Raw genomic sequence first — 57,671 nt, forward strand, 5'->3', positions numbered from 1 at the left:
GCACATCGAAGAGAGGCTCCTATTTCCTGACGCTTTTCAATCATTAAAACTCGCGCACCTTTTCGGGCGGCATGATAAGCAGTCATGCTTCCTGATGGGCCTGCTCCCACCACAATAATATCATAATCCGCCCTCATGCATTTTTCACCTCCATTCTAATAGCTCCAACTGGGCAAATTTTCACGCAGCGACCACATCTGGTACATGATGCGTTAAACTCTAGAATGACTTCATGTAAGTAAATCGCATTCTCTGGGCATGTGCCCACGCAAGCACCACAATGCATGCACTTCTCCACATTGACATGCATCCAATCATTCAAGTATATTCCTCCCCGTGCCTCTTCCTCCACTCAGCCAGAGGAACCGAGAATCGTTTTTCTATTTCTGTACGGTAAGTAGGACCGCCATTGTAAGCGCAGAATGGTATTATACGACCATCGGGTGTAGTATAATGAATGGCGCAACGTTTCACTCTCTCAATGTCGTAGTTATAATTGTCTTGGAAATGCATTCCACCAATAAACATCATATTCCAAGAGAACTTAGCCAACGCCTGTTTAGACGAATCGCTGAGAACGGTACCTATCATTTTAAGGAATTGTGTGGTAGAAAGGCCATCTGGAATGTTTTCTTCAATCATATGTTTTTTCAGTATGTTTAGCGCCTTAACTTTTGAAGGTAGTTTCAGCTTGGCTTTTTCAGCCTTAAGGCTAAGATCGTAAAGTTCTTTAAACAAAGGCTCGACTTTAACAAATCGTGTTAATGGCACTACCTCATTTTCGCTCTTTACGAACAGATAAGTTGCCATCCCGCAATGCGGATGAGTGGTGAAGGTGACTTTATTTTGCTCCAGCAAAGCACTAGCCAATGTCGAGATAGGGACTACAGTTGGAACAGGAAAGAAATCGTCCTTCCTCAACTGCCCATTAGTCTGTTTTTCCAAATCCGTTATCAAATCAGGAAGGGTGTAGCGCATCTTTGCCCTTTCTTCTTGATCTATGCGGCCAGTAAATGCAACTGGTTGGAAGTTAATCCCTCTAACCACATCCATGTTCTTAAGGGCAAAGCGGAAGATATCACCTACCATATTATCATTAATTCCTTTAACTACGGTGGGAACTAGAACTATTGAAGGAGGCCTTTCCATTTTTCTGACATTTTCAATAACTTTCTTTTTCACTTCCCAAAGTGGAACTCCCCTAGAAGCCACATAAATATCATCTTTTATACCGTCAAATTGCAAATAAATTGTATTCATCCCAGCCCGAGCGGCTTTCTCCAAGAACTCGGGCTCTCGCGCGAACCTTATTCCGTTAGTGGCAACCTGAATTTGAGCAAAATTCATTTCTTTTGCCTTTGCGATCACATCGATAAATCGTGGGTAAATTGTAGGTTCTCCTCCTGAAAACTGCACCGCAGGGGTCGGAACAGGGCGTTCATCACGCAGCATTTTTAACATTTTGACAATCTCATCATAGCTGGGCTCATAAACGTAGCCTGCTGCATTCGCATTAGCAAAACAAATTGGGCATTTTAAGTTACATCGGTTGGTAAGATCAACATTTGCTAGGCACGTATGTGTCAAATGAAGCTGACACAAACCGCATTCGTTGGGACAAACCTTAGCGTTAGGAATTGCTGGGTTTTCTACTCCAATTCCATCATAAGCGAAATTCTCTGCCTTGAGATAGAGTTCTTTATCCGACCAATAAACATCCTTGTTCTTGCCATGTTCAGGGCATTCTTTCTCCATCATTACTTTTCCATTTTCTTCAAAAATGGTAGCTGGAATAACTTTCGCACACTCAGGGCAAAGGGACTCTGTCTTCTTCGGAAGACCCTTTTGGAGAGTGCTTGGCTTTGCAATCATATCAATTACCTTGCCTTGAAGTAAAAAACCGATGCAATTTAATATTTATGTAGCTGCATCAGCTACAAATGATCATATGAATATATTAGAGATTTTAAAGCTAGACATACAATCTTTGGAGAATGAATATAAGAAGATTGCAGCTACTTTGGAAAAAATCGGGCTGAGTGATTATGAATCACGTGCTCTTGTGACATTAATCGCACGAAATCATGGAACTGCAGATGAGATTTCAGACTTATCTGGAATACCTCGCACATCATCTTACAAAGCCCTCAATTCTTTATGTGAAAAAGGATTAGCAAATTCTACTTCCGGGCGCCCTATTATTTATCATCCAATTCAACTCGATGAAATTAGAAAGAAGGTCATAGCAGAACTAGAGGACGTCTTCGAAAAATTAGAAGCTATCCGAGGTACTTTAAGTGAAAAAGGAACTCCTCAATTAGTATATACAATAGCTGGAAAGAGAGGGGTACTCGGTAAAATTGGCGAAATGTTGGATGCTTCTGTTCACAATTTCATTATATCTACTCCAGCGATTCATGAAGTAAGGAATGAACATGCACAGCGTTTTAAAGATGCAGTCGGAAGGGGAGTTGAAGTAATTATTATCACTGAACCTCTTCTAAAACCTCCAAAATGCACTAAACTTTATCGCAAAAAAGACCTCCTGGCTACTGATGTTTTATGCGATTCTAAAGAAGCTATAATTGCTGCTCCAGATCTCTCCTTATGTGGGTATTCTGATAACCCTTTCATTGCGTCCCATTTAGAAAATTTCATGCGCATAGTAATTGACAGATTGGAATCTTCAAAAGATTGAAACAAAAGGTAATTTGCGGGTAATTCTCCTATTATTAAACCCGTCTTGACCTAGAACGTTTGATGTATGGTAGAAGATGCGATAAGTTATGCTCCGACACAAAGGCTCAGGCTTCTTTCGCGATAATTGCGATCACAATCTTAGTGCTTGCTGGCGCGAGTGCAATTTTCATGATGCGTTTAGAAGGCAAAAGATCCTCTTTAACTTCTTCTGAAATCCAGACCATGGTTCAGGAGGGAGATAAGATAGCAATTGAATTTGAGCAGGAGGTCATTGAGACCGCGATAAAAGCATGCTCAAGCTTCAACTCGATAAATGCAACCCTTCTGCAGGAAAAATTTTCGGAAGATCTTCAGGACGAGATCTCTAGAAGGTACCCAAAAAATCGGAATGAAATGGAGATAAATCTTTCCTCGACAAAGCTTCATATTGATTACTTGCGCCTTTCGCTAAATAGGACTAAAAATACCGAGATTCAAAATAAAAATTTATGGGCATTTGAAGGAGCTCCTTGTTATTTATCCGTGGGAGGTAATTATGAGATTTTCGTAAAAAGAAAAATTGATAATATCATCTTGAAAAGGGAAATCGAGAAGCGAATTTGGTTTCCAATCCCACTCTTACAAGATAGAATGCAGGATTTTAATCTTGCCCTGACTTCGCCTAAGGGCAGATTTGATAGAATAGTACAATACGAGTTAACTTCCTTAGCGCAAATGCGAATTCTACAAGGCTTTGGAATAGCTGGTAAAGATGGGCCATTCGGCACTTCAGAGATCATAACCCATGATGATATACAGCGAGCAGTGGGGTTGGCAGTCATCTTTTTACAGATCGAATGTTTTGGGGCATTCGATAAGAATTCTGCCAAAGCTGTTTTGGATAGGTTCCCCGTACAAATTAGTGTCCAGGAATTCGAAGAATTATTGAGCTCTGCAGAAAAAGTGGATCCGGCGGACATATTCCTTATGCTTCTCGGTGCCAATCACTTCGATGCAGAAAAGGTCTTGGCCCAAGTGATTCTCTCAATGGCTGATATTATAACCCTCAGCTGGTTGGACTATTTTCAAATTTTGGATATTGGAGAAGATTTGGAGCGTATTTACACTGATTCTTTGGTTGGCCTTAATCAGGTACTTGCAGAATATTTGGGACAGGATAGAATCAATCAACTCAGTCAGGAATGGATTCAAAATAAACTAATTTCGTATGGCCTGGAGGAATCATCATATCGTTGGTTAAATATGGATAATCCAGACGCTACTATAGTGTTTCCTAATCACGAATTCTACCTTAGTGATCAACAAGGGAATCAAATTCAGTTATTCCTAGGTGGAGAATACTTGGTCGATTTCCCTACGATAGATGTAATTACAAACGAGGTTTGGAAAGAGTTTATCATTGATTATCGCAGAGCAACTTTCGACCTCGCAGAATCAATTAAGCGCTTCATTCAGAAAATCGCCATAAATATGGCAAATGGCTTTGGGCTCGGAGAAATTATATTGGAGCTCGATTTTACTGACTCACGAACATTCTACTTCGAAGCAAAGTCCAACATTCGCAGAGCCATGGAATCAGCTTTTTTACAGCTGGATAAAATTATAGATTCTATTGTGTCTGAAAATATTTTCAAAGATCCCTTAGCGGAGAGCATGGTTCAATTCATTAAAAATAAAATGAATCAAATTGTTAGAACGGACTTTTGCGTGGAGAGTGCGCTCGATGAATTAGCATCGCGCCTAGTCCGTTCTCAATTAGATAAAACAATGTATTTAGACGCACCCACAATAGACCTTTTTTCTCAAAATTTAGCAAACTTATGGAAATTTTGCGGGCATATGGGGGCAAGACAAGGAATTGAAGAAGCCTACATTAAAACTAGTCAACCAATCATAAATCTATACTTAGAGGTCTTCGGAAATGCCACAATAAATGAGATGCCATGCAGATTCGATCAAGCCATTTCGCTTCTGGCCAAGGGGTGTATTCATTCTATTCCAGGTATCAAAGAGATTCTGCTACAAGCTTGTGAGCGAATGTTTGAGGATCAGGAACAAGCTTTGTTATTAAGATGCGACGAGACCAAAATATCCATTCCATCAAGGGAAATTCGCATCGATACGGGTTATGGCGCAGTTGCCAGGCAACAGCTACTGCCTGAAGTGAATATGCCATGGATAATGTCTTCTTACCCTCTATTTATTAAATTAGAGAATCCTTTTTCAATATATTCTGGAGGTAATGGCTCAAATTTGCACTTGACGAATCCTGATAATCTCACATTCTCAGCATACCAGAGTTCATTCTCTTTACTTGTAAAAGGTAATCTATCTGTAAAAGTGAAGTGTAGTGGAGGTTCTTCAAATCAAATTTCATTTTTTGCACCTCTGGAAGTCAATTCTGAATCGGCATTTGGATTTAAGCTTGATTTTACTTCATCATCTGCCTGGCCGTTGGCCGGAGTAAAATATTCTCCTTCAATCACTTTTATTAAAAGTATAGCACAAATCTTTGAAGAAATCTGGAAGAACGTCTGTTCAGCTTTTTGCTGGATAGCTGATGTTGCGGAAGAGGTCTTCTCATTCTTTCAGGATTTAGTCAATAGAGTAATGGGTTATGCCACAAAGTTCATTCAGGATATTTCTGAACTTCTACTGTCTTTCATTCAAAATATATCAGACATGCTGGATGGAGCTCTGGGTTCGTTCATTGGCTGGTTAAAGGAGAAAATAAGCTCCCAAATGCAAAGCACGAGCATTTCGTTTGAGTTTGGTGGGCTTCAATTCATTCTAGATTTCGGATCGACCACTATTTTCCTAGGTCAATCAAAAGAATTCCTGAGGGTAACGATGATTACTAGGATTCTTGGTGGAAAAATGTCGGTCAGCGCATGTTTCGTCGATGTCTATCGTAGTGGACCAGACCTTATCATCAATATGTCATTTAGCGGTAAGGGTTGGGAATCAGAATGTTTGATCGATCCCAGAATGGCGGTTATTAATCATTTTGCAGAGCTTAAAGGCGTATTTAGCGACTTTATAGTAGAAATAAAACTACCTGTTCTGGTATCATACGACAAGAAATCTTTCCGATTATCGGAAATTCCTGGTTTGGGCCAGTTGCTCTCAAGGATTCCCCTACCAATCCCAGGTATTTCTGCATCTATCGATGCAGGTTTCGAAATAAAATATAGAAGCTCAATAAATAATCATCCTTTGATTAATGAAGTTGAGTTAAATCCTTGCGGGGAAGATAGAGGACATGAATGGATAGAGCTTTACAACCCTTCTTCGAATGTAATAGATGTGAGAGACTGGTGTATTCGTTCAGTCCACGGGCATCAGACCGTGATGGTCTTAGATTTTGAAATTATGCCTCCAAAATCTCGAAAGATAATTGAATTCAAAGTTCAATCATTGGATAATGGGGGAGAAAATGGCATTCCAATAGGTGAATCTTTAGGTCTATACGATGCTGAGGGGAGAAAGATTGACTCTACTCCCTTTATAACAGATTTCTTGAATGATGAGAAGACATGGCAAAGAGCCTATGATGGTTCTGATCGCTGGGTTCTCAAAGATGAGACAAAAGGAGAACCAAATGGAGTTATACTTTCTGATTTGAGTGACTCTCAGCGCCTCCTAATATTATTGAAGGACGCTGTTATCCGGGCCTTTACTCAGTTCGGAAATGAATTATTCGACATCAATTCACTAGGTCGGATAATAGAGAATGCGATAAAGGAAGTAGTGGACACTATAATACAAACTATATACCAATCGATACTTGAGCTGAACCTGTTTATAGAATTGGCTATTCATGACTATACACAATCAATCGATGGAAAGCTTCGATTAACTTTAGTAGTCACCGGTGATGGTGTTCGAGACGGCCTGATTTGGCTAGCAAAAACGATTTATTCGGCTCTAGCCAATATAGGCAATCCAGGAGCTATTTCAGCGTCCACTCATCGACCCTTGAACGAATTCACAGACGATATATACATACGGTTTGGTGCATTCGCAGGAACAGGATTACCTAAAATCATATCCTCCGTTTCAGAAAGTAGGCGTTTTATGTTTGGAGGTGTGATTGAGGTCAATCTGGCTACGTTCACAGCGTCCTTGGAAGATCGTCAAAAATGTAGACTGCGCTTCGGAGCCCTTTTTGAAGCAATACCAGGTTCATTCATTAAGAACTTATATTCTGTCGATGCGGATTGTCTTGTGGATTATTGGATATTAAAAGCTGAAATAAGCTCTAGGACAGCTATACAACAAAATACGGAGGAAACATGGTCTCTATAGTTCCGTCATGATATTGTTTTAATATCCTCCACAAATACCAGAGCTCATATGTTGTCAATGTATGAAGATATCTCTGCCGCCACAGATGCTAATGATTGGCTCACTAGCTATGGTTGGTCTTTGCTATTGCTTTTTTTAATTTTTGTAGTCTTTCTTTATCTATGGTCTTATTTCAATAAAAATCTAGAAAAGATGAAAACAACTGATAATAAATATCTGGATCCTGATCTTATTAAATATTTAGGGAAACTGGCAAAAATTGCCATGATAACTATCATCTTGCTGATGCTTGGCCTAGTGCTTTCCGAGATGTGGGAATCATTCAATCGGAGCGTGTGGCAGCCTTATATAGGGTTAATAAGCCAACTTGTTATTGTTTTAATGGCAGTATTATTTGCTGGCTTAGTCGCCAAGATGTTCCGCAATATATCAAGAAACTATAGACTTCGCTCGGTTGGAAAGGGGATGCAAGGCAGCGCTGCGGAGATCGTTAGTCTCTTGGCTAGCTACATTGTCTATATTTTAGCTGCTGTTTTTGTTGTAATAGTACTATTGGCACAGATTTCTGACATTAACATAATAGAGCATCTGTCTCGCTTTTGGGAAGAAAGTGGGGGAAAAATTGAGGTTCTAGCCATTTTCTTAATAGCGTTATTTTTAACGATAAGGTTAATTAACACTATTTTTGAGGATTTTAAATTCAGAACCAAGAAATTCGATCCTCAGGTAGTAGAATTACTCAATTCCTTGGTGCGTTATGTTTTCTATTTGATAGGGTTCATGGTCACGGTCTTCATCTTATTTTCAGTGATGGGGTTGGAGCAGGTTGGAATAATATTGATAGTCACTATTCTTGTCTTCATCTCTCTAAGCATTTCTCTCTCCTATCCCACCATTAAAAACATAGTGGCAGGGTTAGCAATAATGAACACGGAAATATTTACCGTGGGAGATAAAGTTCGGATAGGCACCGATTTAATATGCGAGATTATTGAAAAAAATCTAGTCTTTACAAAGGTAAGGACTGAGGACGGAGAGACAGTAAGTGTGCCTAACAGCGAAATAATTTCCAGTCGAGTCCTTAATTATAAGCGCTCCTTGGCTCACGGCATCTCCGTAATTTTCGATGTCCCGATAATGATTTTGTATGAGGATGTGGAAGCCATGGTCAAGAGGGCCGTAAATGCGGTCGATGGTCTTATGAAAGAGCCGGCCCCGATTTTGCATGCCGTTGATATCCATGATGGAAAAATTAGATATGAACTCAATGCCTATGTGCTGGATGCTCTGAGAGCAAAAAAAGTAAGGTCCGACCTCATTAAAAGTATTCAACTTGCTCAAGCTGCAGATGAGAAAGTGAAGATTTGAGCCTTTTAATAATATCGTTGAAATTCTATGTTATTATATTGAACCAACAGTTGCTTTTTGAGAGCGATTAATGCATGGTTCAAATTTACGTTAATATGAGTCATGACGGCTAAAGGACTAATTGGTCTTCTTGCCCTAACGTTAACCAATCGGTAATTGGATAGATTGTAATCTGTAATACATCGGGTCAGGTTGGAGTCAGTTCACTAATAACTTGCAACATGATTTATTCTGATTTAATTAGTCTATTCACCCAATTCGGTGCTATATCGAAGCAAATATGATTGGTTTGGAATCGGGTTTAAGAAATATAAAAGGCCCCGAAAATAACTTTTAAACTTTTTAAGGATAATTTTTGCATGCCAATTCAGGTAATGTGGCGATTTGGCTTTTACTTTAAATCTGGATAGCCTAAGATCCATCTATATGTAAAAATGGGGGAGAAAGGCTCTCGCTTTGTAGATTCTATTCAATGAGTTCTTGGCCCTGCATATAAGGCCGTAAAATCTCAGGAATAGTGACCGTTCCATCTTTATTCTGAAAGTTCTCTAAAATCCCCACCATCGTCCTTGGAAGGGCGACGCCTGATCCATTCAAGGTATGGACAAACTCACTCTTCAAATGAGGGGCTCTTCGAAACTTGATGCGAGCTCTCCTGGCCTGAAAATCAGTAAAACACGAACAAGACGAACACTCCAGCCATAACTGAGTACCAGGGGCATGAACTTCTATGTCATAGGTCTTGGCACTAGCAAAACCTAAATCTCCCGTGCAAAGCTCTATTACTCGATACGGAAGGCCAAGCATGCGAAAGACAGCCTCTGCGTCAGCTGTTAAGGACTCAAGCTCAAGAAAACTATTTTCTGGGAGAACAAACTTTACCAGCTCTACTTTATTAAATTCATGAACCCTTATTATGCCGCGCATCTCAGCATGCCTTCCCGCCTCCCTTCGGAAGGAGGGCAAATAGGCAGTTAGGTAGATTGGAAGCTGGTCTATATCCAGAATCTCGTCCTGCAGCAAATTTGTCAATGGAACCTCTGCAGTAGGGTTCAGCCACAGGTCGTCGCGTTCACACCAATACATATCATCCTTCATTTTCGGGTATTGACCGGTACCTATAACAGCAGCTCTATTCACGACTACTGGTGGAAATATCTCTTTATAGCCCTGGGAATGGTGAAGATCTAACATGAAATTGATCATCGCTCTCTCCAATCTTGCACCATCTCCCTTAAGCACATAGAAGCCACTTCCAGCGATCTTTGCACCTCTTTTAAAATCAATGATATCCAGGTCCTCTGCTATCGCGATGTGGTCCTTGGGAATAAAATCAAATGTTGGCTTTGTGCAACATTCCCTGACTAGAATATTCTCCGCTGAGCTCTTGCCTACTGGAACGCTTTCATCGGGGATGTTAGGCATATTTAAAACAATCTCACTCCTTTGCTCTTCAAGTTGGGCTATCTTGGCGTCAATCTCTGAGATTCTATTGGAAACGCGCTTCATCTCTGCAATGGTGCGCTGTTTCTCCTCATCACGAAGCCTGGGTACTTGCTCTGCGACCTGGTTCCGATATCTCTTCAATTGATTAGACTCTTCTACTAACGCTCTCCACTCCTTGTCCACACTGAGGAATTGATCTAGAATCTCCTCTGGATAATTTCGATTCTGGAGCATGACTCGAATAGCTTCTGGGTTCTTGCGGATCACGTCCACGTCTAACATTTTAACAACTCAAGTTGTCACGAACTGTTATTATGTGTTTAAAGAATTTGGTCGAATAGAAACTCGGCTTAGAGTTGTAGCTAAAAAACATTTCATTTGTTTAACATGAGCCGCAAACTCTATCTGTGGGAAATATTTGCCTTTAGCTTTATTTTAAAATATCTTTTTGACAGATTAGAATCGTATTGCCTCTAATCTCAAGAAGAGCCGCTCCTGTCTTTATTGTCAATTCCTCAGCAATGGCGTGCTTAAACTCTGCAGAAGATTCAAGAATCTTGATCTTCACCAATTTGTTGGCTCTTAATTGATTCCCAACTTCATCCACGACAGCTGCGCTAAGCCCTTCCTTCCCGATGTGTACGGTCGATTTAAGCTTGGTTCCTTTTGACTTAAGTTCGTTTTTACTCATTTTCTTTATCATGACTAACACCTTTAGCTCTCGTAAATGGCTTACGGCGTATTTCGCCGCATTCTAGACAATGAATCACAATCCTACCACGCCGGACTCTGACAATGCAGTTCTTACTAGGAAGGAGTAGATTATTACACTTCCGGCAAAATAGGATGCCTTTAGGCATTGGGGTGTTTGTGCGCAACGATATGGCCCTAGCTAGCCTGAAATATCTTCTGCCGCGTTCGATATTGCCAGCACTCATCTCTTTTGTCGATAGGGATAGAAGTTGTAAAATCCTGGTTTCAGCGATTTTTCTCATTTCCCGATTGGACAATCTGCTCCTGGACATTAATTGGCCTCTAACACGGTTTCCTCATTAGGTTTTGGCATAAATTGTTATCCTTTCGATTAAAACCACGTTACCCTTCTGTAACAATAAGATTTAATTTCATGATTTCAATATTTAGCATTTAGATATATATCGTTGATTTGTTACATTGCGCTGATTAATTTTAAACTTCCTTATTTTTCATAATTTATGCTCAAATAATATTATATCTAGAATCATTGAAAGAATTGGTGAGAAAGTTAAAAGTCGATGAGAAAGTAAGGAAAGGTGGATATGGAACGTGCGTCAAAGAGGTCAAAGGATACAAAATAATGCGTTCAATCTCGGCACGAAAAATTTTTTATTTAACGTTCTCAACATTTCAGGACGCTCTTAAAAGGACAGATCCAGAAAAGTTACTTTAAAGAGACATTGGAAAATTGTTACCACGGTCAAGTTGGTGCTTATATTCTAATGTATAAACAGGGGAAAAACACCCTCAGGATACCATATTGATTATATACCACAAGCTTAATCTAGGCTCCCTCTCAGTCATGATGAGATGGTGATATCAAATGTCGCGCAAGCCGGCAAGGATGTATACCCAGGTCAAGGGTCAGCCTTATACCCGAAAGGAATATATGGGGGGTGTACCCGCACCGCGTATCAGTCAATTCGATCTAGGAAACCCCAATGCGGACTTTCCCGTTGAGTTCTCACTTCGGGTTAAGGAATTATGTCAGATTCGACACACGGCTCTCGAAGCAGCGCGTATTTCTGCCAACAGGCTTTTAGCTAAAAAAGCTGGTGCAAGCAACTATTACCTCAAGATTCGCACATATCCTCACAACGTCCTTCGCGAGAATAAATTGGCCACAGGGGCCGGGGCTGACCGTGTCTCAAGTGGCATGAGAGCTGCGTTCGGCAAGGCCGTAGGTACGGCGGCTAGAGTTCGTCCAGGTCAAGTAATAATAACAGTGAGGGTCCCACCAACAGCAGCTGCAGTGGCAAAGGAAGCATTATGGGCCGCATCTATAAAGCTTCCCACGCCTTGCTATATCCAGGTGGAGAAAGGAAAGGAGCTCATAGCCTAGGTCAAATTTTTTCGACCATGGTTGCTCCTGTTCAATGGTTTTTATGAATTTTCGTATTCCCGAAATAGTGGATTTCATTCGAGCTAGAGGAGCTAAGGTAGTCGCGTTGCAGTTGCCTGAGGGTTTGAAAATCAAAGGTTTGAAATTGGTAGCAGAGATAGAGGAACAGAGCAATTGCCAATGCATTATTCTAGGCGATCCTTGTTACGGTGCTTGCGACCTTAGCAAGGATTTCCATTCCATAGCGGATGTGCTGGTGCATTTTGCTCACACTCCCATCCCTTCTCTCGGGAAAGATGAGGATGTGCTTTTCATAGAAGCGGAAATGGACTGCTCTGTTGATGAACTGCTACCTAAGCTTTTGCCAATGGCTCGCAAGCATATCGGCCTGGTGAGCACTTCTCAGCATCTTCCTCTCCTACCCAAGATTAAAGAATGGTTAGAATCGAAAGGGGTAGAAGCCCATATTGGTCAGGGAGACAGAAGGGTGAGTCACGCTGGTCAGATACTGGGTTGTAACGTTACCTCTGCCAAATCTATCCAACACCGCGTTGACCAATTTCTCTTTATCGGGACGGGGGGTTTTCATGCTTTGGCCGTAGCATTGGAGACCAAGAAAGACGTCCTCATTTTAGACCCTGCCTTGCAAGAGATAAGGGATGTTAGGGAATTAAAGGATAGAGTTCTGCGCCAGAGGTATGCTGCAATAGCTCTCGCATCCGAGGCCAAAGATTTCGCTGTTATAATCTCTACAAAAATAGGACAGAAAAGGAAGGAACTTGCCTTTTCATTGCGTAGCTTGTTGAAATCTAGAGGGAAAAATGCCGTCCTGATAGCCATGGATAACGTCACACCTGAGCAATTGCTGTCATTCAGAGTTGATATTTTCGTGTCAACTGCGTGCCCCCGCATCGCTATCGATGAGGCTGCTAGATTCCACCGACCCATCATCACGCCATTAGAGCTTGAGATTGCTTTAGGTATAAGGTCATGGGACGATTATGCGTTCGACAGCATCTCAGGGTGATGCACGAAAAATAGATGAAGAAAGTCCTGAATGACTTAGGCATGCTGACGCCAGAGCTCCTTTTCTCCAAAGCTAAGAACCCAGGATTGCGGATAGGTGTAGGTGCTATGCCTGAAGATTCGAAGGTCTGCCAAAGCATCGAACAAGCCAATGCGGAGGGATATGGCAAGAGCATTATTTACCATGACCCCTCGAATCTAATAAAAGATCTTTATTTGGGAAAACTCGACGCTGCGGTGAGAGGGAGTCTTGATTCAAATTCAGCTATGGGCGCGCTGAAAAAAACATTCGACTTGAATGAAGTTCAACGCATGGCATTTCTGCAACCGCGCTCAGGGAGGATGTTCCTCCTTGCGCCAGTAGGTGTTGATGAGGGTTGGTCAAGAACTCAGAAAATCGAATTGGCCGAAAGGGGTTGCGTCATATTGAGGCGTTTGGGTGTGGAACCGAAAGTGGGGATACTGTCCGGCGGAAGAAAGTCAGACCGAGGCAGGCATGAAGTGGTAGATCGAACTTTGGAGGATGCCGTTGAGATCGTCTCTAAACTTAAAGAAAAAGGAATTCAAGCTGAGGATTACGAGATATTGATAGAAAATGCGGCTAAGGATTGCGATGTCCTCATTGCACCAGATGGGATATCTGGCAATCTTATATTCCGCACGTTGCATTTTTTAGGCGAGGGAAAAGCTTTGGGAGCTGTGGTGCTTAACATCGACAAGATATTCGTTGACACATCACGTGCAAAATCAAGTTATATCGACTCCATTGCCTTAGCCTCAGCACTGGCGGTAATGGTTTGACGAAAAGGCTCTAATATGATGGCTCGCCTGCCTCGTATCATGAGGCTAGAGATAAATGGGCGGGACGCGGGCATAAAGTTCTCCGCCTGTCATTTCATTCCCGGACATGATAAGTGCGGTCGTCTGCATGGCCATGCGTATGTGATCAGCTTAGTCGTCCACGGCGAACGAAGCCAACGAGGAATGATTATGGATTTTCTCACCCTCAAGAAATCGCTTAGGGAAATAGCAGAGAAGCTTGATCATCATGTCCTTATCCCTGGTAACAGTCCTCATCTGAAAATAGAGTTTGGGGAGGGAGTGACGGTACAGGCCGAGGGTAAAAGATACGTTTTTCCTATTGATGACGTTGTCATTCTAGACTCAGAGGAAAGCAGCGCGGAGGAACTCGCGCGCATTATCCTTTCTATGCTCTTGGAGAAGATCGATTTTCCAAACAATGTGAGGAGCCTAGAGCTGGGAGTGGAGGAGGAGCTGGGCCAGAGCGCCTGGGAGATCATGCAACTGAGGTGCTGATAAATGAGTGAGGCAGTAGTCCTTCTCTCAGGAGGGCTAGATTCTACAGTATCCCTCGCCCATGCACTATCCTTGGGCTATAACGTAACAGCTTTGAGCTTTAATTATGGCCAAAGGCACATTAAGGAGTTGTATGCGGCCCGAGCGGTAAGCGAGTTCTACGCCCTTAAGAATCATGTAATTGTGGATATGGACCTGAGATCTTTCAACACCAGCGCCCTTACCTCCAATCTAATCCAGGTTCCAGTGAATCGCCCCTTGGAAGATATTGGAAGCGATATTCCAATTACTTATGTGCCAGCAAGAAATATTATATTCCTGAGCATAGCAGCTGGCCTTTGCGAAACGATCGGGGCGAGTGATATTTTCATAGGCGCCAACGCCCTAGACTATTCAGGGTATCCGGACTGCCGTCCTGAATTCTTTCAAGCTTTCGAAAGAGTGCTTCAAGTAGGCACAAAGTCGGGGGTGGAGGGAAAGATGATTAAAATCCAAGCGCCGCTTTTAATGATGAGCAAAGCAGACATCGTGCGGCTGGGAAAGCGTCTAGGAGCGCCCCTACAGTTGACATGGTCTTGTTATCAAGGGGGAAGTAGGGCGTGCGGACGTTGCGACTCCTGCCTCTTGCGTCTAAAAGGTTTTAAAGAGGCTGGATATGAGGATGAGATAGCTTACGAGGTGGACGTATGAAGGTGATAGAGATCTTCAGGTCACTGCAAGGGGAAGGAGTCCTAATCGGTACGCCCACAGTCTTCGTACGTCTGCAGGGATGCAATCTACGTTGTGAATGGTGCGATACCCCATATGCCAGAGAGGGTGGCAAGGAGATGTCTGTGGAGCAGGTATTAGATAAGATCGAGTCCTATAAGACACGGTTCGTATGCTTGACTGGAGGAGAGCCTCTCCTTCAAAAGGAAAGCGTAACCCTCATGAACCGCCTTCTCGACCGACTTTACCATGTCACTCTAGAAACCAACGGCTCAATCAGTCTGGAGGAAGTCCCCTGCGCGGAAAACATGCTCATCTCCATGGACATTAAATGCCCTTCTTCAGGCATGCAGGATAGGATGATGTTCAGTAATATCGAGCTTCTGTCCCCCGCTGACCAGTTGAAATTCATAGTAGCGGACATGGAGGATCTTGAGTACGCCGAGAAGATACTAAGAGCGTATGATGTCAAATGCAATGTGATATTCATACCAGTAGGTGGTCTTGACCTGGAACCAGTAGCGGAATTCGTGCTGAGCAAGAAATTGAATGCCCGCGTGCTGCCACAGTTGCATAAGATGATATGGGGAGACGCCAAGGGCGTTTGATGGGAATCGATGCAATATCAAACCTAAGCAATGTCCATCTGGCCTATAGCTGACGATCTTTGTTTTTTGAGAGGTTTGATGGATGTATGAGGCCCTGGGGGAGAATGCAGTTTTAGAGTAGAGCTTGGTCCTGTTCCAATGGTTATAATGTCGCAGTAGAGATTTGTTAGAGAGTGGTAGATGATTATTGTTTGGCTTTGGGCCATGCCATGAACTAGCAATGGTTAAATATAATCAACCCACTACTCGGCCTGCCGGAAGAGGATAGACATGGGCCACAGCAGCAACATCTGGGATTTGCTTTTGCGCTTGCTCTCAGCCCCATTGCTATAGTCTCACCGGTCGACAAGGGCCCATGGTCCGCGTCGGACTGAGGTGATTGAATGTTAGATAATGATATGGAAAGGACCTTTAGGACAAGCATATTCACCAGCCATTTTAATGAAGAGGTGGACAGGTCCTTAGTCCCCAAGCGAGTGGAGATATTCGACACCACTCTGCGGGACGGAGAGCAGACGCCAGGGATAGCACTTTCCGTGGAGGATAAGGTGAAAATTGCTGAGGCCCTAAGCGAGCTTGGTGTCGATGTGATTGAGGCTGGTTTTGCTATCACTTCCTCGGGGGAGAAGGAAGCAGTGCGCAGAATCGCCTCGCTCGGCTTAAAGCCTAGGATATGCTCCCTCTCTCGCTGCCGCAAAGAGGATGTGGACGCTGTCATAGATTGTGGTGTAGATTATATCCATATGTTCCTGGCCACCTCAGACATACATATGAAGCACAAATTGCGCATGTCCCCGTCAGAGGTAAAGGCAAGAGCGGTGGAGATGGTTGAATATGCTAAGGATCATGGGCTGACGGTGGAGTTCAGCTGTGAAGATGCTACCCGTACCAGGATAGACTTCCTCAAAGAGATGCATGTAGCAGTACAAGAGGCAGGTGCGGACAAGATCAATATGCCTGACACTGTAGGGACCATGACTCCACCAGCTATGGAGCATTTGGTAAGAGAAGTGATGACGGTCACGAAGGTGCCGCTCTCCATGCACAATCACAATGATTTTGGATTGGCCGTGGCTAACTCATTAGCAGGGGTTAGGTTCGGCGCCCGTCAAGTGCATGTATGTGTGAACGGCCTAGGAGAGAGAGCGGGGAACGCGGCACTGGAAGAAGTGGTGTTAGGGCTGATTGCTTTCTATGGTGTCAAAACTAATATCGAGACCTCCAGGATAGGTTATACCTGCAAGTTAGTGTCCAGGCTCACGAATTTTCCCATCCCCGCCAATAAGCCGGTGGTGGGGAGCAATGCCTTCGCTCACGAATCAGGCATTCATGTACATGGAGTGCTTCGCGACCCAAGCACCTATGAAGCCTTCTCCCCTGAGCTGGTAGGTATGCAAAGGCACATCGTGATGGGCAAGCATACTGGTGCCCATTCGGTTAGGGAGAAGCTTAAGGAATACGATGTAGAGGTTACAGAGGAGCAATTGGCAGCCGTGGTGGAACAGGTCAAAAGATTGGCCGAAGGAGGAAAGCAGGTGGATGATGCTGAGATATTGGCCCTTGCTTCGCATTATTCAGGCATGAAGGAAGACGAAGCCCGCAGAATAAAGCTTAAGGAGTTCGCGGTGTTCACTGGCGTCAATGTCACTCCCACTGCCGTGGTCGCTCTGGAAATGGAGGGCGAGCTGAGGCGCGGGTCGCAGATAGGTGTAGGACCGGTGGACGCGGCACTGAATGCCATACGTTCCGTGCTCAGTGACAAGGTATCGCTAGAGGAATACAGGCTCAATGCCATCACGGGGGGGAGCGACGCACTTTGCGAAGTCACGGTGAGGATGCGCTTGGACAGTGAGGGAAAGGTAATGTCAGTGGGCAAGAGCGTGGGACCGGACATCGTCAATACCAGCGTGGATGCTGCCATAGAGGCTATTGACAGACTTTATCTGCGCAAGCGCACCCTCGGGCGTGAGAACGTGGGCAAGTGAGGTTGAGCAGCATGCCCCAGGGAAAAGGAAAGACGATAGCGGAGAAGATACTGTCCAACAAATCCGGCAACGATGCCTATGCCCATGACATCGTGGATGCCCAAGTAGATTTCGTCATGGTCAATGACGTAACTGGCCCCATAGCTTTCAAGGAATTCGAAGCCCTGGGATGTGAGCCGTTTCGCGAAAAGATAGTGCTGGTACCTGATCACTACGTCCCTAACAAGGACATCCCTTCGGCGGAGCAAGCAGCGGAGATGAGGCGATTCGCCAAGAAATGGCGCATAGACAACTATTTCGAGGTTGGTAGAGGCGGGGTATGCCATCAAGTGATGATAGATGAGGGCTTCGTTGCTCCCGGCCGTCTCATAGTGGGAGCCGATTCCCATACCTGCACCTATGGCGCCCTCAATGCCTTCGCTACTGGTATTGGATCGAGCGAGGCGGCAGCCGTCTTCGCTGAGGGTAAACTATGGTTCAGGGTCCCGGAGAGCATCAAGGTAGTGTTGAGCGGAAAACTAAAGCGCTACGTTATGGGTAAGGACCTGGCGATTAAGCTGATCACTGACATCGGGGTCGATGGGGCGAATTATAAGGCCCTAGAATTCAGCGGGCCCGGCTTGCTACATTTCCCGGTTGCGGATCGGCTCACTGTTAGCAACATGGCCATTGAGGCTGGAGGGAAGGCGGGGCTCTTCCCTGCAGACCAAGCCTGCTTGGATTTCGTGAGCAAACTTGCTAAAGGGCCATACCAACCTGTGGATCCAGATGCGGAGGCCCATTATATCAGAGAGCTTGAATATCATCTGGATGAATTAGAGCCCATGGTAGCACTACCCCACCTTCCTGAGAACGGAAGGCCAGTATCTGAAGTCGACATAGAGATCGATCAGGCCTTCTTAGGCTCGTGTACGAATGGCCGCATCGAGGATTTGAGAGTAGCAGCGGAGATAATGCGAGGCAAACGAGTTGCTCCAGGCGTTCGCATGATAGTGGTTCCTGCCAGCACCAGAGTGTTCCAACAAGCCGTCAAGGAAGGTCTGATCGAGGAATTCGTAAAGGCGGGGGCGTTCGTATCAGGACCTACATGCGCCGCCTGCTTAGGTGGACACATGGGAGTCCTGGCCAAGGGGGAGATATGCGTATCCACGACCAATCGCAATTTCATAGGGCGCATGGGGCACAAGGACTCATATGTCTACTTGGCATCGCCGGCGGTGGTGGCTGCGAGCGCAATAGCTGGAAGGATAACGGCGCCAGAGGTCTGAGAGGAGTGAGGAGATGAAGGACATCATTAGAGGAAAGGTCTGGCGCTTCGGTGATCATGTGGACACAGACCAGATAATTCCTGCGGAGAGGCTGACATCGGACAACAACGAGAGGCTGGGGAGCTTCGCCTTTGAGAAGGTGAGGCCTGGAATGATCTCCGAGGTGCGTAAGGGGGACATACTCGTGGCGGGGCGCAATTTCGGCTGCGGCTCAAGCCGAGAGCATGCTCCACGAGCTTTGATACAGGCTGGCTTCTCCTGCGTGGTGGCAGAGAGCTTTGCTAGGATATTCTATCGGAATTGCATCAATGTCGGGCTTCTCCCCATAGAATGCAAGATTGAGGCCGACGAAGGGGACGAGCTCCAAGTTGACCTTGAGAGGGGTAGGATATTGAATTTGAGCAAGGGGAAGGAATGGCAGTTCGCCCCCTTCCCTGCGTTCATAAAAGAGCTGATAGAGAAGGGCGGACTGCTAGCGAAAATAAAGGAGGCCAAGAAATGTACAAGGTAGCGGTGCTCCCTGGTGATGGGATTGGTCCAGAGGTTGTGAGAGAGGGTTTAAAGGTCCTAGATGCTCTCCAAGCGCATCATAACGTCAGATTCGATTTCACGGAGTTCGACATCAACGCGGAGAGGTATCTGCGCACGGGCAAGCTGCTCACCGATGAGGATTTGGAGGAGCTAAGGAAATACAATGCCATATTCCTCGGGGCAATAGGCGATGATCGCGTCCCTCCAGGCATATTGGAGAAAGGGATCTTGCTTAAGGCCAGATTCGCTTTCGACCAATACATCAACCATCGGCCTGCCCAGATGTGGAGGCCTTTCGGCCGTCTCAAAAGGGATGTGGATTTCAAGATCGATGTATACCGAGAGAACACGGAAGACTTCTACATAGGAGCGGGAGGGAGGCTAAAGGATGGGGCTTGCGAGCTTACCCTAGACATAGAGCGGGCTTTGTACGACCTGAGTATCGACATCGAAGCCAATGCATCCAACACGGATGAGTACGCCTTTGAGATAGGCATAATGTCCAGAAAGAACATCGAGCGCTTCGCCGATTTTGTCATCGAACAGGCTAAGATGATAGGGGAGAAGAGAATCACGGTGGTGGACAAGGCCAATGTGCTGAGCAACATCTATCATTTGTGGAGAGAGGTGTGGAACGAGAAGGGTAAAAGGGCGGGGATGGAGATTCAGTACATGCTGGTTGACGCCATGTCCATGGCTTTGGTAAAGAACCCTGACAAGTTCAGGGTAGTGGCCACCCCTAATATGTTCGGCGATATATTGACCGATCTCTTGGCCGAGGTGACCGGAGGTCTCGGCCTGGCTCCAGGAGGGAATATCAATCCCCAAGGGCTGAGCATGTTCGAACCTGTTCATGGAAGCGCGCCAAAGTACAAAGGCCTCAACATCATCAACCCCACGGCTACGATATTGGCCGCCAAGATGATGGTGGATAACATGGGCCGTAGGGATTTGGGAGATCTCATCGAGAAAGCCATTAGGAGCACATTCGACAAGGGCATATGCACCCAGGATTTGGGAGGAAAGGCTAAGACCAGTGAGTTTGGGGATGCGGTGGTGGCAGAGCTTCTTAAGATGTAGGGAAAAAATTTTAGAATGCCACCTATGAGTTGCTTGATGACCGCGCTTGAGAGCCGCATCAAGACCAAGCGACGTACCGTCCCTCCACGCGCCTTAGGCGCACGGGGACCCCATATAAAGAGCTGAGGTTGCGCTCGTCCATCTGATCGATGCCGATATCCATGAAGATGCGCCCTTGCTTGAGCATGATCACCCTCTCTATCTCTGGGATTATCTCGCAAGGGTCATGCGTGACCAAGATGACGCCCTTACCTGCCCTGGCTGTGGACCGCATCGACCTGCTCACCATAGCCTTTCCTATCAGATCCAATGAGCTCATGGGTTCATCTAGGATCAAGGCCTCAGGTCGGTTGACAAGGGCGCGTGCGATGAGCACTCTGCGCGCCTCGCCCGAGGACATGTTGCTCAATCTTCGATTGGCCAGGTGCAGGGCTCCTATCTCTCTCATCGCATCCCTGACCTTGCCCAGCAGCTCATCGTCGATCTTGCAGGAATGGTTTATTCCGATATAGCCGAAAGCCCCTGAGGCCACGGCTTCCAAGCCTATGATATCCCTATTGAACTCCATTTGCAAATCCGGTGAGACAAGACCGAAGGCGCGGCGCACATCGAAAAGATTCCAACACTCTTTCCCCAGGATTCTGACCGCAGCGCCATTGACACTGGTGTCGTGCCTCAGCTCCCCCATCATTACCTTTATGAGGGAGGATTTGCCCGAACCGTTGGGACCGATTATGGCTATATTCTCGCCTTTATCGATTCTCAGGTTCACATCATGCAGGACACGAGCACCCCCCCTCCAGAGATGCACCTTCACCATTTCAATGAGGGGTTCGTTCTGGGGGAAGTAGGATGCGCATCCACCCAACCTTTCACCCTCTCGAATAGGTGGAGATCACATGTCCACGCGCAAGCTCATCTCACGTGGCATGTACATTGGTCGGAAGGGTTTTCCCGACGTCTCGACCTTTATCCTTTTTATCAGTTGGTCCAGCGTCATCTCCACGTTGTTGTTGGCGGATCTATCATAGACGCTCAAGGTATCGGAGGTCAGCTCCTTGTCCCCCACTACCACCACGAAGGAAACCCAATCCTGTTTAGCTTCTCTTACTTTCTTCCCTACCGTCTCCCCCCGATCGTCGATTCCAACCCTTATTTGATTGGATTGGACGACGTCGGCCAATTCTCTAGCTCTCTGCAGATGAGATTCTGATACGGTGAGAAATCGTACCTGCTCCGGGGCGATCCACAGAGGCAAGGCACCAATCTTCCCCTCGCTCTCCATCCGCACCGCGGTGTCAAGCAGGGTATAGATATATCTTTCAATGGTCCCGATGATCGCGGTATGAAGTATGACGGGATGCCTCCTCTGACCCTTTTCATCAGTGTAGGTGATTCCGAAGCGCTGGGCATTTCCCACATCGATCTGAACCGTGCCTATCTCTCTTGCTCTCTTCATATCATCTAGGATATGATATTCTATATTGACCGTCCAGTAGTAATTAATTCCCTCAGGGTAGAAATGCAATAGCGCAGGCTTACCATGCTTCTTAAGGATGCGCATGAGCATCTCCTTGTGTTGCCTATATGCCTCCCTAGAAGAGAAATTGACTAGCATCTCATAGTCTCTTCCCAATTTGTTGGCCTCTTCGAATATGCGGCTATCCAGTCGCTCGAACCATTCTTCCGATTCCTTGAGGTCCTTGCAGACAACGTGAAGATCAGGCATGTTCATTCGCCTGGTACGGAAACATAGCATGGTCTCTCCTGACTGCTCCAAACGGTATGCGTCCGCTACCTCAAAGGCGCCAAAGGGCAGCTGTTTATATGAGATGTTCCAGTTCCGCATCATGGCGAACTGCTGATGACATGCGGCATAGCGCATCACAAAATCCCTTTTCTCTCCTGGAATCATATAAAGGCGGTCTCCGAAGAGGGCAGCATGTTCTCTCACTGGTGCCTCATCAAGGGAGAACATATTTGTACCCTTCACGGTGTACACGGGTAGACCTAGATCGTTGACAGTTCTGAAGGAGTAATCGCTCACCAAATCCATCATGAGTGCTCCCTGGGGGGTGAAGCACATATGCCCTACATCGGACATGGGCTCCCATTGGATCCCGAATTTTCTACACAGACGTAGGTACTTGACCTCTCCTGATAAGGGATGCTCCTTCTTCAAAGCCTCCTTTTCCATCATTATCATAAAGGCCTGATTGTGAGACTTGAAATCGGTAGGGATGAGCTCCTGGCCATCTGGAGTGAGTACCATGAAGCTTTCTTCCCCCTTGATGGAAGTCTTGACTTCCTTACCCTCGAAAGCGCGGGATAATTCCGATAAGGGATGACCTTTACAGCTAATCCTAAAGGATTTGTACCATCCGAAAGGTGCACGCATTACCTCTATGCCCTGGTCAGCCAATCTGGCCTCCACGGCCTTCATCATCTCCAGCCCCGTCAAGGGGGTAGATATATCGGGCGATAAGTGAGCATAAGGATAGAGCATGACCCTTTCCGCGCCAGTCTTGCTCAAGACTTCTAGGATGTCTATGACAGCTTCCTCAGACACCTGTGGTATCTTCCCCTCATCCTTTTTCTCCACCGTCATGAATACCACAAGAACTTCTTCCAGACGGCCCTTCCTGCGCGTATCGTCTATTTGCTCTGCGACAGACGTAGGCTTCCTGACCTCAAATTCCATGTAGTCGGCGTGGATGTAAAGGGCTTTCATCGAGTGGCGAAGTAACGCCTGCCCCCTATTTAAGTTAAGCATGGCTGCAAAGTAGAGTGTTAGTTTTGCCCGCGTTGGACAATCTTTATAAGAAGTGAATGGATTCGCTGGGAAGACTCAGCATGAAAATTTGGAGCTTGAGGAAGGACCTCAGGGCGGCTATGAATGCGACGATCATAGTCCTCATCGCCATCTTGGTCGTAAGCGCAAGCAGCGTGGTGGTGCTTCTTTATACTAACGCTCAAGGAAGCGAGGACCAAAGCGGGAGGGCGGTCCGTAGCGGCGATAGAGTGACGGTAGATTATATCGGCAGATTGGCCGATGGTCGTGTTTTCGACACCTCACTATGGAGCGTGGCCAGTGATGATGCCCTATATCCCAAATCGCTCTTCTTCACTATGCGAGCGCAGTCATCCTATACTCCTCTTAGCTTCACCGTGGGGTCTGGCTCGATGATCCAGGGATTCGATCAAGGGGTCCTGGGCATGGTGGTGGGCCAGACTAAAGTGATAGAGGTTCCGCCCGAGAAGGGGTATGGCAAGATGAACCAGAGCCTCCTTTTCGTGAGGCAACTGCAGGTCGAAGAGCGCGTCCTAGTAAATATGTCCATGGATGAATTCGGTGCCAAATACGGTTACCTGCCGGAGCAGGGCATGTTGGTCAAGGACCCTGATTTCGGGTGGGATGTTATCGTGATGCAAGTCAATACCGATGCGGATAGGGTCCTGGTGATAAACAAGCCAGTCGTGGGGCAAAGATATGCCATGTACGGAGAGCCTGACTCCGTCTCTCCCACAGGATGGTGGGCGGAGGTGACGGAAGTAGATTCGTCTGCCAACGGAGGGGAGGGAAGGATCATAGTGAAGAATCTTCTCACTGATTCGGAGGCGGGAAGGATAAAAGGATATGATGTCAGAAAAGGCGCTACCTTTTACATCGATATGGTCAATGAATCTGCCGGCACCTATCGCATGAATTACAATGGCGAGCTGTTAGGCAAGACCCTCTTCTTCACCGTCACATTGAGGAGCATCAGCTAAGGACATGAGCCATGAGATATCAGGGGGCAAAGTCTTTCTTCATTTCTTTTCCGTCGCCGAGTTCACATCTTCAATCGTTGATTATGCCCGTTCTCGTGTTACATCCTCATAGATAGAGGCGAGCTTTGCCGCTTGTTCGTCCCAGGAATATCGCGACGCTCTTTCCCTAGCCTTTCTTCCTAATTCACCTCTCATCGTGGAATCCTCGAGCAGCTGGCGAATGGCTTGGGCTATCGCCACCGAGTCCTTGGGTGGTATAAGAATGCCCGCATCCCCCACTACCTCTGGCAGCCCACCCACCATAGTGGCTACCACAGGCTTCCCATAGGACATAGCTTCAGCCGCAGCTATACCATACGATTCAAAAAGGGAAGGCAAGACGAAGATGGAGCAAGATGCTAACAGATTCGCTTTCTCTTCCTCGTCTACCTTTCCCGGAAAATCAATTTTATGCATCACGCCTAGTTTGCGCGCCATTCTCATCAACCTTTCTCTCTCCGGTCCACCACCAGCCATGACCAGACGCCCTTCCACATCCTGCATGGCCTGCACCAGAAACTCCAATCCTTTGGTACGAACCATCCTGCATAATGAGAGGATGAACCCTTCATCCCTGGATGGCATGCACGGCATATCCACACCGTTGGGCACCACGCACATCTTGGCCGCAGGTATGCCATGGCGCAGGTTGTCGCGAAGAACGAAATCGCTGATGCAAATGATCCTGGCGAATCTCTCCATCTTGCGCACGAAGCACCAATCGTTGAGGTAACTCAAAGCCCTCATCATGCCCTCCCCCTCTCCGAAGGTGTTGTGATAGGTCAACAGTATCCTGCCTTGGTATCGCAGGGCTTGTCTAATATAGGAAGGGGCCCAACGGTAATGCAGATCCACTATGTCAGGGCGGAGGGCTTCTAAGGCTTCAAGAACCCCTGTACTGCTCACATAAGGGGGATTGTACAAGTCGATGTATCTTGATTGCAGGCGCACCACTCTATAGCCATCTATCCACTCTTCCTCACTAGTTCCCGGAAGACGGCTGGTTAGCACTATGACTTCATGCTTTTTTGCCAATCGCTTGGACATATGGTGAATGCGGTGCTCTATTCCTCCCATGAAGGGATAGTGAAATGGATTAAGTTGGAGGATTCGCACAGACCTCACCCAACCTCCTCTTGCGATAGAAGGACAGAGCGAAGCTTATCCCGATTATGATAAGCACCAGGAGGAAGGTGACCAGCCGAGCCACTCCCGCTTCGAAATAATAGACAAGGTATCCTGCGGCAGCGAGTATTATACCGTATTTCAACATCCCGCCCAGGACCGTATAGAAAAGGGTTTTCCTTAAGGACCACTTGCATATGGCCACGAAGGCCCCCAAGAAAGGCAGGATGGGCGCGATGCGGTTGACCAATATCATGCGCTCATCTCGCACCAGCAGGAAATCCCTATACTTCATGATCACCTTCTCAATCCGTGTGGGCACTTTTATACGCCTAACCAGGTTGTAGAGCGTGAGGACGCCAGCGATCTCAGCCATGGCTATAGTCAGGAGTATGAGAACGGCGAATTCCCACTGGAACTCTGGCATTAACTCCTGGCCAGCGAAGAATATAAGGATGACGAAGAGCTCAGGAAGGGTAGGGAAGAGGATGGCATCGATATAGAAGATGAAGAAGACCGAGAGAAGCAAGCCTATCAATCCCAATCCCTTGAAGAAGTCGATGATCATCTGCCCGATGTCCGGCATGATGCCTCTCCCGTTAGGTCTGATACTTAGATGAAGCTTTGCCTCCAAAGCCTTTCCTCATGGCCTACGCCCCTGCAGCTTGGCGCGCTTGCTCTCTATGGCTCCCTCGTAGACCTCTATAAGCTTTCTGGCTGATTTCTCCTGCGAATATTCCTCGGCCCTGCGCCTGGCTGCTTCTCCGATGAATCTCGGTGCCTTCAGCGCCTTCAAGATGGCTTCCTTCCAGCTTTCCTCTCCGTCTTGGAAGAGATAGCCATTTTCTCCGTCGCGGATGAGCTCGGCCACGGCGCGATAGGCTATACCTACCACTGGCTTGGAGCAAGCCATGGCCTCCAGCACCACCAGGCCCTGGGTCTCGAACTTGGAAGCTATGGTGAAGACGTCGCAGCTCGCATAATAATAAGGAAGCTCCTCATCCGGAACGAATCCAGTAAAGATAACTCGTTCCCCTACTCCCAATTCTTTCGCCCGCTGCATACAATGAGGTCGATAAGGCCCTTCGCCCGCGACCATCAGCATCACATCTTCTCGCTCTCGTGCCAAAGAAGCGAAACCTTGGAGAACGAGGTCTATGTTCTTCTCTGCAGCTATGCGTCCCAAATGGAGGATCACCTTCTTGCCTTCCAGACCGTACCTTTTCCTCACGGTAGAACCATCTAAATCCGGATGGAATCGCGTAAGATCTATTCCGCTCGGTATCACTTCGAGCTTCCTTATGCCAGGGACATGGCGCTCCAGCTCTCGCCTGATCGCTTCAGTAGGGACAATCACCGCCTCGGAGCGGCGTAGAAGGCTGCGAATGTAGATCCATATCAGCTTCTCCGCCACCTCATCAGGTATGCCAGTGAAGTTGTAGTAGGGAACAGCTTCCGTCAGGTTGGTATGCCAGGTCGTCACCACAGGCTTTCTCAGACGTCGTCCAGCGAACATGCTACGCAGGGACATGAAGGCCAGGCCATGATTATGGATTACGTCTATTCCCAATCTCTGCAGGATCTCGCTCTTATTGGTGGGGAATATGGTCATGCGGTACCCTTTATAACGGCGGAAGCCTATGGAGCGAAAGTAGAACACCCCTGGCTCCCTTACTGCTCCCTTCTCAGGTTCAGGGGCGAAGACGTAGACCTCATGCCCAAGCCGCTCCAGCTCTTTCTTAGTCAGCATGATTGAGGTAACCACTCCGTCCCTCGAGGGGAGGTAGGTATCGGTGAAGAAGGCTATGCGCAAACCTCATCACCTGAGCCAAATTCCAGAGATCTTATCTATGACATCCATGGGATCCCTACCTAAGATCCTGATCATGGGCTCCTTTCCAATGCCTCCCAGATCGTATATAATATCAGGTATCGCTCCATGGCTCTCAATGGCCTTTCGAGTCCCCCAATCCATAGTGCTTACGCCGTCTGGCTCCTCGCTTCTATCGAAGGCGGAAGAAGTAAGCCCCAATTCCTTCAATCTATTCAGATTCTCTTTGGAATAGCGAAGGTTCAAGGCCGATCTCATACAAGGGTCATAAGACATGGCTGCTAGAACCACTTTAGCCATGTGGCGGGAGGCTCCGAAGGCTAGGCATCCGCAGCGCCTCGCCTTATCGCCTGAGGCCACGATGCGCCCCTCGATGGCCACCACGTCCTCGATGTACCGTGCGCGCGGAAGGGCATAGGCGAAATTCATCCCCACCTCAGGAATCCAGCGTCTCTCCAGCTTGGGGATAAGGGCATCCACTCCCTCTTTCAGTTGTACCAGGGTCTGATAGCGCAACGCCTCTCGCTTAAGACTGGAAAGAGAATCCAGAACCTTCAGGCCTTGTCCCACGCTATAAGCCGCCGACAGGGCGTCCTGGATCAGGGCACGAGAGGCGACTACCGCCTCCTCAAGGCCTAAACCCAAGGCGAGATGTCCGGCTATATATGATGATAGGTTGCATCCGCTTCCATGCGGTCGCACCTCCAATCTTGTAGCTTTGATCTCCTTGATCTCACCCTCTATGCACAACAAGTCCACGACCTTCTTCCCAGTGAAATGTCCACCTTTTAATAGCACAGAACGAGGGCCCATCTCCATCAAGGAATGACATGCTCTCCTCGCCTCGGTAAGATTCCTTATCTTCTTTCCTAGCAGCGCCTCGGCCTCGTAACGATTAGGAGTGATGATCCATGCCAAAGGGAACACCTCTTCCTTCAATGTTCGCAGAAGCCCATGCGTATGCAGCGAATCTCCAACGCCTGCGGCGAGGACAGGATCCACCACCAAGGGAAGTCTCTCAGGGCGAAGGCGTGCTGCCACCGCGGAGGCGATCTCCTGTGAGTACAACATACCCATCTTGATCGACGATATCTTGGCATCGGTGAGAACGGCTTCCAACTGTGAAAGCACATGCTCTACTGGAAGAGGGAATATGGCTGAGACCTTTGTTGTGTTTTGAGAAGTTACGCAAGTTATGACCGTGGTTGCATGGACGCCTAAAGAGGACAAGGCCTTGATATCGGCTTGCACACCCGCTCCTCCGATGGAGTCGGAACCTGCGATGCTGAGCACTACGGGCATGCACCAGAAATTGCATCTGATATTATTACGTACTCCTGTAGAAGGCACCATTGCTCTCCGATTATTCTTGATTTAGCGAGTTTTTATGCGTCCCATCATGCTGCATGAGATTCTTAGCCCTCAATAAATCTTAAATATATTCCACCTCATCAAAAAGCCCGATGAAGGCCACAAGCGGCCATTTGGTGCTGAAAAACAAAAAGGACTACAAGGATATAGCGAAGGTATTCCCCGAGCTGCTGATCGCTTTCTTGGAAGAATCGGATCAGATGCCCGAGGACGAGGAGCTTCTCCAGATGTTCATCCATCTTAATCAGGTCGAGCTGGCCAAAAACAGCAAGCCCGAGGGATACAACCGCAAGGGTCGCATGCGCCTGATCTTCCCCCTGGGGAGGAAGGAGCTCTATGTCCGGGGAATGAGCAGGAGCGGTGAGGTTGTGCGCGTCACAGAGAAGCTCAGCCGCATCTTGCAAAGAGCCGGCGTGGATCACGACGTTGAATGGAATGCCCTCTCGTGCATCGAAGAATGAGAAGAAGAGGGACTGCAAGGCAAAACGATGCATCAGTCCGAGAGGAGCTTGTCGAATGCCTCTCGCAATCGTGCCTTACGAGCTGCGATCTCCTTCGCCTGCCTCTCCATCGAAGACTTGAGCTCGTTTATCTGCTGAGCCACCGCCCGGGGCGACGTGCCCCCTAAAGAGTCCCTGCGCTGGACGCAGGACTGCAGGGAAAGAATTTGGTATACATCCTCTTGGAATAAATGGGAGAAAGTCTGCATCTTCTCCAGCGGGAGCTGCTCCAATCTCTTCCCCTCATTTATGGCCAGGCGTACCAGCTTAGCCGCTATCTCATGCGCTTGGCGGAAAGGCATTCCCTTATTGACAAGATAATCGGCTATTTCTGTGGCGTTAAGATATCCCTGTTCAGCGGCTTGGAGCATGCGATCCTGGTTGAAGGCGAGGGTGGCGATCATTCTAGCAGTTATCTCCAGTGATGATGCCAAGATGTCCGCTGAGCTCATTACTATGCCCTTATCCTCCTGCAGATCCCGGTTATAAGTCAAAGGCAGGGACTTTAGGAGCCCGAGCATCGATATCACATTACCCATCACGATGGAAGAACGTCCCCGCACCAGCTCGGCTACGTCTGGATTCTTCTTCTGAGGCATGATGGAGCTGCCAGTAGCATATTCATCCCCGACTTCCACGAAACCGAACTCCGGGGAGGACCAGAGAATGATCTCCTCTGCCAGGGAGGAGAGGTGCACCATGGCGAGGGAGCAGCCGAAGGCAAACTCGGCGGCGAAATCCCGGTCGCTCACCGCATCCATGGAATTGGGGCAGGGAGCAGCGAAGCCAAGGCTTCGCGCCACCATCTCCCTGTCTATAGGATAGGTAGTACCCGCTAGGGCCGCCGACCCAAGGGGACAGAGATTCAGACGGCCATAGGCCTCCAGGAATCGGTCCACATCCCGATGGAAGCGTTGGGCATGGGCTAGAAGGTGATGCGCTAGGGTAACTGGCTGCGCATGCTGGGTATGGGTGAATCCGGGAAGTATGGTCTGCAGATGGCGTGAGGCCTGCTCAACTAAGGCCTGTTTAAGGCCCAACAGCAAGCCGCATATATCGAGCAGTCTGGAGCGCAGATACATGCGGAAATCCGTGGCCACCTGATCGTTCCTGCTGCGGGCGGTATGCAATCGACCTCCTGATTCTCCTATGCGCTGTATGAGCTCGTTCTCTATGTTAGTATGCACATCCTCCAATTGGGGGTTGAGTTTTAGCTCCCCTCTCTCAATGTCAGATAATATGGATTTCAATCCTTGGGCTATGAGCTGGGCATCATCGCTTGATAGTATGCCCTTCTGACCTAGCATACGCACATGCGCCAAAGATCCCATTACATCGAACCAAGCCAGGCGAGAGTCCACCTCGAGGGAGGAGGTAAAGGCCAATGTGGCCTGGTTCATCCCTGCTTGGAACCTTCCCGACCAAAGCTGCTTTTCATTCACCTGCTCTTCCCCTTATGTGCTCTCGCTACTGTCTTCAGGGGCAGACCCCAGACATATATAAAGCCCTTGGCGGAGGTATGATCGAACTGATCGCCACTAGCATATGTCGCCAGACCGGTGTCGTACATCGAATAGGGCGATTTGCGCCCTACTACCTGGGCGGTACCTTTGAACAGTTTTACCCGCACCGTGCCTGTGACAAACTCCTGACTCTTATCTACGAAGGCGTCCAGGCACTCCTTGAGAGTGGAGAACCAAAGCCCGTCATAGGCCAGCTCGGCATACCTCTGGTCCACTGCCGATTTGAATCTCAGCACATCCTTCGGGAGCACCATCTTCTCCAGGTCTTTATGGGCAGAGATGAGCGTGACTGCTGCTGGGCATTCGTAGCTCTCCCTCGATTTAATACCCACCAAGCGATCCTCGATGTGATCTATCCTTCCCACTCCATGCCTTCCTGCCAGATGGTTTAGCTCTGCGATCAATGCCACCCCCTCCATGCGCTTCCCATTGAGAGCGGTTGGCACCCCTTTCTCGAAATCTATCTCTACATAATCCGCATCATCAGGCGCCTCATGCGCTGAGACGGTCCATGCGAAAGCGTCCTCGGGGGGCTCCTGCCAAGCGTCCTCCAAGACTCCGCATTCAATACTCCTTCCCCAAAGATTTTCGTCTGTGGAGTAAGGGCACTGCTTCTTCACCTTCACCGGTATGTCGTGCTTTCGAGCATACTCGATTTCCTCTTCACGTGTCATTACCCATTCACGCATGGGAGCGATGATGCCCAATTCCGGCGCAAGGGCCCCTATTGACACGTCGAAGCGCACCTGGTCGTTGCCTTTGGCCGTGCAACCGTGGGCGATGTAGGAAGCCCCTTCCTTTCTCGCCACCTCCACCAGAAGCTTGGCTATGAGAGGTCTTGCTATGGAGGTGCACACCGGGTACGAGCCCTCGTACATGGCGTTGGCTTTGAGAGCGGGGAATATGTAGTCTCTTACGAATTCATCCTTGGCGTCAATGGCATAGGCCTTCAGCGCTCCTATCTTGTACGCGCGCTCGATGTTGTCCTTCATGTCTGCATCGGGCTGGCCTACATCGACTGAAACGGCTATTACGTCTAGGTCGTACTTCTCCTGCAGCCAACGGATGGCTACGGAGGTGTCTAGGCCGCCGGAATAAGCTAGCACGACCTTTTTGCGGTCAGACCTATCCGTAGATTTGCTGGATACCATTGGAATCCTCGGGTCCACGGGGCCTTGCTTATTAATCATTGCTGATGATATTCAGACAATGTCAATGAATCTCGGTCTCTAATCAGACAACCTTAAATCCAGCAGATGGGCTGTTCCTGCGGGAACGGTTGAAAAAAAGGAATGTCTCTTTTCGGTCATCATACTTTTAATAGTACCTCTTAATCAGCGAAAATCCATCAAGCCCGCCCAAGGATACATCTCTCTAGGCGGGAGCGCAAGAGGAAATCCGATGATTAAGGCAGCCATCGTAGGAGGCTCAGGCTATATAGGGGGAGAGCTAGCGCGCCTTCTCTGTCTCCATCCCCGGATCAGCTTGGAAGCCGTTACCTCCAGGCAGAACGCAGGAGCTAAAGTATCCCAGGTCATGGGCAATCTGGAGGGGTTTGTGGATCTTCGCTTCCAAGAGAGATTAGGAGAGCAGGAGAGTTACGACCTGGTATTCGTGGCCGCTCCTCATGGTGCCTCCATGGAGATAGTCCCTCCCTTGTTGAAAAGAGGAATGAAAGTGATCGACCTGTCAGGCGACTATCGTCTTAAGGAAATGGAAACTTATCGCCGATGGTACGGGATGGAGCACAAGGACCCTGAGAACTTTGGGAAGGCGGTTTATGGGATTCCTGAACTGTTCCGGGATGAAATCGCCTCGGCCGGCTTCCTAGCCAATCCTGGCTGCTATCCAACCTGCTCCACCTTGACTCTGGCTCCGCTATTCTTTCACGATCTCGTCCACTCCCAAGTAATAGTGGATGCCAAGTCAGGCACCTCTGGCGCTGGTCAGCAACCCACGGACATGACGCATCATCCCTTCTGCGCCTCTCAGGTCATACCTTATAAGGTAGGAGTCCATCGGCATGCACCTGAGATCGAAATGGCCTTGCAGAAAGTTTCGCACGAGAAAGTGGACGTGGTCTTCACACCGCACCTGATGCCCATAATCCGAGGGATGCTGTGCACCTGCTATGCGCGGCTGAAGCGGCCTATGGACCTCGACTCTGTGTACCAGAAATATCGCGAGTTCTACCATGGAAAGAAGTTCGTGAGGCTGGTCAAAGGTGTGCCTTCTATCGCCTCGGTCGTAGGTTCGAACTTCTGCGAAATAGGACTAGCCCTGGCGGGAAAGGACACGCTCGTGGCCATGGGAGCCATAGACAACCTGGTTAAGGGTGGAAGCGGTCAGGCGGTGCAGAATGCTAATATCATGTGTGGCCTGCAGGAGACTGAAGGTTTGAATTTCCCGGGTTTGGGGGTGTGATAGACGATAATAATCGAGGGTGGCATAACCTCTCCCAAGGGTTTCAAGGCGGCGGGAGTTAAATCGGGCATAAAGAAGGACAAGCTGGACTTGGCCATAATTTACAGCGAGCTGCCGGCGAGGGCCGCTCTGGCATTTACGCAGAACAAGGCCAGGGCCGCGCCCATACAGGTCATGATGGAGGACAATCCTAAATTCCTCCGTGCCTTCGTCATCAACTCTGGCAATGCCAATGCCCTGACTGGGCCGAGAGGATATAACGATGCTAGGGAGATGCAGCGCCTGGTGGCGGAGCAGTTGAAGATTGATCCCAAGGAGGTGGGGGTGGCCTCCACTGGGGTCATAGGCCGCTTCCTGCCCATGGATCTGATAAAGAAGGGAATAGCTCAGGCTTGCAAAGAACTGGACCGTTCGGTGGAGGCCAATATAGACACGGCCAAAGCCATAATGACCACTGACACAAAGATAAAGTCCTTCGCCTGCCAGACCAATCTGAGAGATGGGACGCTGGTGACTGTAGGGGGCATCGCCAAGGGAAGTGGCATGATATCCCCTGCTCTGCGCACTCTTCATGCCACCACGCTAAGCTTCATAACCACGGATGCGCGTCTAGAACGCGATCCGAGCGGGAGATGGCAGCAGATAATGGATTCGAGCTTCAACGTGATCAACGTGGATGGTGATCAGAGTACCAATGACATCTCAGCCCTGATGGCCAATGGCGCGGCTGGGGGGGCTGCGGCGGACGACGACCCCAATTTCTGGGAAGCGGTGATGTGGGTAGCCAAGTCCTTGGCTAAAGCAGTGGCCATAGATGGCGAGGGAGCTACCAAGTTGATCGAAGTGGTGGTGACAGGGGCAAAGGATGATCAGGAGGCTAGAGCCGCCGCCCGGTCGGTAGTGGCGTCCAACTTAGTCAAGGCAGCGATCTTCGGCGCAGACCCTAATTTCGGAAGGATATTGGCTGCACTGGGAAACTCGGGCAGCGATTTCGACATCTCTAAGGTACGTCTCCATCTCAGCAATGGCAAAAGAGTGGCGCTGTTCGACAACGGCTCTCCTCTCATACTCCCAGGTTCCAATGAGGAAAGCCTTGCCAGGAGCATCTTGAAGGAGAAGCGCATAGTGATCGAATTGGATCTTGGGGTAGGGCATGGACGAGGTGAGGCCTGGGGATGCGATCTGAGCTATGAATACGTCAAGATAAACGCTTCCTACACTACTTGAGGTGATGGAATTGATGGATCAGCATATGCCTAAGCAACATCACCGTGCCTCCAAGCTGAAAGGTAAGAGAGTGCTGATCAAGATAGGTGGAAGCTCCGTTGCCGGCAAGGAGGCCTTGGAATCCTTCGCCCATGGCATCGCGCTCCTCGTGGCCATGGGGGTAAAGCCAGTGATAGTTCATGGAGGCGGCCCAGAGATAAACGAGGAGATGAAGAAGAGAGGGATGCCCATCCAGAAGGTAGCGGGCCTGAGGGTGACGGATGAGCGCACCTTAGAGGTGGCCAATGAGGTTCTGGCGCGCATTAACGAGGAGATAGTCTACGCTCTCAAGCGCGTACAGGTGAAAGCCGTGGGGCTGCAAGGGGCAGAGCGGGATACTCTCGTGGCCAAAAAACTAGAACCGGTCCTAGTGAAGGACGAGGAAGGTCGAGAGGTGATGGTGGATTTGGGGAATGTGGGAGAGGTGTGCCATGTAGATCCTCTTAACCTGAACAACCTTATCTCCAGCGGCTTTGTACCAGTCATATATCCCATCTGCGCCACCAAGGATCACAAATTGATGAACGTGAATGCGGATACCGCCGCGGCTCAGATAGCCAAGGCCATAAAGGCGGAGGAGATGGTGCTGATAACCGATGTGCCTGGCCTAATGCTGGAGTTGGGCAAGCCGGAGACTACTCTACGAGAAGTCACTGCGGCGCAGCTGGATGAATTGATTCAACAAGGCGTGGTCAAGGATGGGATGATACCTAAGGTGAGAGCCTGCCAACTTGCAGTGCGCGGAGGCGTCAAAGCGGTACATATGGTGGATGGTAAAGAGAAGGATGCCATCGTCAACCAGCTCCTTTCCGGAGGCAATTTGGGGACGACGGTGCTGCCCTGAGGTGCCATAAAATGGAACGATTGGGGCTTGAGGACATCAAGCAGCTTTATAAGGCCTATCTCTTCCAGAACTATGGAAGGGAAGAGGTGTGTTTCGATAGGGGAGAGGGGGAGTATCTTTTCGACATCGGCAACTGCCGCTATATTGACTTCGTGGCAGGCATAGCGGTTAACGCCCTTGGGCACAACCACCCAGCCATAGTAGAGGCCATCGAAAGGCAGGCGCGTAGACTAATTCACGTCTCCAATTTGTATTATACGAAGGAGCAAGCCGAATTGGGAGAGGCGATAGCCTCCATTGCTCCCTGGCCACTAGCGGTATCGCTCTTTGTCAACAGCGGAGCCGAGGCCAATGAAGGAGCGTTGAAGCTGGCATGTAAGAGCACGGGGCGTTCGCGCTTCGTGGCCACACTGAACTCTTTTCACGGCCGCACGGCGATAGCCCTCTCCGCCACGGGGCAGAAGAAATACCAATCGGGATTCGAGCCCCTGCTGTCCAAAGCCTTCGACTTCGTTGAATATGGAAGCGTGGAAGGCTTGAAGTCCGCTGTAACGGGGGACACCGCAGCGCTCATCCTGGAGCCCATTCAGGGCGAGGGAGGGGTAAGGATACCAAGTCGAGAGTTCGTGCGCGCTGCGAGGGACATATGCAGCGATAAAGGCGCTCTGCTAATAATGGATGAGGTGCAAACAGGCCTCTGTCGCACTGGTCGTTGGTTCGGATTCGAGCATTTTGGCATAGTTCCAGATATCATGACTCTCGCCAAGGCCCTGGGAGGAGGATATCCCATAGGGGCCATAGTCTCTTCCATGGAGATAGCGAAGGCCTTCACGCCAGGCTCTCACGGCACGACCTTTGGGGGAAATCCTTTGGGCTGCGCCGTGGCCACCGCAGTGATCAACACCATGAAGAAGGAGAAACTGGCGGAGAGAGCGGCACAGAAAGGGGAGGAATGGATCCAACGCCTGCGAACATTATCCCAGGACAGCCCTATGGTGAAGGAAGTACGGGGAAAGGGCTTGATGATAGGGGTGGAGATGGAGGGCGAGAGGGCGAAGGAATTCAAGGAGTTCGCCTTCCGCAGGAAGCAGCTGGTTAACGTGGCGGGAGGAAACACGGTGCGCCTTGTACCTCCCTTAATCATCAGCGAGCATTCGATGAATGCTTTGAACGAGAGCCTACGCTGCTTCCTCACCAGGCCTTCATAGACAAGAGCTTAGGAAGAAAACCCTTTAATACTGTTCACCTTTACTTTCCCCACCCATGAAGGAGCAGTCTCAGAAGGAGAGCATCGCCGAGCGCACACGCTTCTATATAGATGCCCATCCCAGCATCAAAGACTGCATCTCCAAGGACCTGATAAACTATTCCTCTCTGGCCCGGCTCATAATGAAAGAACTGGGCATCAAAAACGAGGAGGCCGTGATGATCGCCTGCCGGCGCTACGCGGTGAAATTGGCCAAGCATGATCACGAGCGCGAGATCCTGCGCATTTTGGCCAACTCCAGGCTGGAGGTCAAGACCAAGATATGCATCGTGACGGCCAAGAACGATTGGACTGTACTGCAGCGCCTGGAGGAGGTCTTCAAGAGACTCATAAATGAGAAGGGCATAATGCAAGTTATCCAGGGTGCGCAGGCCATCACCGTGATCGCGGATGAGAAGCTGAAGAATGAGGTGGTGAACGCCGTGGGGAGGGAGAACATCCTCAAGGTGCGGCAGGATCTGGTGGAGATAACTGTCAAATCCCCCGAGCGCATAGTCGAGACCTCCGGAGTATTCGCCTTTCTAGCCTCTAACCTGGCAGAGAACAACGTGAATGTGGTGGAGACCGTATCCTGCTATACTGATAGCATTTTCATAGTGAACGAGGCGGATATGATATACGCCTATTCCATATTGACCAAGGTCATCGAGAACGCGGAGCAAGTAGAGGAAACAGTCGAGGATTGATGCCATTTCCTGGATATGATGTGATTCATTCACGCATTCGCGCCCTTTTTGAATGTAGATGATCTGGGATATGAAAAGGATAGCCTTGATAATGATGATGCCCGAAGTGGTATTATATTCTGCAAAGCATGATAATGCCTAGAAGGGATTGCCATGGAAAAGGCGCCGCATATCGTAGTTGAGCCCCCTGGCCCTAAGGCCTTAGGCATAATCGAGAAGGACACCAAATACCTCGCCACCTCCACCAAGACCTCGCCCTTGGCCATCGAGTCGGGAAGGGGAGCTGTGGTGAGGGACGTGGATGGCAATACCTATCTGGATTTCGCCAGCGGGGTAGCAGTGCTCAACCTTGGACACGCTCATCCCGCTGTCACCGCTGCCATTCAGGAGCAGGCGGCCAAGTTCGCTCATTTCGCCGGAACCGATTACTATTATGAGGTCCAGTCTAGGTTGGCCGAGAAGCTATGCGGCCTTGCCCTCATGCCTGGCGATAAGAGAGTGTTCTTCAGCAACTCTGGAACAGAGTGCATAGAGGCTGCGATAAAGCTCGCGCGTTGGTCCACCGGGCGGAAGATGATGATTTCTTTTATCGGAGGATTCCATGGTCGCACCATGGGCTCGCTCTCCCTGACAGCGAGCAAAAGGGTACAGCAGGAGAGGTATTTCCCCACAATGCCAGGCGTGGTCCATATCCCTTTCGCCTATTGCTATCGCTGCCCTTATCGGCTGGAGTACCCTACCTGCGATATCTGGTGCGCTAGGATTCTGGAAGAGGTTCATTTCGATACCTATCTACCGCCTGACGAGGTGGCGGCGATGTTCATTGAGCCCATCCAAGGCGAGGGGGGCTACATCGTGCCTCCCAAGGAATTCGTCCAGATAATGCATCGCACTTGCCGAGCCTATGACATACTGCTAGTGGATGACGAGGTGCAGGCTGGCATAGGCCGCACGGGTAGGATGTGGGCTATGGAGCATCACGAGGTGGTGCCGGATGTAATGTGCAGTGCTAAGGCCTTAGGTTCGGGCATACCTATCGGGGCCACGATATTCCCCAAGAAGCTGGATTGGGGGAAGATGGGGGCGCACTCCAATACCTTTGGGGGCAATGCCATAGCTTGCGCTTCGGCCCTTGCCACATTGGACACGCTGGAGAAGGAAGAGCTCATCGCTGCAGCTAGAAAAAAAGGGATTCATCTCAGGAAGAGGTTGGAAGAGCTCCAGCAGAAGTACGAGTTGATAGGCGATGTCAGAGGTTTAGGCCTCATGCAGGCCACTGAGTTCGTGAAGGACAGAAGGACCAAGGAGCGAGCGTGTAAGGAGAGGGACCGCATCGCCGAGCTGTGTTTCAAGCGCGGGCTCATAGTGATTGGATGTGGTAGGTCTGGCCTGCGCTACATCCCTCCCCTCAACATCGAAATGGAGCAGCTAGATGCAGGCTTGGAGGTGCTGGAGAGCGCCATCAAGGAGGTTACGAAGGATTCGAGATAAGGAGGGCGGCACTTGAAAATAATTAGACCCTCGCACGCCGATTGGGAGGAAGGGAAAGGGTATCGCAAGCGCATAGTGGTTCCCGAGCTCGATCTAGGGATAGAAGGTTCATTCATCCAGGAGGTCTCCTTCAGGCCAGGAGTCAGCGTTCCGATGCACTATCATAAGTTCACCAAGGAGGTCTTCATACCCCTGGATGAGGCGGAGTTCTCCATCCAAGGTCAAGATGTGGCGCTTCGGCCTGGAGAGATTCTGATATGCGAGCCGGGGGATGTACATGGCAATCCAGTAATCCGACGAGCGTTCAATATTCTGGTGCTCAAGGTCGGCTACGTTCCTGATGACACTGTCTGGTTAGGATGATACCTTTGAGCTCAACATCCTGGTGAGAGGCAAGCGAACGAGACCCCTACGGTGGCAGCGCTTAGCCATGGCATCACTAGCTTGTCATCGCATACTTGAGCCGCGCGATCTAATTGACCACAATTCTGGAAAGAATATGGAGCCACCAGGGAGATTCGAACTCCCGGCCTGCTGATTACAAGTCAGCCGCTCAACCAGGCTAAGCTATGGTGGCCTAACCCCACGGTAATCACAAGCAGGATTAAGCCTTTTTGCTGTGCCTGATGCGCATGAGTGCAATATGCTAGTAAAAGAGAACTTATTTGGTCGTGTAACTTCTTGCCGCTTTGGGATGCACGGATGAAGGGAGACAGAGAGCCCCCTGCCAAAGGAAGGATGGGAAGGATAACTAAGTCCATCGTGAGGGAGTCAGGGGTTGACGATGCCAGGCGCGTTATGCTGCCAGCGGAAACCTATGAGGAGGCCAAGAAAGGTGAGGAGAGGGCAGAGCTCACCCTCTTGACCATGGAGCGCTTGGAACGAGCCTTTGATGAAGAGTCGAGGGTCCGCATCATGGAGAGATGCGGGCGGCAATGCTTCGGGCCAACGCATCAGAAGGTGCGCAAGGCGCTGTTCCATGAGTCCAGCAGCTTAGAGGAATTCTTGGACAAGCTGAACGACCTTGAAGGGGGGAAGGCTCACTATCGCATCACGGAGCAAGGGGCCATTATCATAGAGTACCCCTCTTGCAGATGCGGCCAGGTGCGTGAGAGCCAGAAGAGGTTCCCCAACCATACGTATTGCATGTGCGGCGTGGGGTTCAACAAAGAGCTCTTCGAGACTGTGCTAGGGAGGAAAGTTGACATAATCCTGGTGACCTCCGCTATTTGTGATGGAGGGCCGTGCAGATTCGTGGTGAGATTGTAATGCTGAAAAAAAAACGATCATAGCATTTGCACCGCCACCGCGCAAGCATCGTTCCAAGGAAGGCAGAGGTGAAATAGATGGAAGATAAATCGATGAGGTTCTTAGAAGAACTATGCAACAGCCCGGGGCCATCTGGTTTCGAGAAGGCCCCGCTGCGTTTGATTAAGGAATACGTCAAGGAATATGCCGACTCCGTCTACTGGGATAGGATGGGGAACCTTTTTTTTGAAAAGATGGGAAGCAGCGATAGCCCTGTGGTCCTCGTCCCTGGGCACGTGGATGAGATCGGTTTCATCATAACCAGCATCAATCAGCAGGGATACCTAACCTTCAATCAGTTAGGTGGCTGGTTCGATCAGGTGCTTTTAGGCCAAAGGGTGTCGATAATGACCAAAGGAGGCCTGGTCCCGGGAGTGATAGCCTGCAAACCTCCTCATGTCATGGACGCGGAAGAGAGGAAGAAGGTGGTTACCAAAGACAAGATGTTCATCGATGTGGGGGCCTGCAACCGGGAGGAGGTCAAGGCCATGGGCATAAGAGTCGGGGATGCAGTGGTACCGGACTCAAAATTCTATGTTATCGAAAAGAAGGCTTTCAAGGAAGGTAAGGAGGTGGGTAAGAGGAAGCTGATTTGCGGTAAGGCCTTCGACAATCGCATTTCCGCTTTCCTCGCCACAGAGCTGATAAAGACCTTGCGCAAGGAGAATATAGGACATCCCAATAAGGTGATAGGCGCGGCCACGGTGCAGGAGGAAGTGGGATCGAGAGGGGCCAAAACTGCTGCCGTCCAGACCAAGCCGGACGTAGCCATCATTTTGGATGTGGACATATCGGGAGATGTGCCCGGCATCGAGCCTCATCAGGCGCCAAGCCGCATGGGAGAGGGAGTATCCATCACGGTATTTGATGCCAGCATGATACCCAATCAGGCCTTGAAGGATTTGGTGATTGGTATATGCGAAGAGAAGAACATACCTCATCAGCTCTCCACCATGGCAGGGGGAGGCACGGATGGCGCCTCCATACATGTGGCCAACGCGGGTGTGCCCTGCATCGTGATAGGAGTGCCCACCAGGCACATCCATTCTCATGTGGCAATGATAGACACGGCAGACCTGGAGAGCACACTTCGTCTCTCCGTGGAACTGGTGAAGGCGTTGGATAGAGGAACGGTGGAATCCCTGACCCAGATTTAAGGGGTCAGCAAGCGCTCCGTTGTAGAAAACTATAAGAATAGCGAATCGATGACGAGCATTCATCCTAAATGCTGAACTGGTGAATCTGATGTCTGCTGAGGAGGTCAAGATCAAGAAGGGCGACGTAATCCGTCTGGAGTACAGCGGTTATCTCGCTGATTCGAATGAGCTTTTCGACACCACCATCATGGAGGTAGCGAAGCAAGGTGGCATCTTCAATGAGAAGGTGCCCTATGGACCCATACCTTTACTGGTTGGCTCAGGCAGGGTCTTCGAGGGTCTGGAGGAGGCCGTCATAGGAGCTTCGGTAGGAGAGGAGCGCGAGGTTGTCATACCTCCAGAGAAGGCAGCTGGGGCGCGGGACCCTAAGCTGGTGGAGAACATACCTCTCAGAGATTTCCTCAAGCAGGACATCGAACCTCGGATCGGCATGGAAGTGAATATAAAGAATCGCTTGGGCATCGTCATTGCTGTCACCCCGCGCATGGTGCGGGTGGATTTCAATCGCCGCTATGCAGGACGCACTTTGAAATATAAGTTCAAGGTCGTAGCTAGGATAGATGATCCAGCAGAGAAGGCCTTGGCAATCATCGAGATGGATTATGGTACTAAGGATAATTTCTCTGTCAGCATCGAGGGCGACACCTACACTATAGTGCTTCCTGATGTGTGCAAGTACGATCAGAAGTGGATGATAGCTAAATACAAAGTCGTGGCGGACTTGCGTGAAGGACTGAAGGCCCGTGTCATACGCTTCGTAGAGGAATATATTAAAGCGGATGAGGAGAAGAAGGCGGAGGAGAAGAAGGAGCAGGGCACCGAGGCAGAGGTGAAGGCTGAGGAGCGAGAGCCTGAGGAACTCCCGCAGTGAGAAGCCAGCATCTCTTGAATCTAACTCCATTAGGGCAGGTGGCCTAGACTGGATATGGCAGCAGCCTCCTAAGCTGCAGGTCCGGGGTTCGAATCCCCGCCTGCCCGCTCCAATCATACTTCATCACTGGAGCATGAGCTTTAGGGGACCACAGCCTTGAAGAAAGGCATGGCTGCGCCGAGCACTTGTTTCCTTTTTCTTGTTCAAGATATCATCGCTTCCTCTCATCAGGAAGTTTCAAAAAGGATTAGTACCTGAAACCTGAATGATTTCAATCGCTTCTATGCGACATGCCTTTGAGAAGACGAGGGCAAGGGGGCGTTATGCACTCAGCGTTTGGGGTAAGGGAATTAGAGGGGCTCGAATATGGCAAGAGCACGGCCTGCATATTCGCCTATTCCTCTCTGAAGCTGTGCAATATGATATGGCAGGAGTTGGGTTATGGATCCTAAGTTGGGGCCTCTGAAAAAATGGAAGCTGATTAGGTATAGGGATAAGAGCGAGAGCATGAGATCCATTATCCAAGGGAGTGAGGCTGATCTTGTATTCCTTCCCGAGGGAAGGCTGGCTGGGAGTGGTGGGTGCAACCGTTTCATTGCAAGCTTTGAGAGCTCTGGGCATATCCTGGCGATCGGGCCAATAGGAACAACTTTGATGTACTGCGACGACCCACCAGGGCTCATGGCTCAAGAATCGGATTATCTCAGCCGCCTCCAATCATCAGCGAGCTATGAGATAGAAGGCGAAAAACTCAAGTTCTTCGATGACGAAGGTCATCTTCTTCTCGAGTTCATTTTGTCTTGTGAATAGAATCAGCCTTTAGGCAAATACGGAATATGCGATTCCAATCATACAACATTTTTCTATCTGGCTGATGATATTTATTATATATTTGGATGTATAATCCAACTCAACTTCGGTGATGCTTTGAGAGCAGCTCTGTTGAGAAGGCCGGGAGAAATGGAAGTTACCGAGGTGCCTGAGCCTCCCTGCCCTGACAAAGGGCTGCTGCTCAAGGTCGAGACCTGCTCCATATGCGCCTCCGACCTCAAGATGTTCCGCCAAGGGCATAGGGATCTGAGATATCCTCGCATCCTAGGACACGAGGTGGTGGGTAGGATCGTGGAGGATAGATCTGAAGGAGAATGGAGCATAGGTGAAAGGGTTCAGATCTGGCCGGGCGACGCTTGTGGCCAATGCCGTTGTTGCGGCAAAGGGCTGGATAACCTTTGCCCCCAGGTGAGGATTCTAGGCTTCAGCTTAGACGGTGGCTTCGCCGAATTCATGGCCGTGCCTGAGGGATGCGTGGCGAGAGGGGGAGTGAACCTGGTCCCATCTTCCATGGCATCTGAAACCGCCTCGCTGGCTGAGCCTTTGGCCTGCTGTGTAAATGCACAGCACTCTTTGAATCTGGGGGAAGGGGATGAGGTTCTCATCATCGGCGGAGGTCCTCTCGGCGCCCTGCATGCCATGCTAGCACGTCATCGGGAAGCAGAGAAGGTGATCATCATCGAGAAGGAAGAGCAAAGGAGAAGAAAGCTTCCTGCCACCAAAGCGGACTTGATCCTGGCCTCAGAGGAGGATTGGGAATCCGTGATAATCTCTGAAACACAAGGAAGGGGCGTAGATGCCATAATCATGGCCACATCTGACGTCGCGATCGACTCTCATCTTATCGATTTACTCGCTCCTCGAGGTAGGATTTGCGTTTTCTCAGGGCTCCCCAAGGCAAGCTCCCTTGCCTCTCTGGATCTGAATCGCCTTCATTACGCGGAAAAAATCATCCTAGGCTCCTATGGATGTAGAAGTCAGGACTGCCGCGAAGCCCTAGGGATGTTGGCAAGGGGAGACCTAGAGGTAGAGTGGCTTTTGACGGCCAGGATCAGATTGGAGAGCATCATCGAAGGGCTAGAGGTAACGGCCTCCAGGAAGGGCATGAAAGTCACGGTGACGAATTTTTGAGAGGTGAGGTAATGGAAGATAAGCTGAAGTCTTTCGGTCTAAAGGTGGATGCATTGCTGAAAGGTAAGAACTTATCTAGGTCGGAGACCTATGAGATGTTCAAAGAAGTTCTGCTGGACGAGCAACCAGCTCTACAACAAGGGGCATTTTTGGCAGCGATAACTGCCAAGAAACCAACCCCCTGTGAGCTGGCTGCCGCTTGGCAGGCGATCTACGAGTTCGATACCGTGAAAGTCACTCCTGAGGTGGACCAGCCCCTGGTGGACAATTGTGGGACAGGAATGGACACCATTAAGACATTTAACATCTCCACTGCAGCTTCTCTTATAGCTGCCGCGGACGGCATCTTCCTCGCCAAGCATGGAGCTCGCGCTATAACCTCGAAGTGTGGGGTAGTGGACATCCTGGAAGCGCTGGGTGTGGATGTGGAGTGCGACACGAACGTGGTAAAAAGGAGCATAGAGAGCTGCGGCATAGGCATTTTCAACGGCATGAGCCCCAAAGTCCACCCGACTGCACTATTCCGCATCTTGAGCCAGATTCGATTCGGCACCATCCTCAATATGGCTGGCTCTTTGGCTAATCCCGCTTGCCCTAGGTATGGTGTCAGAGGCGTCTACTCCGCTGAGCTCGTCCTCCCTGTGGCCGAGGCCATGCGTGAGATCGGCTACAAGGGAGCCATCCTGGTGCACGGTCTGAACAAGGATGGGACGAAGGGCATGGACGAGATATCCTCCATCGGAAAGACTCTGGTAGCAGAGCTCGACTCGAGCGGCGATATCGAGACTTATTATCTCCAGCCAGAGCAGTTCGGGATCAAGGAGGCGGAGGAGAGAGAGCTCATCTGCTCATTCAACAGGGATGAGGAGGCCCTACATTTCCTTCGCATATTAGGTGGAGAGGAGAGGGGAGCTCGGAGGGATATAGTGTGCCTAAATGCTGCACCGATTCTCTACCTCATGGGCAAATCGAATAGCTTGGAGGAAGGATACGAGAAGGCACAAGACATAATTGATAATGGAGGTGCCATTAAGAAGCTGCAAGAGTTCGTGAGGACTCAGAGCTTGAAGCCAGAAGCGAGCTCGGCACACTTGGAGTCGTTGATGGAGAAGGCCAATGTGCTGGCATGAGTTGCAATTTTTTGAATAAAAATTTAAAGGGTTTGGACGTGGAGAGGAACTCTTTTCAGAAGCAGTTCATCCTTATCCCTCAGCCTCTCCCGTCCGAACTTTTATCACCTTTTGCACGGGTACGAGGAAGATTTTCCCATCTCCCACCTCTCCCGTTCGAGCCGATGCGCAAATAGTTCGGACCGCCCGATCTACCATCTCATCTTCCAATACTATCTCTATCTTGACCTTGGGAAGGAGATCGACACGGAACTTTCCTGCGCGATGCGTGAACTCCAGCCCCATCTGCTCGCCTCGGCCTCGAACTTCTGTCACGGTCATCCCTCGGACACCGATTTCATCCAAGGCTTGCTTGGTGGCATTCAAGCGCTCTGGTCGGATTATCGCCTCAATCTTCATCATGGTATGCACCTCATGAATAAGCGTTCTCACCATGCTGGATGATATCAGCACCGATGCGCTCCTCCTCCTTGCTCATGCGGATGGTCATGACCTTGCTCATCACTTTCATTATTACGAATGTGACTACAAAGGCGAAGGCGTAGACCGCCACCACTGCGATTACCTGGGCGCTAAGTAGATCAAAGCCACCTCCGTAAAACAGTCCCTTGGTTCCGGATGCAAAGGTGCCTGTGGCGAAAAGACCTGTAGCCACTGCACCCCATGTTCCACCTATGCCGTGGACACCGAAGACATCCAGGGCGTCGTCGTAATCGAAGCGCTTCTTTAGCAATATCCCACCATAGCAGAAAACACCGGCGCCTATCCCTATGACTATGGCTCCTGTCGCGTTCACATATCCACATGCAGGGGTGATGGCCACAAGGCCTGCGATGGCTCCCGATATCATGCCCAGAACACCAGGTCGTCCCAAGTGCAGCCAGCTAACCAGTCCCCAAGTGACTGTGGCGGTGGCCGCTGCTATCATCGTCACCACGAAGGCGTTTGCAGCGATGCCATCAGCAGCTAGAGCGCTCCCACCGTTGAAGCCGAACCAGCCTATCCAGAGAAGTGCTCCGCCCAGTACCACGAAAGGTATGTTGTGCGGCATCTCTGCGCCTCCTTGCATCAAAGAATTCCTCTTGCCCAATACCATTACCGCGGCAAGTACAGAGACACCTGCGGTGATGTGTACCACCGTGCCGCCTGCGAAATCCAATGATCCTAACTGAGCTATCCACCCTCCTCCCCATACCCAATGCGCTACCGGTATGTACACCAATAAGGTCCAGAGGAAGAGAAGTATGACCACTGCCTTCAGTTTCATCCGTTCTGCGATGCCTCCAAGTATAAGCGCCACGGTGATTATGGCGAACATTCCTTGGAACATCATGAATAATATGCCAGGAATGCTCGTCCCATCATACGGAGGTAGTGGATCGATGCCGACCTTATCCAGCATCACCCAATCCAGGCTTCCGATGAAATCTTGGCCATTGCCTCCGAAGGCCAGTGTGAATCCAATCGTCACCCAGATCAGGGTCACCATGCCCACCACTATCAAGCTCTGACCCAATATGGATAGGACATTCTTCTTGCCCAGCATGCCTCCGTAGAAGAACCCTACCGCTGGCGTCATGATGAACACCAATGCGGCGGAGATCAATACCCAAGCCGTGTTTCCCGCATCTACTGCCAAATTTGCACCTCTTTGTGTTTTTTATTGAAGAGGAGGAAGGGGAGATTTCGTAGGGGGCATCGATCACCCCTTCCTCATATTTTGGGAATATCACACTACATTTGTATGATATTCCGTACAAAGTGTAGATAAAATGATAATAAAAATCTTTCTATTAAGACAAATGAACACATTACAATCATTATATTAATAAAATGTCTAATGGAATCAATATGAGTATCATCGGAATCAAATATGTTATGAGGTGGGCATTTGGTCATAATTTAGGATTCACCTCAACTTCTATGTGAGAGTTCTGGAGTCGAGTTTCTCACGGTCGAGACATTTCAGATATCACTCATTGGATTATGGCAAGCTGGTAAATACCAGGAATCAGATTAATCCCAGAGTATCATGACCTCCAGAGTGAAAGTGGACATGACGGTATGTGGAAAGCAGCACATAATCGAGGTTGAGATGACTCCAGAGATGGAATTCGAAGTCAGGGCGCAAACAGATTGTAAGAACGTGCGAGAGTTCATAGATAAGTTGGGAAAGCTCAGCATCACTGATCTATCAGACAAGAAGTCCAGTAAGGTATGGGAGGTTTTCAAAAATGTGAGCATGAGCGCCAACTGCCTAGTTCCTGCGGGAGTGATGGATGCGGCCTGGATGGAGGCGGGCATGCTTTCCAAGAATAGGGCGCAGTCCTGTGGGAGGAAATGTATAATTTATAACTTCGAGTGAACAAGGGAAATCACAAACACTTTATCTCCACAAGCAAACATATGTAGTCAAGGAGAGCTGGATGAAAGAATATGACCTCATAGTTATCGGAAGCGGCGCAGGCCTGAACGTCGCATCGCGCGCCAGGGCACAGAATCTTAGAGTGGCTTTGGTGGAGGACGGACCTCTGGGGGGCACATGCCTCAATCGGGGCTGCATACCGAGCAAGATTCTCATAGAGCCAGCCAATCTAGCTCGTTGCATTGAGGATGGAGTAAGGATAGGTGTGGGCGGCAAAGTGGAGTATATGGACTTTCAGATGGTTAGAGATCGAATGTGGGCTTTGGTCAATAGAGACCGACAGGAGATAGAGAATGGAATAAAAGCCGATGAGGGATTAGATCTCTACCAGATAAAAGGTCGTTTTGTGGGCGACCGCACCTTGAAGGTCGGCGAGGAGTTGATTAGGGCTCCCAAGGTGGTCATTGCTTGTGGGGTGCGCACTGCTGTGCCGGAGTTGAAGGGACTGAAAGAGGCTGGATATTTTACCTCAGAGACCGTGTTCCATTTGCACCGAATTCCTCCGCGCATGGCGATTCTGGGAGGAGGCTACAAAGCCTGTGAATTCGGGCATTTCTTCTCCGCCTTTGGCTCTGAGGTTACCATCATTGGCCGTAACCCTGCCTTGCTGCCTAGGGAGGAACCAGAGATCAGCGCTGTGGTGTTCAAAAAGATGTCGGAAATTTGCCATGTGCGTGTCAATCAGGAATTACTTGAAGTAAAAAGCTCTGAAAAGGGAAAGACATTAAGGTATAGGGACCGGGCATCTGGTGAAATATTCGAGACGGAAGTGGATGAGATATTGGTGACAACGGGGGTTCGCTCTAACGCCGATCTATTGGAGGTAGAAAAAGGTGGCGTGAATGTGGATCAAAAGGGATACGTCATCGTGAATGAGTACTTGGAGACCAGTGCCCCGGGAGTGTGGGCACTGGGAGATGTGATAGGCAGGACGATGTTCAGGCATACCGCCAACTATCATAGCGATATCGTTTGGTTCAATGCCTTCGGTAAAAGGAAGATAAGATTGGAAGAGCATGCTGTGCCACATGCGGTTTTCGCATATCCTGAGGTGGGCTCCGTTGGCATGACGGAGGCCGAGGCCAGATCGCGCGGCATCCGATATTTTGTGGGGTATTCAAGATATATCGATACGGCCAAAGGCTATGCTATGGCTGAGGAGGATGGACTTTGCAAGGTGATAGTCGACGCGGAGAGCATGCGCATATTGGGAGCTCATGCGGTCGGCCCTCATGCCTCCCTCTTGGTCCAGCCAATCGTATACCTTATGAACGCAGGGGACGGGACTTTTAACCCCATTGCCCGGAGCCAAACTATACATCCGGCCCTGAGCGAAGTGATGGTGAACGCTTTCGCCAACCTCTCCGACCCTGAGCATCACCACCAGCATTGATCATAACAGTCCTGGTCTCTCGCCATTATGATCATGGATAGGCTTGGCGTTCAGTTCTCGCATCTTCCATTCGCCCGTTAGCACCGCCAGATACGGGACAGGGGGAAGGAAGAAGAAGAATGAAGCAAAAAGAGCGGCCAACTTCTTATGGCTTGGTAATGATTTTACCTTGGTACGGACCACATCCTCGGGTTTAGCCTCATAGCTTCGTTGCAGCATCGACTTCAAGATCTGCAGATCTGATTCCAGTACCACTTCCATGGTCCATTTCACTCCCATGAGGACGGGTTGCCGCTGTCCAAAGGCTCTGGTGGTCCGTGTTCGGACCGCCCTGAAGAAGTCCTCTGCACCCTGGCCATCGAACTCAGTGTAACCACAGCCTATGGTATCCAAGGTGTGCGAGTCGCTCCCTCCCAATCGTGCCCAATCTCCTCTCTGCGAATGCTCCAGAGCACGGTGGTTCGCGAATCCGTCCACATGGCCGGCGTTGAACACCTCTAAGGCGTCGATGGGAAGTCTATCCACCATATAGCCAAGTGCAGGCACGTGATTGCTGAAGGGATGGGGTGCGACCACCAATCCTCCTTGCTCGCGAATAAGATCTATGGTCTCCGCGGCGGGCAGTCCTTTGGGTATTTCTTGCGTCAGAAAGAGTCCTATAATCTCTCCCTCCCTGGCGCTGACTTCTTCTCCCACCACCACGCTCACGCTCTCATGATGTTTCGCATATTTCTGAGCTAGCAAAGCTCCTCTTATCGTATTATGATCGGTAATGCACACTGTATCAAGGCCAATTGCAGCCGCTTTCCTCACGATATCCTCCGGCTCCACCACGGATTCTGGGAACCGGAGGAAGGCGAGGCGGGCGAGGCCTGAGTATTTAGAATGAACATGGATATCGGCCCTGCTCACCATCCAGAAACTGCAATAGAGAGATGCGATAAAAAGCATTCGGAGCTCGACGGGGGGTCGTGGTTTAACCTCTCGCCTAATTTTTCGCCTGAGATATCGTGACTCCAGGAAGCGAAGCGATAAGTAACCCTTAGAGGATGAAGCAGACTATTCAGGCGGCGAGGGAAGGTTTCAAGCGCATGGGGCTGATGGACGCAATAAATCAATACGTCATTGAGCTTATCTCTACCGCTGGCTATCCTGGATTATTCCTCGCCATGTTCATAGAGGGAATCCTGACCCCCATCCCCAGCGAGCTGATAATGCCCTTGGGAGGATATCTTGCCTCTACTGGCCGTTTCTCACTCCCCATGGTTATTCTAGTGGGTTCGCTCGGTGCCATGTGCGGCTCGTCTGTGGCCTATGGAATAGCTAGGGCCTTGGGAAGACCGTTAGTGGAACGATATGGGCGATATATCTTCCTTGATGGAAGGAAGGTAAAAAAAGCAGAGGATTGGTTTCAAAGATGGGGTAGCCTGGGTATCCTTCTAGGCCATGCCGCACCAGGGATAAGATCGATAATATCCTTTCCCGCGGGGATATTCAAGATGGAACTCAAGCGTTTCGTGATTTTCACCTTTTTCGGAGCCTTGGTATGGAATTCAGTGCTTTCAACTGCTGGCTATCTGTTAGGAGAATATTATATAGAATTATGGAAGGTCTTGGATGGCTGGGATCTCGCAATACTGGCAATTGCTGCGATCCTGGTAGTCCTCTACCTTTATCTTACCAGAAAAAAAGCTGACGAAAGCACGGAGTCCTGATCGGTCGCCCTGAAGTCTTTTAAAGATCAATGATCACGCATAATAGTATTCGCCTTTTGATTTCTGCTCTTGGTCCAGTCTGGATCCAGGCTTGTTGATCCTGGGGCGCCTGGTATCGTTGTCCCGGCGGAAAGTGACATCCACCATCTTCAAGAATCGATTCATTCCCTGACGCATCTCGTAGGGCCCCCCGCCCTTGCCTTCTTTCCCCGGAATGCCTGAGAACACCATGATGGAATCCGAGACCATGTCCAAGAAATAGATATCATGGTCCACCACCAAAGCCGACCGTCCTCTTTTCTCCATCACCCTGCGGATGGTCTTCGCTGCCTCCATCCGCTGATTGGAGTCCAGGTAGGCGGAGGGCTCATCGAGAAGATACAAGTCCGCATCCCGAGACAGGCATAGAGCTATGGCAGCGCGCTGCAGCTCCCCGCCTGAAAGGTTCTTCACCTGTTTTTCATATAGAGTCTTCAATCTCAGTGGGTGAGCTATCTCTGACTCGAAGAATCCTGATTGAAAGAAATCCTTCACACTGGTCAAGAACATCTCCATGACCGTACCTTCGAAATCGGGGTTTATGTATTGGGGCTTATAGCTTACCTTCACACTATTGCGTATGCTGCCGGAAGTAGGCTGCTGTACGCCAGCTAATACCTTCACGAAAGTAGTCTTTCCTATGGCGTTAGGTCCTACCACACCCACCGACTCTCCAACCTTGATAGTGCCCGCCTCCACCTCGAGTTGGAAGTTGGGATAATCGCATCGTATTTCATCGTAATCAAGAAGGGGAACGGTCTGCCAAGAGTCGCGAGGAGGACGGTCCTCGAAGAGGATGGGATAGTCACGGAAGCGTATGTTCTCCTCTTTCAGATAGCCTTCCAGATAGGAGTTAATGGCGACGCGCACCTGGCGAGGCTGGGCGAAAACACCATAAGCCCCCTCCGAGCCATAGACCAGATATACGTTGTCTGCCAGGAAGTCGAGTATCGCCAAATCATGCTCGATTACCACCACTTGCTTGCCCTGGCTCAGCTCCTGTATGGTCTTAGCCACTTTTATCCTCTGATAGATATCCAGATAGGAAGAAGGCTCATCAAAGAAGTAAACATCACTGTCCTTGAGGATCGTGGCCGCAATAGCCACACGCTGAAGCTCACCTCCTGATAGAGAATCCAGCGGTCTATCTATGACCTGCCTTAGATCCAAGAGCTCCACGGCTTCTTCGAGGGATATCCTCTCGGCTACCTTCTCCAGGAGGTCACGGACCACACCCTTATGCACACTAGGAAGCTTATCCACGTATTGTGGCTTCAGAGCTGTGCGCATCTCTCCTCGATACACCTTAGCAAGATAATCCCTGAGCTCGCTCCCAGCATAATGCTGCAGGACCTCTTCCTTGGTGGGAGGGTTCTCGTACCTTCCGAGATTAGGGATTTCTACACCTGACATTAAACGCAGGGCGGTGGACTTGCCTATGCCATTAGGTCCTAGTATTCCAGTCACTAGCCCTGTCTTAGGGACAGGCAATCTGTAGAGTCGGAAGCCGTTGAGGCCGTATTGATGTACTATCTCTCCTTCCAACTCATCAGGCAGTCCTATTATTTTGATGGCCTCATAGGGGCATTTGTGCACGCAGATGCCGCAACCAGCGCATAAAGGCTCAGCAATCTCCGGTTTACCTTTCTCGCCGATGACGATGGTCTTCACGCCTGTGCGCACCTTAGGGCAGTATTTTACGCACTCGGTGTTGCACTTTTTTGGCTGACATCGGTCTTTCAACAGGGCGGCGATTCGCATGTCAGGTCAGGCAAATAAGAAGGTGCCATAAAAAGGTGACCACGTTAGATGACCGAAAATGTGATAAAGACATTGCTCCGGCCCTTCTCGCGGCGGAAGGACCGGAGTGAGAATCCTACGCTTAATTCAGTCGTGGTCGTAGACCCAGTTCATCTTTTTGCCCTTGGAGACCTTCCAGACCCAATATTCCTTGCCGCCGAATTTGATGACATCATACTTCGAGCGGGGGTCTCCCCAGGCATAATATGGGGGGTTCAAGGGGTTCGCTTTGGTCACACGGATGTTGTTCTCCGTCTCATTCGCATACTTCTTCTTTATCTCATCCACGATCTCTTCGGGCACGCCGAAAGTCAGCTCAACTTCTACCATTCCCGATTCCTCCATTAATGGGGCCTTTTGGGCTCCAACTGTCCCACTCTATCGTCTTCTCTAAACTTATATTTAACGGGCTTAACAATGGATTAATTATCCATCCAAGAATCAAATTGTTAGCTTCACCAGAATTCTTGAATTTATATTTATATATAATATAGAATTTAAAAATCAATCATCCATAGGCTTTGAGAGTTGAGAACATCGCATGCAATTCACAGCCTGTCAGACCTGCTATCAACTCTTAAATCTGAGATGCTCCATTCGATGCCGATAAGAATGAAAAAAGTACTGGTTTGTGCGGCTTGGCCCTATTCCAACGGTCCTATACATTTAGGTCATGTGGCAGGCTCGCTTCTACCTCCAGACATATTCGCCAGATACCATCGCTTAAAAGGGAACGAGGTTTTGATGGTCTCAGGCTCGGACCAGCACGGCACGCCGGTCACCGTACGGGCAGAGAAGGAAGGCGTAAGCCCTGAAGTGGTGGCTGAAAGGTATCATGAAATCAACAAGAAGGCCATCGAAGGTCTTGGCATTAAGTTCGATCTCTTCACCAAGACGCATAATCCCCACCATTTCGAGGTAGTGCACGACGTTTTCTTGCGTCTACTCCAGAATGGCTATCTCTATAGGAAGACCACTCTTCAGTATTATTGCCCTAAATGCTCGAAGTTCCTGCCTGATCGCTATGTGGAGGGCATATGCCGCAAATGCGCCAATGATAGGGCTAGGGGGGACCAATGCGAAAAATGCGGAGCCACATACGAGGCGGGAGAGCTGGAGAAGGCTAGGTGCATTAATTGTGGCAGTGAGCCGCAGCTTAAAGAAACAGAGCATTTCTTCTTCAAGCTATCCGCCTTCCAAGAGCCTTTGACCTCTTATGTGCAAGAAAAGTCGCATTGGCGCCCAAGCGTGCAGTTATTCACCAAGAATTGGCTCGAAGCAGGACTTAAGGATAGGGCCATAACAAGGGATATGAATTGGGGGGTTCCCGTACCGCTACCAGGTTATGAAGGCAAGGTGGTGTATGTCTGGTTCGAGGCGGTGATAGGCTATCTTTCAGCTTCCAAGGAATGGGCCAAACTAGTCGGCTCTCCCGAAAGATGGAAGGATTTCTGGGTGGGGCCATCCGCCGTCAGCTATTACTTTTTAGGCAAGGATAACATCCCCTTCCACACCATCATATGGCCTTCCATATTGATGGGGTATGGTGGCTTGAACCTGCCTTATGACGTACCAGCCAATGAGTTCCTCACTTTCAAAGGTGAGGCGTTCTCCAAGAGCAGGGGAGTGGGAATCGATGTCCCCTCCCTTTTGCAAAGATTCGAGGCCGATGCCATTCGCTACTACATCGCTGCCAACATGCCTGAGAACCGGGACGCCGATTTCTCCTTGGACGACTTTGAGACAAAGGTCAATAACGAGCTAGTGGCCACTTTGGGCAATTACTATCATCGAGTCCTCTCCTTCACGCAGAAGAACTTTGGTCATGTGCCGGCGTTGCATTCCTTGGAAGAGGAGAGGAAGACGGTTGAGGAGGCGATCTGGCGAGCGCGGAATGAAGTGGAGAGATCCATATCCTCCTGCCAGTTCAAACCCGCGCTCAAGGCGGTTATGGATCTGGCGCAGTTTGGCAATCAATTCTTCGATCGTATGGCGCCTTGGTCCTTGCTTCGTCAGGATAGGGCGAGATGCGCAGAGGCATTGCGCCTAAATCTGGAGATCGTCAAGGCCCTAGCCGTGCTCACCCATCCCTTCCTGCCCTTCAGCTCTGAGCGTATATGGTCCTATCTGGGCATGACTTCTCCACTGGCATCCCAAGGGTGGTCATGGCTGGACGAGCCTCTTCCAACGGGTCAGAGATTGCTAGAGCCCAAACCTGTCTTCTCCAGAGTGCAGCTGGAGAGGATAGAGGATAAGTTCAAAGCCTTTGAAGCCCTCAATCTGAAGGTAGGTAGGGTCTTGGATGTCAGGCAACATCCGAATGCGGATAAGCTGCTCGTCTTAGATGTGGATGTAGGAAAGCGCATACAATTGGTTGCTGGATTGAAGGAGCATTATCCTCAAGATGCATTGAAAGGAAAGATGGTGATAGTGGTAAGCAACCTACAGCACGCTAAATTGAGAGGCGTGGAATCACAGGGCATGCTCTTGGCGGCGGAGGATGGTAAGGAGGTGCGAGTCCTTACTCCTGCGGAGAATTGCGCGCCGGGGGAAGTGGTGAGCAGCGGCCTGAGACCATCGGAGAAGGAAATATCATACGCCGATTTCCAGAAGCTAACCATGAGGGTGGGGACGTTCCGGGATGGAGAAGTCGATATAGGCCGAAAGGTTAAAGTGAGCTTCCCTGAGAAGGTGGTTAGGAAGGAGAAAGTGGTGGTGTATCTTCCCGATCCAGAATCAAAAGAGGCTCTGCCGCTTTACACTCAGAGTGGCGTGGCCATCACCGTGGATGGCGGAAGGATAGAGGATGGTGCCCAGGTAAGATGAGGGCAGATCTACACATCCACACCCACCATTCAGGAGACAACGAGCAGCGCTTGGAGGAGATATTCGAGGCTGCTGCCAGGAAAGGCCTAGGCGCGATAGCCATCGTGGACCATAACACTATCAAAGGAGGTCTGGAGGCGTTGGATTCCGCGCCCAGGGACCTTATAATAATACCTGCGGTGGAGGTGACTACCGCTCAGGGCCATGTGATAGCGTATGGCGTGGAGGAGGACATCGATCGGGGTCTGGAGGTGGCTGAAACCATCGAGTTAATACATGAGAAAGGAGGGATAGCCGTGGCCGCGCATCCCTATCGCATGTGGTCAGGGCTGGGAAGCAAAGTGGTTCTGAGGAACAAATTCGATGCCCTCGAGGTCATTAATGCGCGCAACACCTCGCATGGCAACAAGAAGGCCTACAAGCTGGCCCAAAGAGCCCATCTTCCCATGACCGCTGGCTCCGACGCCCACCGGCCAAGGAACATAGGGGACGCGGTGACCATATTCCCCGATGATTGTTTGACCAGGGAGGAGATGATACAAGCAATCCTGGAAGGTAGGACCTCAGTGGAAGGTAGGGGCAGGAGCAAGAAGGAAACCCTTCGCTATGGCAGCGTATCCATATCGAAATGGATCGGCAGGGGGATGAGGAGACTCTGAAACTCAAAGCTTCAGATCGTTATCTCTACCTTACCCACAATCTCGCTCGCTTTCTTCGCCACCTGTGAATTCTCGCTCTTCCCGTCCGTGAGGATGGCCAAGAGATATCTGGTCCCTGCGCCTATCAGAATGACATCTTTCTGCTCCATGTTCACTTGAACCTGGCGCAGGTTGTCCTTAAGCTCCGCGGAGGAGGTCTCAGCCGCCCCCAGCATGATGGCCGCCATGGCAGCAAACGTTTCCTGATGCACGCCTTTAGGCGTATCTCCGAGGATGAAGAGCCCACCTCTCGACATCAGGGATACCCCGGTGACATGCTCCAAGGATTTTATCTCTTCTAAAACATTCCTGATGTGCGCAAGCTCTCCCATTTCACAACCACGCTTTCTGGCCTATAATTGGGTAGCATAATTGGGTAGCGCACATAAAAAACTTTTTCTTATTGGCTCTGAGTTCATTATCAGCAGGTCGGCAATGCTTGGATAGGATGGGAAAGGAATTAAAATTCATTATTATATATCATTAAATAAAAATTTATTTAATTAAAAATTATATGGAGAGCTTCTTCCATGGTAATATTAATAATAACTTGCATCTCTACATTTCTGGCGCGGGGGAGAGAGGAAATTGACCAGTCCTGCTGAGATTAAGCAACGGGCAGCCAAGCTTGAGGCAGGACTAGTGCGCTCGCTTCGTCTCCCGCTGGAGCGCAGGCGCATGGAGCGAAAGCTGATGCGACTAGCGCAGGAACACCCAAAGGAAGCCGTAGCCGTTCTGCTAAAGTTCTTGGACCATGAGAGCGAGAGCGTGTCTTCATCCGTGCGTGGGATGCTCTTTAAGATCACCGCCGAGCGTTCGGGAATGAAGGCGGTTCTGGACAACATCGTGCATTCGAATCAAGATGTGAGGCGGAATGCGGTAGCCTTCATGGCAGAGAAATTTGGCTTTCATGCCGTCACCTACGCTTCTTTCTATGAGCATACGTATCTTTTGATAGCAATGGCCAGGAACAAGGAGATCCCGGCGAACGACATCGAGGCATTGGCGGAGCTGTCAAAGGAAACTTACATGGATGGAGAGTGCATGAAGGCACTGCAGGACATCGCCGTTTGCCTGGACCTCATAAAACAGAGACATCGTGCCTCCGATACTCTTAGGAGCTATGTTAAAGAGATATTGAGAATGGCCCCTGACCTGACAAGGATGGGCGCCTTCGACGATAGAATAGAGGAGCCGCTAAGGCGGGCTATAATCGCTACCAAATCCAGGATGGTCGATGAGACCAAGGACATTATCGACATACGAACCTTAGAGATCTCCATCAAGGAGGAGCTCAGCTCCTTGGCCCAAACCATTGGTTCATCGTTACGCGGAAGGCCAGACATGGAATATTCTAACATCGCCAGCGGGGATTTGTTCGCTCTTTCCCGGTTGCGCAATTTCCTGGAGACTGGCACCGCTTTGGCCGTCTCGGGTAAGAGAGAGGAAGGCCTAAAAATGCTGCGAAGATACTTGGACAACGAATTCGAGGAGTACTGGTCCCAGGTCCGGGAAAGGGTGAGGGCAGGCGATATGAGCGCAATTTTCGCTATCTATGTTATAGGGCTTTCATGCTTAAAATTGGCTTCCTATCTAATTCCGCAGAGCTCCGAGGCGATATTCCAAAAGTATTTCAGGAAGCTGGAGCCAGAGCCGTCGATACACGTAGTGCCATGGCCTTATCCTGCGATGAGATCCCTCACCTGATTAGCCTTTTATGTAAAATGAGACCTGAGGCAAACTGATTTTCCTTATCATGTTTCTTT

Annotated in this window: 55 protein-coding genes and 2 tRNA genes; 37 read left to right on the plus strand and 20 right to left on the minus strand. The window is 49.5% G+C overall.

Annotated elements, in window-relative coordinates:
• From QW520_02145 to QW520_02155, 3 genes are all read right to left on the minus strand, one after another.
• Positions 1-137 (minus strand): FAD-dependent oxidoreductase (locus QW520_02145; GenBank protein MEM0448604.1); only part of this gene is annotated, 137 nt, incomplete at its 3' end.
• Positions 134-322 (minus strand): 4Fe-4S binding protein, encoded by a 189-nt coding sequence (locus tag QW520_02150; GenBank protein ID MEM0448605.1) that lies wholly within the window; start codon positions 320-322, stop codon positions 134-136. The genes QW520_02145 and QW520_02150, both read right to left, overlap by 4 nt.
• A complete protein-coding gene (locus QW520_02155) occupies positions 319-1,872 on the minus strand; it encodes a radical SAM protein (GenBank protein ID MEM0448606.1) in 1,554 nt (517 codons plus the stop codon). Before QW520_02155 ends, QW520_02150 begins: the two co-directional genes overlap by 4 nt.
• Before the next feature lie 76 nt (positions 1,873-1,948).
• Here QW520_02155 and QW520_02160 point away from each other — a divergent pair, with 76 nt between their 5' ends.
• The 3 genes from QW520_02160 to QW520_02170 all read left to right on the plus strand — a co-directional run bounded on the left by QW520_02160 (position 1,949) and on the right by QW520_02170 (position 8,376).
• Positions 1,949-2,698, plus strand: coding sequence for a helix-turn-helix domain-containing protein (locus QW520_02160; protein ID MEM0448607.1), 750 nt, complete (start codon positions 1,949-1,951; stop codon positions 2,696-2,698).
• 143 nt (positions 2,699-2,841) lie between these two features.
• Positions 2,842-7,008, plus strand: coding sequence for a lamin tail domain-containing protein (locus QW520_02165; protein ID MEM0448608.1), 4,167 nt, complete (start codon positions 2,842-2,844; stop codon positions 7,006-7,008).
• 57 nt (positions 7,009-7,065) lie between these two features.
• Positions 7,066-8,376 (plus strand): mechanosensitive ion channel, encoded by a 1,311-nt coding sequence (locus QW520_02170; protein ID MEM0448609.1) that lies wholly within the window; start codon positions 7,066-7,068, stop codon positions 8,374-8,376.
• A gap of 465 nt (positions 8,377-8,841) precedes the next feature.
• Here the strand turns inward: QW520_02170 and serS are convergent, their stop codons facing one another.
• Positions 8,842-10,104, minus strand: coding sequence for a serine--tRNA ligase (gene serS, locus QW520_02175; GenBank protein ID MEM0448610.1), 1,263 nt, complete (start codon positions 10,102-10,104; stop codon positions 8,842-8,844).
• Between the two features lie 148 nt (positions 10,105-10,252).
• Positions 10,253-10,525 (minus strand): YhbY family RNA-binding protein, encoded by a 273-nt coding sequence (locus QW520_02180; GenBank protein ID MEM0448611.1) that lies wholly within the window; start codon positions 10,523-10,525, stop codon positions 10,253-10,255.
• A gap of 876 nt (positions 10,526-11,401) precedes the next feature.
• Here QW520_02180 and QW520_02185 point away from each other — a divergent pair.
• The 10 genes from QW520_02185 to QW520_02230 all read left to right on the plus strand — a co-directional run bounded on the left by QW520_02185 (position 11,402) and on the right by QW520_02230 (position 20,443).
• On the plus strand, positions 11,402-11,920 hold the full coding sequence (locus QW520_02185; GenBank protein MEM0448612.1) for a 50S ribosomal protein L16: 519 nt from the start codon (positions 11,402-11,404) through the stop codon (positions 11,918-11,920).
• A gap of 43 nt (positions 11,921-11,963) precedes the next feature.
• The gene (gene dph2, locus QW520_02190; GenBank protein ID MEM0448613.1) at positions 11,964-12,947 is read left to right on the plus strand and encodes a diphthamide biosynthesis enzyme Dph2; all 984 of its coding nucleotides are present in this window, start codon (positions 11,964-11,966) and stop codon (positions 12,945-12,947) included.
• 14 nt (positions 12,948-12,961) lie between these two features.
• Positions 12,962-13,747 (plus strand): methanogenesis marker protein Mmp4/MtxX, encoded by a 786-nt coding sequence (gene mtxX, locus QW520_02195; protein ID MEM0448614.1) that lies wholly within the window; start codon positions 12,962-12,964, stop codon positions 13,745-13,747.
• 39 nt (positions 13,748-13,786) lie between these two features.
• Complete coding sequence (locus tag QW520_02200) at positions 13,787-14,263, plus strand: 6-pyruvoyl tetrahydropterin synthase family protein (protein MEM0448615.1); 477 nt, start codon at positions 13,787-13,789, stop codon at positions 14,261-14,263.
• 3 nt (positions 14,264-14,266) lie between these two features.
• Positions 14,267-14,953 (plus strand): 7-cyano-7-deazaguanine synthase QueC, encoded by a 687-nt coding sequence (gene queC / locus QW520_02205; protein MEM0448616.1) that lies wholly within the window; start codon positions 14,267-14,269, stop codon positions 14,951-14,953.
• The gene (locus QW520_02210; protein MEM0448617.1) at positions 14,950-15,579 is read left to right on the plus strand and encodes a radical SAM protein; all 630 of its coding nucleotides are present in this window, start codon (positions 14,950-14,952) and stop codon (positions 15,577-15,579) included. Before queC ends, QW520_02210 begins: the two co-directional genes overlap by 4 nt.
• Before the next feature lie 383 nt (positions 15,580-15,962).
• The gene (locus tag QW520_02215; GenBank protein ID MEM0448618.1) at positions 15,963-17,564 is read left to right on the plus strand and encodes a 2-isopropylmalate synthase; all 1,602 of its coding nucleotides are present in this window, start codon (positions 15,963-15,965) and stop codon (positions 17,562-17,564) included.
• On the plus strand, positions 17,561-18,832 hold the full coding sequence (locus tag QW520_02220) for a 3-isopropylmalate dehydratase large subunit (GenBank protein MEM0448619.1): 1,272 nt from the start codon (positions 17,561-17,563) through the stop codon (positions 18,830-18,832). Before QW520_02215 ends, QW520_02220 begins: the two co-directional genes overlap by 4 nt.
• A gap of 13 nt (positions 18,833-18,845) precedes the next feature.
• A complete protein-coding gene (locus tag QW520_02225; GenBank protein ID MEM0448620.1) occupies positions 18,846-19,343 on the plus strand; it encodes a 3-isopropylmalate dehydratase small subunit in 498 nt (165 codons plus the stop codon).
• Positions 19,331-20,443: an isocitrate/isopropylmalate dehydrogenase family protein gene (locus QW520_02230; protein MEM0448621.1), complete on the plus strand. Its 1,113-nt coding sequence runs from the start codon at positions 19,331-19,333 to the stop codon at positions 20,441-20,443. The genes QW520_02225 and QW520_02230 overlap by 13 nt, the downstream gene beginning before the upstream one ends.
• 58 nt (positions 20,444-20,501) lie before the next feature.
• Here QW520_02230 and QW520_02235 read toward each other — a convergent pair whose 3' ends face one another.
• Both QW520_02235 and QW520_02240 read right to left on the minus strand, forming a co-directional pair.
• Positions 20,502-21,311, minus strand: coding sequence for an ATP-binding cassette domain-containing protein (locus QW520_02235; GenBank protein ID MEM0448622.1), 810 nt, complete (start codon positions 21,309-21,311; stop codon positions 20,502-20,504).
• Positions 21,312-21,338: 27 nt separating this feature from the next.
• Positions 21,339-23,174, minus strand: a complete 1,836-nt coding sequence (locus QW520_02240) for a threonine--tRNA ligase (GenBank protein ID MEM0448623.1) — start codon at positions 23,172-23,174, stop codon at positions 21,339-21,341.
• Positions 23,175-23,272: 98 nt separating this feature from the next.
• Between QW520_02240 and QW520_02245 the strand changes: the two genes are divergently transcribed.
• Positions 23,273-24,214 (plus strand): FKBP-type peptidyl-prolyl cis-trans isomerase, encoded by a 942-nt coding sequence (locus QW520_02245; protein MEM0448624.1) that lies wholly within the window; start codon positions 23,273-23,275, stop codon positions 24,212-24,214.
• An 81-nt stretch (positions 24,215-24,295) separates the two neighbouring features.
• Here QW520_02245 and QW520_02250 read toward each other — a convergent pair whose 3' ends face one another.
• From QW520_02250 to thiD, 4 genes are read right to left on the minus strand one after another with little or no spacing between them, the layout of a single operon-like run.
• Complete coding sequence (locus tag QW520_02250; protein ID MEM0448625.1) at positions 24,296-25,378, minus strand: glycosyltransferase family 4 protein; 1,083 nt, start codon at positions 25,376-25,378, stop codon at positions 24,296-24,298.
• Entirely contained in the window at positions 25,350-26,012 is a 663-nt protein-coding gene (locus QW520_02255; protein ID MEM0448626.1) for a hypothetical protein, read from the minus strand. The genes QW520_02250 and QW520_02255 overlap by 29 nt, the downstream gene beginning before the upstream one ends.
• A gap of 9 nt (positions 26,013-26,021) precedes the next feature.
• The gene (locus QW520_02260) at positions 26,022-27,191 is read right to left on the minus strand and encodes a glycosyltransferase (protein MEM0448627.1); all 1,170 of its coding nucleotides are present in this window, start codon (positions 27,189-27,191) and stop codon (positions 26,022-26,024) included.
• 6 nt (positions 27,192-27,197) lie between these two features.
• Positions 27,198-28,562 (minus strand): bifunctional hydroxymethylpyrimidine kinase/phosphomethylpyrimidine kinase, encoded by a 1,365-nt coding sequence (gene thiD / locus QW520_02265; GenBank protein MEM0448628.1) that lies wholly within the window; start codon positions 28,560-28,562, stop codon positions 27,198-27,200.
• A 110-nt stretch (positions 28,563-28,672) separates the two neighbouring features.
• Between thiD and QW520_02270 the strand changes: the two genes are divergently transcribed.
• Positions 28,673-29,041, plus strand: a complete 369-nt coding sequence (locus QW520_02270; GenBank protein ID MEM0448629.1) for a hypothetical protein — start codon at positions 28,673-28,675, stop codon at positions 29,039-29,041.
• A gap of 32 nt (positions 29,042-29,073) precedes the next feature.
• On the opposite strand, the gene argH is transcribed toward QW520_02270, so the two are convergent.
• Both argH and QW520_02280 read right to left on the minus strand, forming a co-directional pair.
• The gene (argH, locus tag QW520_02275) at positions 29,074-30,522 is read right to left on the minus strand and encodes an argininosuccinate lyase (GenBank protein ID MEM0448630.1); all 1,449 of its coding nucleotides are present in this window, start codon (positions 30,520-30,522) and stop codon (positions 29,074-29,076) included.
• The gene (locus QW520_02280; protein MEM0448631.1) at positions 30,519-31,754 is read right to left on the minus strand and encodes an argininosuccinate synthase; all 1,236 of its coding nucleotides are present in this window, start codon (positions 31,752-31,754) and stop codon (positions 30,519-30,521) included. The genes argH and QW520_02280 overlap by 4 nt, the downstream gene beginning before the upstream one ends.
• Before the next feature lie 250 nt (positions 31,755-32,004).
• Here QW520_02280 and argC point away from each other — a divergent pair, with 250 nt between their 5' ends.
• The 8 genes from argC to QW520_02320 all read left to right on the plus strand — a co-directional run bounded on the left by argC (position 32,005) and on the right by QW520_02320 (position 39,119).
• Positions 32,005-33,027 carry an N-acetyl-gamma-glutamyl-phosphate reductase gene (gene argC / locus QW520_02285; protein ID MEM0448632.1) on the plus strand — a complete coding sequence of 341 codons (1,023 nt, stop codon included), beginning with the start codon at positions 32,005-32,007 and terminating at the stop codon, positions 33,025-33,027.
• Positions 33,028-33,051: 24 nt separating this feature from the next.
• The gene (gene argJ / locus QW520_02290) at positions 33,052-34,254 is read left to right on the plus strand and encodes a bifunctional ornithine acetyltransferase/N-acetylglutamate synthase (GenBank protein ID MEM0448633.1); all 1,203 of its coding nucleotides are present in this window, start codon (positions 33,052-33,054) and stop codon (positions 34,252-34,254) included.
• A gap of 4 nt (positions 34,255-34,258) precedes the next feature.
• Complete coding sequence (gene argB / locus QW520_02295; protein ID MEM0448634.1) at positions 34,259-35,137, plus strand: acetylglutamate kinase; 879 nt, start codon at positions 34,259-34,261, stop codon at positions 35,135-35,137.
• A gap of 11 nt (positions 35,138-35,148) precedes the next feature.
• Positions 35,149-36,345 (plus strand): aspartate aminotransferase family protein, encoded by a 1,197-nt coding sequence (locus QW520_02300; protein ID MEM0448635.1) that lies wholly within the window; start codon positions 35,149-35,151, stop codon positions 36,343-36,345.
• A gap of 55 nt (positions 36,346-36,400) precedes the next feature.
• Entirely contained in the window at positions 36,401-37,090 is a 690-nt protein-coding gene (locus QW520_02305; GenBank protein ID MEM0448636.1) for an ACT domain-containing protein, read from the plus strand.
• A gap of 153 nt (positions 37,091-37,243) precedes the next feature.
• Positions 37,244-38,581 (plus strand): acetyl ornithine aminotransferase family protein, encoded by a 1,338-nt coding sequence (locus QW520_02310; protein MEM0448637.1) that lies wholly within the window; start codon positions 37,244-37,246, stop codon positions 38,579-38,581.
• A gap of 12 nt (positions 38,582-38,593) precedes the next feature.
• Entirely contained in the window at positions 38,594-38,944 is a 351-nt protein-coding gene (locus QW520_02315) for a hypothetical protein (protein MEM0448638.1), read from the plus strand.
• 22 nt (positions 38,945-38,966) lie between these two features.
• Positions 38,967-39,119: a hypothetical protein gene (locus QW520_02320; protein MEM0448639.1), complete on the plus strand. Its 153-nt coding sequence runs from the start codon at positions 38,967-38,969 to the stop codon at positions 39,117-39,119.
• Here QW520_02320 and QW520_02325 read toward each other — a convergent pair.
• Positions 39,082-39,158, minus strand: a tRNA-Thr gene (locus QW520_02325). The genes QW520_02320 and QW520_02325 overlap by 38 nt on opposite strands.
• 125 nt (positions 39,159-39,283) lie before the next feature.
• On the opposite strand from QW520_02325, the gene QW520_02330 reads away from it, so the two are divergent.
• The 8 genes from QW520_02330 to trpD all read left to right on the plus strand — a co-directional run bounded on the left by QW520_02330 (position 39,284) and on the right by trpD (position 45,009).
• Positions 39,284-39,850 (plus strand): DUF6144 family protein, encoded by a 567-nt coding sequence (locus QW520_02330; protein MEM0448640.1) that lies wholly within the window; start codon positions 39,284-39,286, stop codon positions 39,848-39,850.
• A 77-nt stretch (positions 39,851-39,927) separates the two neighbouring features.
• Positions 39,928-41,046, plus strand: a complete 1,119-nt coding sequence (locus tag QW520_02335; protein MEM0448641.1) for a M42 family metallopeptidase — start codon at positions 39,928-39,930, stop codon at positions 41,044-41,046.
• 88 nt (positions 41,047-41,134) lie between these two features.
• Positions 41,135-41,917, plus strand: coding sequence for a peptidylprolyl isomerase (locus QW520_02340; protein ID MEM0448642.1), 783 nt, complete (start codon positions 41,135-41,137; stop codon positions 41,915-41,917).
• A 32-nt stretch (positions 41,918-41,949) separates the two neighbouring features.
• Positions 41,950-42,024: transfer RNA gene (locus QW520_02345), tRNA-Arg, on the plus strand.
• Positions 42,025-42,240: 216 nt separating this feature from the next.
• A complete protein-coding gene (locus QW520_02350) occupies positions 42,241-42,369 on the plus strand; it encodes a hypothetical protein (protein ID MEM0448643.1) in 129 nt (42 codons plus the stop codon).
• A complete protein-coding gene (locus QW520_02355) occupies positions 42,359-42,727 on the plus strand; it encodes an META domain-containing protein (protein ID MEM0448644.1) in 369 nt (122 codons plus the stop codon). The genes QW520_02350 and QW520_02355 overlap by 11 nt, the downstream gene beginning before the upstream one ends.
• A 150-nt stretch (positions 42,728-42,877) precedes the next feature.
• Positions 42,878-43,879 carry an alcohol dehydrogenase catalytic domain-containing protein gene (locus tag QW520_02360; protein MEM0448645.1) on the plus strand — a complete coding sequence of 334 codons (1,002 nt, stop codon included), beginning with the start codon at positions 42,878-42,880 and terminating at the stop codon, positions 43,877-43,879.
• Between the two features lie 11 nt (positions 43,880-43,890).
• The gene (trpD, locus tag QW520_02365) at positions 43,891-45,009 is read left to right on the plus strand and encodes an anthranilate phosphoribosyltransferase (protein ID MEM0448646.1); all 1,119 of its coding nucleotides are present in this window, start codon (positions 43,891-43,893) and stop codon (positions 45,007-45,009) included.
• 72 nt (positions 45,010-45,081) lie between these two features.
• Here trpD and QW520_02370 read toward each other — a convergent pair whose 3' ends face one another.
• Together QW520_02370 and QW520_02375 are read right to left on the minus strand one after the other, a co-directional pair.
• Positions 45,082-45,411, minus strand: coding sequence for a P-II family nitrogen regulator (locus tag QW520_02370; GenBank protein ID MEM0448647.1), 330 nt, complete (start codon positions 45,409-45,411; stop codon positions 45,082-45,084).
• Positions 45,412-45,421: 10 nt separating this feature from the next.
• The gene (locus QW520_02375) at positions 45,422-46,648 is read right to left on the minus strand and encodes an ammonium transporter (protein MEM0448648.1); all 1,227 of its coding nucleotides are present in this window, start codon (positions 46,646-46,648) and stop codon (positions 45,422-45,424) included.
• Positions 46,649-47,041: 393 nt separating this feature from the next.
• On the opposite strand from QW520_02375, the gene QW520_02380 reads away from it, so the two are divergent.
• Positions 47,042-47,374: a hypothetical protein gene (locus tag QW520_02380; protein MEM0448649.1), complete on the plus strand. Its 333-nt coding sequence runs from the start codon at positions 47,042-47,044 to the stop codon at positions 47,372-47,374.
• Between the two features lie 61 nt (positions 47,375-47,435).
• Complete coding sequence (locus tag QW520_02385) at positions 47,436-48,827, plus strand: dihydrolipoyl dehydrogenase (protein ID MEM0448650.1); 1,392 nt, start codon at positions 47,436-47,438, stop codon at positions 48,825-48,827.
• Here the strand turns inward: QW520_02385 and QW520_02390 are convergent, their stop codons facing one another.
• A complete protein-coding gene (locus tag QW520_02390; protein ID MEM0448651.1) occupies positions 48,828-49,742 on the minus strand; it encodes a PHP-associated domain-containing protein in 915 nt (304 codons plus the stop codon).
• Positions 49,743-49,876: 134 nt separating this feature from the next.
• Here QW520_02390 and QW520_02395 point away from each other — a divergent pair, with 134 nt between their 5' ends.
• Positions 49,877-50,542, plus strand: a complete 666-nt coding sequence (locus tag QW520_02395; GenBank protein ID MEM0448652.1) for a DedA family protein — start codon at positions 49,877-49,879, stop codon at positions 50,540-50,542.
• Positions 50,543-50,575: 33 nt separating this feature from the next.
• Here QW520_02395 and QW520_02400 read toward each other — a convergent pair whose 3' ends face one another.
• Positions 50,576-52,342, minus strand: a complete 1,767-nt coding sequence (locus QW520_02400; GenBank protein ID MEM0448653.1) for a ribosome biogenesis/translation initiation ATPase RLI — start codon at positions 52,340-52,342, stop codon at positions 50,576-50,578.
• Between the two features lie 126 nt (positions 52,343-52,468).
• Entirely contained in the window at positions 52,469-52,726 is a 258-nt protein-coding gene (locus QW520_02405; GenBank protein ID MEM0448654.1) for a hypothetical protein, read from the minus strand.
• Positions 52,727-52,993: 267 nt separating this feature from the next.
• Between QW520_02405 and metG the strand changes: the two genes are divergently transcribed.
• Together metG and QW520_02415 are read left to right on the plus strand one after the other, a co-directional pair.
• On the plus strand, positions 52,994-55,207 hold the full coding sequence (gene metG, locus QW520_02410) for a methionine--tRNA ligase (GenBank protein MEM0448655.1): 2,214 nt from the start codon (positions 52,994-52,996) through the stop codon (positions 55,205-55,207).
• A complete protein-coding gene (locus tag QW520_02415; protein MEM0448656.1) occupies positions 55,204-55,866 on the plus strand; it encodes a CehA/McbA family metallohydrolase in 663 nt (220 codons plus the stop codon). The genes metG and QW520_02415 overlap by 4 nt, the downstream gene beginning before the upstream one ends.
• A gap of 11 nt (positions 55,867-55,877) precedes the next feature.
• On the opposite strand, the gene QW520_02420 is transcribed toward QW520_02415, so the two are convergent.
• Positions 55,878-56,237: a roadblock/LC7 domain-containing protein gene (locus tag QW520_02420; protein MEM0448657.1), complete on the minus strand. Its 360-nt coding sequence runs from the start codon at positions 56,235-56,237 to the stop codon at positions 55,878-55,880.
• A gap of 256 nt (positions 56,238-56,493) precedes the next feature.
• Here QW520_02420 and QW520_02425 point away from each other — a divergent pair, with 256 nt between their 5' ends.
• Positions 56,494-57,612 (plus strand): hypothetical protein, encoded by a 1,119-nt coding sequence (locus QW520_02425; GenBank protein ID MEM0448658.1) that lies wholly within the window; start codon positions 56,494-56,496, stop codon positions 57,610-57,612.
• Positions 57,613-57,671 lie beyond the last annotated feature (59 nt).

It is taken from the genome of Methanomassiliicoccales archaeon (genome assembly GCA_038740345.1).
Taxonomy (GTDB): domain Archaea; phylum Thermoplasmatota; class Thermoplasmata; order Methanomassiliicoccales; family UBA472; genus JAJRAN01.

Excerpts from the sequence above, each read along its gene's own strand:
- QW520_02155 (MEM0448606.1), bottom strand. The coding sequence starts at position 1,872 with ATGATTGCAAAGCCAAGCACTCTCCAAAAGGGTCTTCCGAAGAAGACA.
- QW520_02160 (MEM0448607.1), top strand. The coding sequence starts at position 1,949 with ATGAATATATTAGAGATTTTAAAGCTAGACATACAATCTTTGGAGAAT.
- QW520_02170 (MEM0448609.1), top strand. The coding sequence starts at position 7,066 with ATGTATGAAGATATCTCTGCCGCCACAGATGCTAATGATTGGCTCACT.
- serS (MEM0448610.1), bottom strand. The coding sequence starts at position 10,104 with ATGTTAGACGTGGACGTGATCCGCAAGAACCCAGAAGCTATTCGAGTC.
- QW520_02180 (MEM0448611.1), bottom strand. The coding sequence starts at position 10,525 with ATGATAAAGAAAATGAGTAAAAACGAACTTAAGTCAAAAGGAACCAAG.
- QW520_02185 (MEM0448612.1), top strand. The coding sequence starts at position 11,402 with ATGTCGCGCAAGCCGGCAAGGATGTATACCCAGGTCAAGGGTCAGCCT.
- dph2 (MEM0448613.1), top strand. The coding sequence starts at position 11,964 with ATGAATTTTCGTATTCCCGAAATAGTGGATTTCATTCGAGCTAGAGGA.
- mtxX (MEM0448614.1), top strand. The coding sequence starts at position 12,962 with ATGAAGAAAGTCCTGAATGACTTAGGCATGCTGACGCCAGAGCTCCTT.
- QW520_02200 (MEM0448615.1), top strand. The coding sequence starts at position 13,787 with ATGAGGCTAGAGATAAATGGGCGGGACGCGGGCATAAAGTTCTCCGCC.
- queC (MEM0448616.1), top strand. The coding sequence starts at position 14,267 with ATGAGTGAGGCAGTAGTCCTTCTCTCAGGAGGGCTAGATTCTACAGTA.
- QW520_02210 (MEM0448617.1), top strand. The coding sequence starts at position 14,950 with ATGAAGGTGATAGAGATCTTCAGGTCACTGCAAGGGGAAGGAGTCCTA.
- QW520_02215 (MEM0448618.1), top strand. The coding sequence starts at position 15,963 with ATGTTAGATAATGATATGGAAAGGACCTTTAGGACAAGCATATTCACC.
- QW520_02225 (MEM0448620.1), top strand. The coding sequence starts at position 18,846 with ATGAAGGACATCATTAGAGGAAAGGTCTGGCGCTTCGGTGATCATGTG.
- QW520_02230 (MEM0448621.1), top strand. The coding sequence starts at position 19,331 with ATGTACAAGGTAGCGGTGCTCCCTGGTGATGGGATTGGTCCAGAGGTT.
- QW520_02240 (MEM0448623.1), bottom strand. The coding sequence starts at position 23,174 with ATGAAAGCCCTTTACATCCACGCCGACTACATGGAATTTGAGGTCAGG.
- QW520_02245 (MEM0448624.1), top strand. The coding sequence starts at position 23,273 with ATGGATTCGCTGGGAAGACTCAGCATGAAAATTTGGAGCTTGAGGAAG.
- thiD (MEM0448628.1), bottom strand. The coding sequence starts at position 28,562 with ATGGTGCCTTCTACAGGAGTACGTAATAATATCAGATGCAATTTCTGG.
- QW520_02270 (MEM0448629.1), top strand. The coding sequence starts at position 28,673 with ATGAAGGCCACAAGCGGCCATTTGGTGCTGAAAAACAAAAAGGACTAC.
- QW520_02280 (MEM0448631.1), bottom strand. The coding sequence starts at position 31,754 with ATGGTATCCAGCAAATCTACGGATAGGTCTGACCGCAAAAAGGTCGTG.
- argC (MEM0448632.1), top strand. The coding sequence starts at position 32,005 with ATGATTAAGGCAGCCATCGTAGGAGGCTCAGGCTATATAGGGGGAGAG.
- argB (MEM0448634.1), top strand. The coding sequence starts at position 34,259 with ATGGAATTGATGGATCAGCATATGCCTAAGCAACATCACCGTGCCTCC.
- QW520_02300 (MEM0448635.1), top strand. The coding sequence starts at position 35,149 with ATGGAACGATTGGGGCTTGAGGACATCAAGCAGCTTTATAAGGCCTAT.
- QW520_02305 (MEM0448636.1), top strand. The coding sequence starts at position 36,401 with ATGAAGGAGCAGTCTCAGAAGGAGAGCATCGCCGAGCGCACACGCTTC.
- QW520_02310 (MEM0448637.1), top strand. The coding sequence starts at position 37,244 with ATGGAAAAGGCGCCGCATATCGTAGTTGAGCCCCCTGGCCCTAAGGCC.
- QW520_02330 (MEM0448640.1), top strand. The coding sequence starts at position 39,284 with ATGAAGGGAGACAGAGAGCCCCCTGCCAAAGGAAGGATGGGAAGGATA.
- QW520_02335 (MEM0448641.1), top strand. The coding sequence starts at position 39,928 with ATGGAAGATAAATCGATGAGGTTCTTAGAAGAACTATGCAACAGCCCG.
- QW520_02340 (MEM0448642.1), top strand. The coding sequence starts at position 41,135 with ATGTCTGCTGAGGAGGTCAAGATCAAGAAGGGCGACGTAATCCGTCTG.
- QW520_02350 (MEM0448643.1), top strand. The coding sequence starts at position 42,241 with ATGCACTCAGCGTTTGGGGTAAGGGAATTAGAGGGGCTCGAATATGGC.
- QW520_02355 (MEM0448644.1), top strand. The coding sequence starts at position 42,359 with ATGGATCCTAAGTTGGGGCCTCTGAAAAAATGGAAGCTGATTAGGTAT.
- QW520_02360 (MEM0448645.1), top strand. The coding sequence starts at position 42,878 with ATGGAAGTTACCGAGGTGCCTGAGCCTCCCTGCCCTGACAAAGGGCTG.
- trpD (MEM0448646.1), top strand. The coding sequence starts at position 43,891 with ATGGAAGATAAGCTGAAGTCTTTCGGTCTAAAGGTGGATGCATTGCTG.
- QW520_02370 (MEM0448647.1), bottom strand. The coding sequence starts at position 45,411 with ATGATGAAGATTGAGGCGATAATCCGACCAGAGCGCTTGAATGCCACC.
- QW520_02380 (MEM0448649.1), top strand. The coding sequence starts at position 47,042 with ATGACCTCCAGAGTGAAAGTGGACATGACGGTATGTGGAAAGCAGCAC.
- QW520_02385 (MEM0448650.1), top strand. The coding sequence starts at position 47,436 with ATGAAAGAATATGACCTCATAGTTATCGGAAGCGGCGCAGGCCTGAAC.
- QW520_02390 (MEM0448651.1), bottom strand. The coding sequence starts at position 49,742 with ATGGTGAGCAGGGCCGATATCCATGTTCATTCTAAATACTCAGGCCTC.
- QW520_02395 (MEM0448652.1), top strand. The coding sequence starts at position 49,877 with ATGAAGCAGACTATTCAGGCGGCGAGGGAAGGTTTCAAGCGCATGGGG.
- QW520_02400 (MEM0448653.1), bottom strand. The coding sequence starts at position 52,342 with ATGCGAATCGCCGCCCTGTTGAAAGACCGATGTCAGCCAAAAAAGTGC.
- QW520_02405 (MEM0448654.1), bottom strand. The coding sequence starts at position 52,726 with ATGGAGGAATCGGGAATGGTAGAAGTTGAGCTGACTTTCGGCGTGCCC.
- metG (MEM0448655.1), top strand. The coding sequence starts at position 52,994 with ATGAAAAAAGTACTGGTTTGTGCGGCTTGGCCCTATTCCAACGGTCCT.
- QW520_02415 (MEM0448656.1), top strand. The coding sequence starts at position 55,204 with ATGAGGGCAGATCTACACATCCACACCCACCATTCAGGAGACAACGAG.
- QW520_02420 (MEM0448657.1), bottom strand. The coding sequence starts at position 56,237 with ATGGGAGAGCTTGCGCACATCAGGAATGTTTTAGAAGAGATAAAATCC.